A 57671-nucleotide genomic window follows, 5' to 3' on the forward strand; every position below is an offset into this window, starting at 1 on the left:
GCTCTAATTTGCGCATTTGTTAAAAAATGTGAAATTTTTAAAGTTTGTGCAGTATCACTTATTAATTCTGGATATTCTTTAGATTGCAATTTAAATGTTATTTCAATTTCGCCATTGTCATCGTTAGGATTTAATTGTTCAATTAAAATTGAATATTTTGCATCATTATTTTGAATATCAGAATTTTTTATTGTGCTAGCTAATGTATTATTTTTATCTATAGATTCTAGAATATCAATTTTTTTTATATTTTTTATAAACGAATTTAACATATTTTGAGTTTTATTTTTTTTATCTAAAAGGGTAGTTAAAAATCCATTAAACGTTTTTTCTTTTAGTTCGCTTTTAATTATTTGGTCTTGTTCTTTTGTTTCATATCAATATTGAATTGTTATAGAACCTAAATCATTGTTTTTATCTATTTCTTTATGAAATGTATATTTTTGATTAAGATTTTTAAACAAAAATCAATTATCCATATAGTTAGATGGTAATTCATTGCTACTATTATTATTTTGATTTTCGACAATAATTTTGTCTAAATTTGTATTCAGCTCATCTTTTAAAGTCAATAAATTAAATACTTTATTTTTTACTTCAGTTTTAAATGTTTTATTCTGAACTTCAAAATTATAGTAATAGTTAACAGTTAATGTACCTAAAACATCATTTTTATCCATTGATTTAATTTGAAATCTAATATTATCATTATTAGAATTATTATTTATTATTAGATTTTGATATTGAATTGTTGAAGGTAAATTATTTTTAAATTCGTCTTTAATTGAAATTTCGGTGTTTTCTAAAAGTCTATTAGCTTCGTCTTGATTTTTTTTATGTAATTGTCTTAATTTTTCTTCTGCTGTTGGTTCAATCGGTTTAGGTTTAGTGTGTATGTCTTGTTTATTAACAGAACAACTTGCTGATAAAAAAACCAAAGGAATAGAAAAAGAAATAGCTGGTGAAAGAGTTAAAGCTATTCTTTTTCTATTTATTCTTTTTTTATTTATTTTCATAAACTTATGCTTTAAAATGATCGTCTAATAATGTTGCAAGTTCTTGAGTTTTCTTTAATAATAATTCAATACTTTCACTAACAGATTGTTCTAATGAAATATACTTACTTTTTAGTACACTTCTAACAGCATTATAATCATCTTTATTTGTTAAAATAGATCTAGCTTTAGCTACGGCATCGTTTTTAAATGTAACTAATAGTTCTTTAAATTTATTTAAAACAGCTTTATGTCCAGTGTTTTCTACATCGCTTAATTCAATTTCTCTAGCTTTTTGACCAATTTCATTAACAGCTGCAACATAATGTGCTTTCATTTCATTAATAAATGTATCTAAAATAGGTATATTCTTAGTTATATCATTATCTCTTAATGAGTCAAAAGAAGAATTTGAAATAATTAAAGCACTATCCTTATTTTTTTCATAAATCTCGATAAGTTCGTTTTTAATTTCTGTCAATTTACGTCCATTTAATTCACTTTTAACAAAAGCTAAACCATTATTAATTGTATTGTTTTCAGCATATGATTTTATAGCTGAATCCATTATACCAGCTAAAACACTATTTAGTTTTAAAGCTACTTTATTGTATGATCTTGCAATTTTCTCTTGATCTTCTTTTGAACTAACCATTATTCTAATATTCATTAATGCAGTGTTTTCAATTTTACCTAGTTGTGTTGCAATTGAATCTGCATATTGTTTGATAACTTCTTGAATTTCAGTTTGTTTTTCTGGGCTTAAAATACTGATATCAATTCTATTAAAATCTTCATGAACTTGAGCTTTTAATTCGTTAACTGCTTGATATTCAATACTTCCATTGGTTTTAGGTTCTACATTAATCATAGGCTTTTTAGGTTTTTCTTTTTGAAAATTACATGACGCAACAAGAGCAACCGGTGCTATCGTACTAGTTGCTAATGCTAATGTAAATATTTTTTTATTTTTTTTCATATTAACCTCTTTGTTGTTTTATATATTTATATATTTGTTTTGATATATTATACCACGATAACATAATTTTATATTTTTATAAAATATTAATTATGCCAATGGGTCTCAAGGTTCCAATACAATTGATTCTTTTTCAGAAGCTTCTTTCAAAATACTTGATTTAATATATTTTTGATTAACGATTACTTCAAAAACATATTCATCAAATCATTTGTCACTCATAGAAAAGTATCCTTTTTGTCCGTTTTTTTCTCCTCATGAATTTTCAACTTCTCATTTTATAGGTTTATTATTTTCATCTAAATCTACACCTACAAATGTCATCGCATGTGTTGCGGCAGAATATCTAAAATTTATTCTATCTGCTTTTGACAATTCATCATAATTTTTAAGAGAATCAGTGAAATTAAATATTTCTGTATCCATAATTCCTTTATTACGATCACTAAATTTTCCAACATCGCAACCAAATCAAACAGGTTCATTTGCTTTTAATGAATCAATAATGGCTTCCTTTATATCGTTAATATCAGTGTTAATAAACTCAAATGTTTTACCTTCAACAACAGATTTAAAATATTTAGTTTTAATTAATGTATTGAAATTATGTTCTGGTCTAGGGTCATGTCCAATATTAACCATTTCTTTTAAATCTTTTTTAACAAATTTATTTAAAAATTTTAATGGTGTCATATTTGATAATTTGTGAAATTTTTTATCTTTGTCACGATATTCATAATCAAATTTTTCTATTGGCATTCCAAATGCTTTAACACACATATCAAAAACAACATTTAGTGAATCTAATTTAATTTTTCTAATTTCTTCTAGTGATTTATTTTCACTAAAAGCTTGTTTAAATCTTTTTATAGTTGAAAATAAATGACCTTTAATAATTTGATTTAATGTATCAGTGTTTTCTGATGTAAATGTTTCATTCATAATACTTTTAGGAACAACACCATATTTATTTATTAAATCTGCAGCTCATTCAAAATAACCACCATCTTCACTTGCAAAATCCACAAAAGATGTTATTAAACGATCATTATAATCTAATTCATTGTGTTCAATCATTAATTCTAAAAATGTGTTTGCTTTTTCTAATTTATCTCAAAATGAAAGATAATTTTGTGAGAATTCGAAATTTTCAACATTTAATTCTTTTAAAATGTCTGTTTTTATAACATTTAAGGCAGCAAATATTCAACATCTACCACTTGCTTTTTGATTAGTCATTCCTGCTTTAGTAGTTTGAATTGAAAATTCATAATTATGAAATCTATTAACATCATTATTGAATGTTGCATTTTCAATTCCATTTTTGCTTATTGCATTTTCAATTACTTTATTTTCAATTTTATTTTGATATTTTTTTATAAATTTTGTTATATCTGTTTTTTTAATTGTATTCATTTTTTAAATTCCTTTCAAAAAATAATTATTGAATTATACTAATATTTTCTAATTCTGATAATAGTTTTGCAACTCCTCCATTTGTATAATTTGGAGCTATATAACAAGCTTTCTTTTTAACTTCATTTGTACTATTGCCCATAGCAATGAAATTAGGAATATGTGGTAAACAATTTGTATCATTACCACTATCACCGATATGAACTGCATATTTAGGATCGATATTTAAAAGATTACAAATAAATTTGTTACCTAGACCTTTATTGGCTTTTTTATCAGTTATTTCTAATGAATAACCACTAGAAACTGTATGAAATTCTAAATTAGGAAATTCTTTTTTTAATTTTAATTTAAATTCATTTGTTTTGTCGATATCTTTACCAAAAACTAATAATTTGGTTATTTCTTTTTCTAATTGCATTTTGGAATAAGGCTTTTTAGGACAATTCACAACTCAATCTCGCATTAGTGAAATTTTAGAATTTCGCCCATAAAAAACATCTTTATTGCCATTAATCATGATAAACATATCCTCTTTTTTTAACACTTCTAAAATATTTTTTACATCTTTTTCATTCATAGGATTTTTAATCAATACTTCGTTGTTTTTATTGACGATAATAGCGCCATTTTGACAAATAACATATGGACTATTTATTTTTTGAGCAATGTTCATTACAAATTCACTATTTTTTCTTCCAGTAGATAAACACAATATTTTCTTTTCATTTATTTTTCTTGCAATATTTATATTTTTGCTACTTATTAGTTCTTTTTCATTTGGTTGGTCTAAAAAAGTTCCATCTATATCTACAAAATAAATTTGAACATCAAAATTTAATATTTTTTTATTTTTCATATTTTTATTTCCTTTGTGCGTCTCTAACATTTGTATTAATAAACATAATGTATTATATATTATGAACTTATAGTAAAATATTATTACAAAATTTTAGAAAAGAGTTAATATGAGTAATAAATTAGATAAATACATAGCAAGTTATTTTTTTAATGCTGAAGAAATTATAAGACAAAAAAATCCTGAAAATATAATAACATTACAATTTTTTCAAAGAAAAGATGATGTGTTATTGGCGGGAATGCAAGAAGTTTTAGACTTATTAGAAAAACACACCGATACATCTAAATACTCAATTAGATATTTAAAAGATGGAACTAAGATTAATAATCTAGATATAGTTTTGGAGTTAGAAGGACATTATCAAGATTTTGGTAAATATGAAGGTATGATTGATGGTATTTTAGCACGAAGTACATCACTAGCAACTAATGCTTATCGTTGTGTTAAAGAAGCTAAAGGTAAAGAAATTATTTTTATGGGAGATAGAGCGGATCATTATTTAATGCAAGAAATCGATGGTAAGGCAATGCGAATTGCTGGAATAAATATTATGTCGACATTAGCTCAACAATCAAAAAATGAAACTAAAAAGCCTTTTGGATCAGTACCACATATTTTAATTCAAAATTTTGATGGTGATACAGCTGCAGCTATGCAAGCTTATCAAGATGTTTTTCCGGAATTTAAATATATCTCACTTGTTGATTATAAAAACAATGTTATAGAACAAGCTCTAGAATCATATAAAATATTAGGATCAAAATTAAGCGGCGTTAGAATAGATACTTCTAAAAATATGAAAGATCATATGTTTGATAATGAAATAGATAAAGAAGAATACTATGGTGTTAATGTTGAACAAGTAAAAAGATTGAGAAAAGCATTAGATCAAGCCGGAGCAAAAGATGTGAAAATAATTGTTTCATCAGGTTTTGATTATAAAAAAATTAAACATTTTGAAGAAAATAATGCTCCAGTAGATTTTTATGGTGTGGGGCAATCAATATTTAAATTAACTTCTAGTTTTTCAGCCGATGCTACATTGTTAAACAACAAAAAACAAGCTAAAGAAGGAAGGGAATATCGTAATAATCCCAATTTAATAATTTATAAGAGACAAGGGGCAAATAAATAATGGTTATTTTTTATAGTATTTTATTAAATTTAGCATTTTTATTAATTGGTTATTTATTATTCGGTTCTTTTAACACCTCTATTATTTTAAGTAACAAATATAAAAAGGATGATATTAGAAAACATTATAGTCATAATGCCGGAGCAACTAATAGTTTGAGAACATATGGTAAAAAATTTGCTTTGATTGTTTTTTTGATTGATATATTTAAAACATTTGTTCCTACAATTATTTTAGCTGCTTTACTTAATCATATAGGTTCATTTAACTCTTTTTCTCAAACCTATTATATTTCACCTCAATCTTTAGCATTAGGTGTTGTTATAGGACATATTTTTCCATTGTATTTTAAATTCCATGGCGGTAAGGGTGTTGCTTGTACAATAGGATTAATAGCAACTATGAATATAATTATTTTTATAATTGCTGCAATATTATTTTTTACAATTCTTTTCAGTTCACGGATGGTGTCATTAGGTTCAATATTAACAGCATTTATTTTAATACCTATTTGTTTTATACCCTGATTAATACAGGGATCATTAGGTTATTGAAGTAATTTTGTAAATATGTCTAATTCAATGAGCAATTTACAAAATTACTGATATGTATCGCCTATAATTTATTCTATTGCAGCAATATTTATAATATGTGCTCATCATAGTAATATTAGAAGAATTATCAAAAAAGAAGAACATAAATTTTAATGTACACATTTGTACATTTTATTTATATATTTTTTATTTTTTATTACAATTATTATGAACAGGGTGCTGTATAAAAATACGGCTGAGAATATACCTATAAGCTGATCAGGGTAATGCCTGCGTAGCACATTCAATTTTTGTATTGAAAAAAACTGTATATTTAATATATTCTCCACCTGTTTAATAAACAAGGAGATATTTTTTATATTATGAAAAAATTAAACAAAATTTTAACATTATCAACTGTTACAATGTCAGTTGCACCACTTTCATTATTAGCAAGTTGTAATAAAGAAGAAAATAAATTTGACTATATTAAAATAGGTTATGTTTGACATAATCCAGCTTTTGAAAATGAAAAGCAACAATTTATTAATCAGTTAAATGAAAAAGTTGCTGAATTGCAAGCAAAAGATGCTGAACTTAGCAAAATGAAACCTATAAAAATTCAATTACAAGACGGAATTGATAAATCTACAATGATTGATGATTTGAAATCAAATAAAAAAGACATTGATGTTGCAATATTACCATATAGTTCTTTTGCAAAACCATTATATGAAGAACAAAATTTAAATGATTTTAATTTACCTCTTATAGCTCAAACCAGTACATTAAGATTTACATGAGGTTTAGAAGATAATGAACATTACATAGACGGGACAGTTAATGATCCATTATATAAAGCAGCTATTAAAGAAAATCAATTACAATTTGACAAATTTGGTGAATTTCCTGAATGGCAACAAACTAATTCTGCTTTACAATGAGATGGTTCGAAATATAAGGTGTTTTATAAAGAAAATGAAACAACATATGTGTATCATGGAATGGTATTGATTTCTGGTGATGAAACACAAAGAAATCAAATTAGAAATGCTTGATTAACAAAAGATTGAGACGCATTTAAAAATTTCGGAATTGTTTATAAGAAAAGTTCAAGTGGTGGCGCTTATAAATATCAAGCAGCATTGTTTGCAAGACACTTTAAGAAAACTTTAGATCAAATAAATAATGATCTTATTTTAAATAAAGGTGACAAAGTTTTATCAGGAAAATCAGCTGGTTCAGCATTAGGTGTTGCAGATGACAAGGGAAATATATTTAATATTTCATTTGATGATGAAGGAGCATTTAATTGAACAAATTGAGAAAGTTATAAACCATCAAAACCTACTGATAAAATTAGAGTTTTAACAATGACTAATCCAGCTCCTTATGATGCTGTTTTTGGTAGATCAAATTTAAGTGAAAAAAAACAAGAATTAATTAAAAAGGTTTTAACAAGTTTATCTATCGAAGATAATAAATTGGGTATTTATACCGGGTACAATAAATTTAATAATTTAGATAAAGATTTATTTAAAAAACTTATTAAATTGCAACAAGCAGCAGAAGATCCTACTATAGATTTAAATACAATTGTAATACCTTCAATTCAATAATAATGAAGACTATTTTAGAATTTAAAAATGTTGACTTAAGTTATAAAAATCAAGAATTAATATTAAAAAATATTAATTTAAGTATTCAAAGCGGAAAAATGGTGGCAATTGTTGGACCTAGTGGAATTGGTAAAAGCACTTTATTCAAAAGTATTGTACGCAATATAAAGCCAATTAATGGAACAATTGAATTATTTGCTAATGATATAACAAACATAAATAGAAAAAAGTGAAAAACAATAATAAATAGAATAGGATTTTTATCTCAAAAGCCTAATTTGATTGAAAATGAAAGTGTTTTTTCTAATATTTGTCGTTCTGTTACACAATATAAAAATTGAATTTATAAAATTTTATCTATCTTAACCAAAGAACAAAAATACAAAATTTTTGAAACGCTCGATAAATTAGATATATTGGACAAATCTTTTTATAGAATTAGTGATTTAAGTGGAGGTCAACAACAAAGAGTAGAAATTGCTAAATTATTAATTAAAGAAGTGAATTTAATTTTAGCTGATGAACCAACAAGCAATTTGGATCATGAAACATCGCGAGATGTTATTCAAATTTTAAGAGAATTAAATCAAGAATTGCAAATCACAATATTAGTTAATATTCATGATTTAAATTTAGCTCTTGATTATTTTGATGAAATTATTGTAATAAATGATAAAAAAATAGTTTTTCACGATAAGACTCAAAATATCGATAAATGCAAATTAATAAAATTAATAAAAAAATAATTATTATTAAAAAAATATTTTTTTATCAAGTTCAATCAGAATTAAAAATTACTCAAAATAAATTAAAACCAATTTGAAAACATATTTTAATTCTTTTACTTTTTGCACTAATAATATTTATGTTTTCTAAATTGGATTTTAGTTTTACCGGTAGTTTTGGTAAATCCATCTTTATTAAAAATTTCAAAGAATTAATAAAATTTAGTAATACAAGTACTTATCCTATAAAACAAAATTTATTTATTTTTAGTATAAAACAACTTTATTTCACAATTAAATATGCAATTGTTGGAACTTTTATCGGCTTTATTGCAGCTGTTATTAGTTCAATTTTAACTAACAAAACATATAACAATAAATATTGATCTTTTATTTCGAAAACTATAATTCTCTTTTTTAGAGCTATACCAGAATTAGTTTTTATTAATTTTTTTACATTAGCGTTTTACCCTGAATTAGCTTTATTAATGATATTTATGTGATTTTCGTGATTGTGACTACATAAGTACTATAGTGAAATAATTGAAAATACAGATACAACTCCTTACTATATTTCTATCAGTCAAGGAAATGGAAAATTTAAAGCTTTTACTAAAGAAATTTTTCCCCGAATTTCTAATCGAATAATTTCATTGTTTTTATATTCTTTTGAAGCAAATATGCGTTGAGCAACAATTTTGGCTGCTTTAGGTGCTCCAGGAATTGGAACGTTAATTAAATATGGCAGTGAAAATACATATAATTTCAAAGAATTAGGTATTCCATTATCTGTTTTAATGTCATTTATTATTATTTTAGAAATAATAAATATGCTATTAAATAGATATGTATTTCAAATTGATTCTAAAAAAATAAAAAGTAAAAATTACAATGAATTAGCTAAACGAATTAATTGAAGATATTATTTTAAAATGTTTTCATTATTAATAATTTTTATTTTTTCACTATATACATTAATAACTGTTAATCATAATAGAACATCTTTAGAATCTGTTAAAAACTTTTTTCATGCTTGAATAAATCCAAATTGAAATGTTTTTAGTTTAAATGTTTGAGATATTGATTATAATCCAATTTTACAAATTTTACAATCACTAATGTTTGCTTTTCTTTCCCTATTTGTAACGGCAATAGTTGTATTATTAGCACTTCCTTTAAATTCTAAAAAATCTAATAACACATATGTTGCTTTATTTTTTAGAATATTAAATGCTTTTATTAGAATTATGCCATCATTAGTTATAATTTTTATTTTTAATCCTTTATTAAATTCACGAATCACATTGTTAATATTTGTACTTGGTATACATGAATCCAGCAGTATGACTAAACAATTAGTAGAAGCTATGGATAATATTGACAATATTATAATAAACAATTTAAAAATTCAAGGTTATAGTAAAACTAGAATATATTTTAAATACATTTTACCAACAATTAAACTAGATATCATTTCTTGATTAATATTTTATTTTGAAATGAGTTTTCGAAACGCAATAACATATAGCATTTTTACAAATGGAAATTTAAAACTTGGTTCTGGAATAAATTCTTATTTAAATCATTTAGCATATAAACCATATGAAGCAATGGCATATATATGAGTAATAACGTTAACAATTATGCTTATTAATCTTATTTCACAATATATTATTAATAATTACATTAGAAGAAACAAAATAAGTTTCTTAAATCAAAATTTATATAGATTTAAATATCAAGTTAAAAAATATAGAATTTCTAAAATTATAAAAAAACAAAAATTGCTATTTTAAAAAACTCCTTATTTACTTTGAAAACCAGGGTAAATAAGGAGTTTTTGTTAAAATTAATCCAAATATTTTTTATACTTTTGAATATTTAACAAATTAATTGTTTTATCAAAACCATCATCTAAATCAATACTTCAGAGCAATCCATAAAAATTTACAATACATTTATATTTTAAGTATTCTTTAAAAGATAAATCAAAACTATAAAAACTTAAAAATAATTTTTCTTCTTTTTCGTTATATCCGATAGATGAACAAAAATAAGCTAAATCAAAATATTTATTATTAGTCGTAACGTATTCTAAATCAACTATTTTGATTTCATTATTTAAAGTCATTAAAATATTAGTAGAATTAAAATCATTATGCGAAACTACATTATTTTGAATTTTTTGAATATTACTAAATAATTGGTCAATAATATTTTTATTGAGAGAGCTTAAAATTTGTTTATTTTTATGTTTCTCATATCATTTTTTAACTCTTTCTCAAATGTTATTTTGTTTAACTTTTATTTTGGAATTATGTAGTTCTTTTAGAGCAACAGCAATTCTATGCATTATAAACTTATCTTTAAAATTAATAAAATTAGTATTTACATATTTACTTATTTTTACTTTCTTGTCCTCGAAAAGGCAATTTATCGTGCACGATAAATTATTAAATTTATTTTGTTTATTCAAATGATTGAAACCATCATATTTTTTGACTTGAATAAAATAGTCATTATATTTATAATTCTCATTTGTATTTCCTAATAAAATTTTTTGACTTGTATTCAAATTTTTCAATAGTTTAGCATACATATTTTTGTATGTTAATTTTGAAAAATAATTTAAAATAAATTGAAAATTATGATATTCAGCTTCTGAAATTTTAAAATTTTTTAAAACTGTTTTTCTATTTAATCCTACTCTTTCGATTAAATTATAAATATCAAAAATAATATGGCATTTTCTTACTCATTCAAAATCAATAATTTTTACTTCATTTAAAGAATTAACAATTATATTTTTTGGAGCTAAATCACCATGTGAGGTTACTATTCTATCATTAGTATACTTTGACACTAAATCTTGATATTTTTTACTTCCTTTTCCATAGTAAAATCAATCAAACATGGGCACATCTAATTTTAATTTATTTATTTTTTTAACTTCTTTAATAATATTTTTTTCAATGATAGGATTAATAGATATTTCGTCTAATGTTTTTCCTTCAAATCATTTTTTTATTAAAACGCCTTTTTGATAGTAAATTGTGTCTTTATTATTTTTTAGTATTCTTTCTTCTATTTCATAATTAACAATATTATTTTTAGGAATTCTTATTTGTACAAATTCATCATTTAATTTCCCTTTAAAGGTGTAATTATGAAACCCTTCATATACTAAATTAATATTTTTTATTTTATAAAAAAGATCTGGCAATTTATTTTTTAAAATTTCAATTAAATAACTATTTTTCATGAATTAATTATAATTTTTTTAATGTTGAAATAATAATTATTTTTTACCTTTTTATATTTAAAATAATTAATAATTTAATGCATTTTCTATTAATTAATGTAATATTAAAATATAAATTTAGTAGATTGGAGAAAAAATATGAAAAGAAGATCAAATTTATTTATTATTCCAGCATTTATTCATACATCATTGATAATAATTTTATTTATAATTGGTTTTACTAAAGCAGTAAAAGGTAATGTATTGAATCCTATTTTACAATTAGGGGGTGCAATTGCATTTATTCTAGTTTTACAATTATTTATTGCTTTTTTTATTTTTATATTTAAACAATCTGGATATAAAAAAGGTTTAGGACAAGTTTTATTAATAACACTTATATTATTTTTAATTGCTTCAGTAATATCATTAGTATTTACCATTGTAACTTATAACCCAGGAAATATCACCAAAGATGGCTTGAAGGCTTTAGCTATTACATCAAGCGTTGTAACTTGAGTATTAGCTCTACCTTTCTTAGCTTTAATAATGGTATATGTAATTAGACAATAAGAAAATTTAAAAAACATTGATTTTTAATTTTCAATGTTTTTTAAATTTTTATTTTGTAAATTAACTATGTCTAACTTTAGTCCAAATGGAGTTAATAATTCTAATAATAAATATATTGTATAAAAATCATTTATATATTTATTAGCAATAATTTCAGCAATATCTTCTTTAATTACGCTAGGAGAACTAAAATTTAATTCAATTATTTCATGTGGACAATCGAATCAAATATAAGCTTCTTGATTTTCTATATGAATAGATAATCTCTTATTTTTAATTTTAATTAAATTTTTAATTGAAATAGAAGGATTATTTATTTTAGTTAAGTTTATTTCTTTATACAATTCTAATAAAAATTCTAAATTACTTTTTTGTTCTAATCATTTCTCTAAATATTCTGGATTTTTTGATTTTAAATTTAATATTTCATAAGCTTTTGCAACTTCAATTTTTTTAAATTCACTACTAGTAAAAAGATTATCATAATCAAATAAACTTATTGATATATCTCGATTAAGTGAATTTATTTTAGCAGCAACAGCGAAACGTTTTGTAATTAAATTTTTTTCATATGAATTGCGATATTTTTGTACATTATTTTTTTTCATTTTTCGCAATTCTTTATTTGTTAATGTTTTTTTATTAATTCAATATTTTGTTAAATATTCAATATTTTGAAATTTAAAAAACTGTTCGGCATTATATGCTTCAAATTGTTCATATTTATCTTGTATATAAATTGAATTTTTATCTAAATCATTAAATTTTTTTATATTTTTAAAAAAACTAATTATATTTTTATTAGGAACGATTAAGTTTTCATCATTAATATTTAAATGCATTTTCAAATTAAAATAATTAAACAAAATTTTTAACGTTGCATAACTATTAAATGAATCAATTACATCTTCACAAAAGTTCTTTTTCTTTTTTCAAGCAATAAAAGTAAAAAAAGATCCAATTATAATGCCTAAGAAAGATAACATAAAAAATGTTGCAAAAAATCATGATTTATTTTTCTCAATAAATGTTAATTTTTCAGTAAATAAAAATGCTATTAACGTCCCTAAAGATGCAATTAGAGATAAAATTCCTAATAATAAAATAGTTACAAAAATTCATCTTAATATATTTATTCAAATTAAATTCTTTTTAGTTTTTTTAGTATTAAAAAAAGTGTCCAACTCTTTAATAATACTTTTTAATATCAAATTTTTAATTTGCGCTTCAAACATTTGCTTTGAAATAATACATTTTTCTTTATTCATAAAATCCTCAATTCTTAATTTAATAATTATATCTATAATATAAATCAAAAAGCAAAAGTTGTTACACTTTTGCCAATGATTTTTTAATCTGGTTATATGATATATTAATTTTAAAATAAGTAATAAAAATAATGGATGTAAATTTCAAAAAATTAAAAAAGGGGGAGATGTAATTGAGACACTATTATTAATGATTTGAAAATAAAAAGGAAGTTAAAAATGCTAAAATTATCAAATAAAATAACTAAACGTTTTAAAAAATACAACCAGATTTTATTTTATTAGTTAAATTTATAAGTAATATATAAGAAGAATAAATAATAAAATATAACAATATTAATAGAGAACTAACAATGTAATGGATAACTATAAATTTTGCGACAATAAAACATTGTCGCTTTTAAATTATATATTTTAAATGAAATATTATTTTGAACTTCAAATAAAATAGTTAATTTTTATTAGTAGCATAAACATTTTTTTGTATTTGTTGACTTTTATTTTTTATTTATGATTTTTAGCATTTATATTAAAATATAAATATTAATTAATATTATTATATTAGCTTAATTTAAGGAGATTTATGATTAATGTAAATACATTTAAAGGTGGAATAACCTTTGAAGATGAAAATGAAATTTATGTTGTTATCGAAGCACAACATTCAAAACAAGGAAGAGGACAAGCTAATGTTAAAGCTAAGGTTAAAAATTTAAGAACAGGTAGTATAACAATCAAATCATACACTGGTGGTGTAATGGTTAAAAAAGCTCATATTGACAAACGTCCAATGAATTATTTATATTCAGACGGAACAAACATTATTTTAATGGATAATGAAACATATGAACAAGTAGAAATACCTCTTTCACATGTTGAATGAGAGATGAATTTCTTAAAAGAAGGTTCTACAGTTAAAATTCGTAAATTTAAAGAAGAAATTTTAGATATTGAATTAGATTCAAATGTTGATTTAGTTGTAACAGAAGCCCCTGATGCTGTTAAGGGCAATACTGCTAACAACCCTCAAAAGAAAGTGAAGGTTGAAACAGGGTATGAATTAGATACACCTATGTTTATAAAAGAAGGTGATGTAATTTCTATTTCGACTGAAACTGGTAAATATACCGGAAGGTCAAATAATTAAAATGAATATTGTAACTATAAATTGTGGATTGAATCAAACATATTCAATTACTGAAGATGTTTTTCAACAATTAATTGAACAATCGATTAATGACTGTAGCTATATTAAATTAGACAGTACTCCAAGAGTTTCGTTTGTTAAAGATCAATCAAATGTTTCATTTGTTATTGACGTCAAAATTAAAAAAAATAAAAATATTCAAGAAGTGATCGAAAACTTTAAAGCTGAATTAGAACAACATTTCATAAGTTTATTAGATATTAAACCACAAAGTGTAAGAATTTGTTTTAACGGTTTTTATTAATTATATGACATTAGTTTGTCATATTTTGTTTTATATTAATAAAAAATAAAGGAGGGAGAAATGGCGAAAAATAAAGTTATTTTAGGTATGTCTGGCGGTGTCGATTCATCAGTTTGTGCATATCTTTTACTTCAACAAGGATATGATGTTGAAGGATTATTTATGCGAAATTGAGATAGTTATGTGAATAACGATTTTTTAGGTAATGAAAATATAAGCCAAGACATTTGCCCTCAAGAACAAGATTATCAAGATGCTTTAAAAGTATGTCAAAAATTAAATATTAAATTGCATAGAGTAGACTTTGTTAAAGAATATTGAGATAATGTGTTTGAAAATTTTATAGAAGAATATAAAAAGGGTCGAACTCCTAATCCTGATATTTTATGTAATAAATATATTAAATTTAAAGCTTTTAGCGATTATGCCTTTTCAAAATTAAATGCAGATTTTATTGCAATGGGACATTATGCTAAAGTAAAAAATGGTCATTTATTTAGAGCAATAGATCAAAACAAAGATCAAACATACTTTTTAGCACAATTGACCAGTGAACAATTATCTAAAGTTATAATGCCGCTTGCCGATTTATATAAATCAGAAGTTAGAGAAATAGCTGCAAAACAAGGTCTTGCAACAGCTCAAAAAAAAGACTCAACCGGAATATGTTTTATTGGTGAAAGAAATTTTACAAAATTTTTACAAAATTATATTCCTGCACAAAAAGGAAAAATAGTAGATATTATTTCAAATAAAATCGTTGGCGAACATGAAGGTTGTTTTTATTATACATTAGGTCAAAGAAAAGGGCTTAATTTAGGAGGAATGACTGAACCACATTATGTTTGTGGACATAATGTTACAAAAAATATTTTATATGTAGCTCCAGCTAGTGATATGACATATTTAACTAGTGATAAACTTCTTGCAAGTCAATTAAATTTAAATAATCAACAATATAATCCAAACAATTTAACTGCTAAATTTAGATATAGACAACAAGATATTCCAGTTAAAATTAAAATACTGGAAAATAATAATGTGGAAATTATGTATTCTAGCGAAGCACAAGCAGTAACGCCGGGCCAACAAGTTGTTTTATACGATGGTAATAAATGTATTGGCGGAGCTGTAATAGAAAAAATATATTATAAGAATAAAATTAAGGAATATGTATAGGAGTAATTATGAATTCAAAGGAAATAAGAAATAAATGATTAAGTTTTTTTGAATCGAAAGGACATTTAATTGTTGAAAGTAAATCATTAATACCTATTAAAGATTCATCATTATTATGAATTAATTCAGGTGTTGCAACACTTAAGGACTATTTTAGCGGTAAAAAAATACCTCCTAAAAATAGATTAACAAATAGTCAAAAAGCAATTAGAACTAACGATATAGAAAATGTAGGAATAACATCTAGACATCATACTTTTTTTGAAATGTTGGGTAATTTTTCAATAGGAGATTATTTTAAAAAAGAAGCTATTTCATATGCTAGAGAATTTTTAATAGACGTTTTAAAATTAGATAAATCAAAATTATATTTTACATACTATGAAGAAGATCTTGAAACAAAAGAATATTGAATTCAAGAAGGGTTTGATGAGACACATCTTATTAAAGGAACTAGAAAAACTAACTTCTGGGATGTAGGATCAGGTCCTTGTGGTCCAGATACTGAAATTTTTTATGATCGTGGTGAAAAATATGACAAACGAGGTATAGAATTACTTCAAAATGATATAGAAAATGATCGTTATATAGAAATATGAAATATAGTTTTTAGCCAATTTAATAATGATGGTGAAAATAATTATACTGAATTGAAACAAAAAAATATTGATACCGGGGCTGGCTTAGAAAGAATAGCGGCTATAATGCAAGATGTTCCTACAAATTACGATTCTGATTTATTCATAAATATAATTCATGAAATTGAAAAATATACCGAATATAAATATGATGTAAATAATTATTTTACAAATGATCTTGAGCAAAAGGAAATTAATACGTATTTCAAAGTTATTGCTGACCATATTCGTACTGTTGTTAATGCAATTGCAGATGGTGCAAAAATTTCTAACATTGGACGGGGATATATTATTAGAAGGCTAATTAGAAGATCTATTTATAAAGGTATGCAACTTAAAATTAATCAATTATTTTTATATAACTTAGTACAAGTTGTCAAAGATTCATTACCTTTTGAATATAATGTTAAAAAAGTTAGCAAAATGATTAAAGAAGAAGAAATTTTATTCAATAAGACAATTGAAAATGGTAAATTATTACTCGAAAAAAATATTGATGTAAATAAAAATGTTTTTTCTGGAGAAATAGCATTCAACTTGCTTGAAACATATGGTTTTCCAATTGAATTGACAATTGAAATTTTGGCTAATAAAAACATTGCTATTGATATGGATGAATTTGAGCAAGCAAAACAAAAACATATTGAAATTAGTCGGGGTAAAAAAATTGCGGGAATGGATAAAGTTATAAATTCATTAGCATTAATAAAATCTAAAGAGAGTGAATTTATAGGTTATGATTATCTTGAAAATAAAAAAGCTAAAATAGTAAGATTACTAGACAATGAAAATGAAATTAAAAAATTGAATGGAATTGGTTATTTAGTTTTAGATAAAACTCCATTTTATGCAACTTCAGGTGGACAAAATCATGATCATGGTATTTTAATTCAAGGCAATAATGAAATTGAATTATTGGATGTATTTAAAGATAAATATGGAAATCATATTCATAAAGTTAATGGCATTATTGATAGCAATAAAATAATTGAATGTTATGTTGATAAAGATAAAAGACTTAATTTCGCACGAAATCATTCTGCAACACATCTTGTTTTTAGAGCTTTAAGAGAAATATATGGTCATGAAGTTGAACAAATGGGTTCTGATATAACATATGAAAGGTTTACATTCGACTTTCCTGCTGATAGCAAACCAAATGAAGAACAAATTAGACAAATTGAAACAATTATGAGAAATTATATTGCTCGAGATTTAAAAAGAGAATACATTATAACAACTATTGATGAAGCTAAAAAAATGAATGCTATTATGACTATTGAAGAAAATGAATATGCAGATGCAAATAATGTTAGAGTTGTAAAATGAGAAGATGCCACAACAGATTTGTGTGGCGGAACACACTTACCTAATAGTAAGTTATTAGAAAACTTTAAAATAACTAGTGTTGATAAAAAAGCTTCAGGAGTATACCGTATTCGTGCAGTAACATCTAATAAACTTGTTAATAAATTCTTAATTACTCAAAATGCATCTTATTTAGAAGAGCTAAATAATATCATTAACAAAACCAAAATAATTAACAAAAAATATAATTTAGAAATTAAATATGATGAAAATAACCTAGAAAAAGGTAATTTAGAATTGTGAAATTTAATTTTACAAGCAAGAGAAGATTATAAAAAAGCCTTAAAAAATCAGCAAGAAATTGAATTTAATTATGAAAATTTAAACTTTGAAATAATTAATAATAAGGAATTTTATTTTAATTCAAATATTAATGCCTCGCAAATTAAAGTAATCGCATCAACAATTAGAGAAAAATACCCTAATTCATATGTTTTCTTAACCTCTAAGTCTGATAAGCAAATTCTTTTAGCTGTCGCCACCAAAAAAGAAGATTCAAACAAACTGTTTCAAAAAATTGCAACTAAACTAAATGGACGTGGAGGAGGATCTCCTATTATCGCAATGGGAAAAGTTGATAATAAAGGAAATATTTTAGATATTATTAAGGAAATATTAAATGCGTAAGTTAGCTTTAGATATTGGAACTAAAACTTGTGGATTTGCAATAACTGATGATTTAAATATTATTGCAAGCACATTGGATACAATTTATTTCGAAGAAAATGATTTTGATACTATTGAAGAACAAATTAATTTCTATTTGAATAAATATGAGATTGATTCACTAATAATAGGTTTTCCATTAAGAAGTAATGGTGCAAAAAGTGAGAGAACTCAAATAATTGAAAAGTTGGCACATAAATATAAAAAAATATATACTCAATTGAAAATTTTTTTAGTTAACGAATATGGTAGCACTATAAAATCTACCAATATTTTAAAAGAAGCGAAACTTTCAATTAAAAAAAGAAAAAAATATAAAGATCAATTGTCTGCATCAATAATTTTGGAAGATTTTTTAAATTATGGAGGAAAAGAGGTAATCGATGAATTGAATTAGAACTTCATTAATTATTTCTATGGTTGTTGTTATTTTAATTGCAATGATTGTATATTTAATACTTTTTTTAAAAACAAAAAAATTAAGAAAAATTATAAATGATGAACAACAAAGACAAGCTCATGAAGCGATTTTAGCTATAAGAGGTGAAGAATTAGGAAAAATGCCTTTTGAACTAAAAAAGTATTTAAAAAATAAAAGTGATGATCATGATTTAGAAAATTTAATTAATACAATATATTTAAATAAAGCTCAAAATGTATTACTTTTAGGCAAAAACATAAATTATGAATTAGTTGTTTTATTAACACAAACTAATGCCAATATTTATGTTTATAAAAATTCTCTAAATATAAAAACATGAAATAGCGCAGTGTTAGAATTTCCTAATTTATTTACTAAAACCCCTATATTTATTGACAATACAAGCATTGCTAATCAAACATTTGATTTAATATATGATTGAGATAGTGATTTAACATGTCTAGAATTACTTAGTCAAAATCAAACATATTTAAAGGAAAAAGGAATGTTTGTTGCATTAGTTAATAGTATTAAAAAACAAGATATTAAAACAACTTCTAAAATACTTAAAAATCAACAAGTAATATATGAAATATCATATGTAAAAAATCAATTTTTATATGTTGTAAAAAATAAAAATATTTTACTAAGTAAAAATTCTTAAATTGATAAAATAAAAAATAATAGATTCTATAAGGAGAAAAAAATGGCAATAAAAAAACAAGAAAAAATTTTATTAGCACAAGAAACGCTAGATAAATATAAAGCTGAGTATGAAAAATTAATTAATGTTGAAAGACCTTTAGTACAAGCCGCATTGAAAGAAGCAAGAGCACAAGGAGATTTATCAGAAAATGCTGAGTATGATGCAGCACGTGATCGTCAAGGTGTTGTTGAAGGACGTATTTTAGAATTAGAAAAAATTCTTGAAAATGCATCTGTTATTGAAAATGATGTAAATGACGAAAAACACGGTATTAATAAAGTGGTTAAAATTGGTGCCACAGTTAAATTTATTAATTTATCTAATAATAAAGAATATGAAGTTACTATAATGGGAAGTCATGATAGTAATCCATTAGAAGGTAAAATTTCAAACGAATCACCTATTGCACAAGCTATGATTGGTGTTAAAGTGGGCGAAGAAGTAGAAGTAGATGTAAATAATAAATATTTCATCAGAATTTTAAGTATTGAATACAAAATGTAATATTTAATAAGAGGTGACTATTATGGTTATTGGAATTAGTGGAATGATAAGTAGCGGAAAGAGCACTTTAACAGGTAAATTGGTAAAATATTTTCCTAAATCATTGATGTTAAAAGAATATGAAGAAGATGATGAAGTCTTTAACACTTTTTTAAAATGATTGTATCAAAAACAACCCAATCTAACCATAGGTTTTCAATCTTATGTGGTCGAAAATCACACATCAAAATTAACCGAATGTTTCCAAAATTTTGACAATTTAGGATATAAACATAAAGAAAATTTTATATTTTTAGATCGTTTTAGTATTGAACACTATATTTTTGCTAATGTTAATTTAAAAGCAAAAGGTCAAAGATATCTTGAAGCTTATGATGCTTTATTTGAAAATTTAATTACAGATGAAGAAACACCTGATTTAGCAATTTATTTAGACATGAGTTTTGACACATTTAAAAATAGATTGTTTTCAAGAGGGCGTCAAGTCGAAATAGACAATTGAAATAAAAATGAAACATATTTTAAAGAACTTTATGATTTATATAAACCTCTATTTATAAATCAAGCAAAAAAATATAATTTAGATTATGTAATAATAAACACTGATAATTTATCGGAAAAAGAAGTTTTTGAAGAGACTGTAAAAGTTATTAATAATTTTGATTTTTCTAATAAATCTCGTTATAGTAGGTAAAAGTGATAATAGGTATTAGTGGAATGATAGGTAGTGGTAAGAGTACACTAGCTAAAGGTTTAGTAAAACATTATAAAAAATCTATATTATTAGAAGAATTTCAAGAAGATGATGAAGTTTTTAATACATTTTTAAAATGATTATATGAAAAAAGAGAAAATATTAATATTGGTTTTCAATCATATATTATTGAAAGTTTATCGGATAATTTACAAAAATGTTTAAAGGAATTTAAAAACAAACAATTAAATATGCTCAATAATCATATTTTTCTAGATAGATTTAATTTAGAACATTATATTTTTGCTAAAGTTACACTTATGAATAAAAATTCAAAATATTTAAAAGCTTTTGATGCTTTATTTAATAAATTAGTGAATAAAGATGATAATCCCGATTTAGCAATTTTTATTAATATTAATTTTGAAACTTTTAAGAAGAGATTATTTTTGCGTAATAGAAAAAGTGAAATTGAAAATTATTATGAAAATGAAAATTATTTTAAATTACTGCATAGTATGTATTTAAGCGAATATAAAAAATTGGTAAAAAAATATCAAATTCCTTATGTTGTTATCGAAACAGATGATCTAAATGATAAACAAGTGTTAAACAAAGCTATTGAAATAATTGATAATTTTAAAAAATATTAAAGGATGTAAAATGAAGGATTATAGAATTAAAAAAATACTATATACAAAAAAACAAATTGAAACGAGAATTAGTGAATTAGCAAATTGAGTTAATCAAACATACTCAAATTCAAAAGATTTAATTATTGTTGGACTACTAAAAGGTTCTATACCTTTTTTAGCTCAACTTATAAAAAATGTCACAGTAGACCATTCATTAGATTTCATGATAGCTTCTAGTTATGCTGGATCACATGAAAGTTCTGGTAATGTTAAAATAGTAATGGATTTAGCTCAAGAAATTAAAAATAAAGACGTATTAATTGTAGAAGATATCATTGACTCTGGTATAACACTTGAAAAAATTACTTCATTACTAAAAACAAGAAATCCTAAATCTCTCAAAATTGTTACACTTTTGGATAAACCCGTTAATAGAAAAAATAATTTAAAACCCGATATGTATGGATTTCAAGTTCCAAATGAATTTTTGGTAGGTTTTGGCTTAGATTATAAAGAAAAAATGCGTAATCTTCCTTATATTGGAATTTTCAATATTAAATATTTAGAAAAATAATTTTACAAGTAAATAAACTTGTATTTTTTTTAATTTAAAGCACATTCATAAAAAAAGAATGTAAAAAACATATTAATTATTATTTTATTATAGTTAAATTTTTTCATAATATTATACTATTCTTATTTATCACATAACTATAATATGCTTTTGCATAACAATTTGAAATCAAATTAATTAAATAAAAAAATAGACATAAGCCTATTTTTTATTTATTTTAATAATAATCACCATCTCATTCAAATTCATATTCAAAAATTCTAACAGTGTCGCCTGGTTCAATTCCTTGTTTAACTAAATCGTCTCAAACTCCTACTTTTTTTAATAAGTGATTAAAACGAATTAAATTATCATAACTAACTAAAGGTATTTTATTGTATATTTTTTCAATTTTTGGACCAGTTATTTCAAAAAAACCTTTATAAGGATTTATGATTTTGTAGTCCTCTTCTAATTTTATTTCTACTATTTCTGTAGTTTTATCTTCTTCAACTGGTTTAGATTTTGTCTCTAAAATTATTTTTCATAATTCTGCTTTTAATTTGTCTAAATTTTGTTGCTCTAATGCGCTTATTTCAATAATTTTTAATTTAGGATATTTTGTTTTAAATTCTTGTAAATGTTTCTTAAATAAAGGCATATCTGCTTTATTAGCAATCACTAATTGTGCTTTTTTTTCTAAATTTAAACTGTATGAATTTAATTCATTATTAATTACTTCATAATCTTTTATCGGGTCTTTATTTTCATCTCCAAAATCAATAATATGTGCAATCACTCTACATCTTTCAATATGTTTTAAGAATTGAAAACCTAATCCCTTACCTAATGAAGCACCTTTGATTAAACCAGGTAAATCAGCAATAGTAAATGACTCTTCATGAAATTTAACTAATCCTAATTGAGGAACTAAAGTTGTAAATTCGTAATCCGCAATTTTAGCTTTAGCATTTGATAATGCTGAAAGTAATGTACTTTTACCAGCGCTTGGTTTCCCTACAATACCAACATCAGACATAACTTTTAAAACAATATGAGCTTCATATTTTTCACCTTTAGTTCCATTTTCACAAATACGTGGAGCAGTATTTCTTGGAGACTTAAATTTCATATTTCCGCGCCCCCCATTGCCACCTTTTGCAACTAAATATTCCTTGGGTTCAATAATGTCAGCAATAATTTTATTATCTCTATAAACAATGGTACCAATTGGAACTTTTACATATGTATTTTTTCCGTTAGCTCCATAAAGATTTTTAGGACCACCTTTTATTCCATCATCTGCAACAATTTTTTTATTTCCATAAAGTGACAATAAAGTATTTTTACCCTCATCACCGACAAAGTAAATATTACCGCCTTTACCGCCGTCACCACCATCAGGACCACCTCTATCAACGTGAGCTTCACGGCGAAATGAAATCATTCCATCTCCACCTTTACCAGCTTGTAAAATTATTTTTATTTCATCTATAAATCTCGCCATTTTACCCCATTTCTAATTAATGTATTTTACATTAATTTATAAGTTTTTATGTATATAAAAATAGAAATAAAACTATTTCTATAATTATATGTAATTATTCTTTTTCCAACTTTTCTAAATAATCTAATACTGCATAACCTAAACCATGCTCTTCCACTGCCTTAGTAATAAAATTGGCTTTGGTTTTTACTTCTTCTTTCGCATTTTCCATTACATATGAATAATTAAAGCGTTTAAACATTGAAAAATCGTTTTCTGAATCACCAATTACCATAACATCATCTTTTTTATGTTCTATAAAAACATTTTTTAACATTCATAAAATTGCTTTACCCTTACTTGCTCCTTTAGGTAATATTTCTAAATTCATATGAGTTTTAATTCATTTAATATCAAGATTTTTAATTTTATCTATTACTTTATCTACATTTTTTGTATTTTCAAAATAAACTTCAATTTTTGAAATAGGTTTAATTTTTTTTATACTTTCATCGTATAACTCAAATTGTTCAAATGTTTCATATCTAAAATAAATTTTATTTAAAAATTCTTTATCTTCTTCTTTAAAAATATAAAAAGCATCGCTTGATCAAGCCGCAGCAGAAACATCTTCTTCTTTAAATATTTTAAATATTTTTTCTACATCTTTATGTGGAATGTGTTCTTCTCTTATAAATTTAAATTTTTTATAATCATAAATTTGAACACCTGAAGAGCCAATAATATAATCAGCATTAGTAAGTTTTGCTAACTTTAACATTCTTGGACAAATAGGATTTCCTGTAGCTATATTAAAACTAATATTATTACTTTTAATTATATTTAAATTGAAATTTGATACATAGTAATCTCTGGCATATAATGTGCCATCAACATCACTAAAAATTACTGGTTTTTTAGTCATAACGACCCCTTTCTTTTACAAAAGTACCTATAAAATTTTAAATTAAAAAAATGAAAACAAAAATGTTTTATGTTTAATAATTATTAAAAATAAAAAAGTTTAGGATGTAACATAATTGAATTTTATCAAATTATATTACTCTTAAACTTTTATAAATATATATTTATCATAAGAATAAAACTAAGTTAATATTCTTTTACATTTTATAAGATATCAAATTTAGTTGTATAAAATTAATTTAAATTAATTTTAACATCTTGTCTTTGAATTGTAGATGCTTGAAATAATGGAATTGTTACTAATTTCATTTTATTTGCACGATATGATTTTGGGAAACTCATAATATCTTGATTAAATCTATTTACTTCTGTATTGTAAAGTCTACGTGAAGCAGCTAATTCAGCTTCAAGATAAGAACTTTGTTCCATTAATTCTTGAACCATCTTATCAGCTTTTAATTCTGGATAATTTTCATAACGTCCCATTAAATTAGCTCACATTGTATTCATACCTGATTCAACGCTTTGACGTTGTTGGGACAATTGTGATGCTTCGTTAGCATTAATTGCTGATGAATTAGCTAAATTATGTGATGCACTACGTAATGCAGCAATATTTTCTAAAACACCTTTTTCATGTTTCAAATATCCTTTTGTAGAATCTGCTAATTTAACAAGAGTATCAGCTCTTTTTGCTAATTGAGTATCTACAGTAGAAGCTAAATTATTAATAGTATTTTGTTGTCTATTAAAATAATTTGTATGTCCAATGTAAGAAACTAATCAAACAATTCCTAATGTAAGAATAACTAAAATTCAGAAAAATACTTTTGCACCCGTTTCAATTTGTGCTGGTATTGTTGCATTGTTTGCTTGAGCTTCATATCCTTTTTCATTAACTACTTTGTTGTTTTCATTAAATATATTTGCCATTCTTTCTCCTTTATATTTTTAATGTAATGAATTATATATGAAATTAAATATTTATTTAAACTGAATATTAAATTTTTTTCAAATAAAAAATACTTATGTTGATAATATCAAAACAACACAAGTATTTTAATTAATTACTTAAACGCATTAGCGATTTCTTCTAATGTAAATTTCGAATCTTCATTAGAATTATTAGATTTAGGGAATTTACCAACTTTTAAATAATTTTTTAATGATCAACGTAAATAAGCTGTATTAAAGTAATAATTAAATCTTAATTCAACAGCTTGTCTTATTTCTTCATCACTTCTTTGATATTGTGTTTGAAGTGTTTCATTTAATTCTTTAGCTCTTTCAATTGATTGTTCTAATCTTTCTTTAATTTTAGTTAAGTTAGTTGAATCTTCTTTAATAAGAGTGATTAAATTATTAATTTGTATGTTAAAAATGCTGTCATCATAAATTGTTGGAGAGGTAAAACCATAAATATATTGTTCAATACTTCTAGTATCTACACTATCTTGATTATTACCTTGATATTTTATATTTGTATTTTTAGTTTTAAAAGCGTTTCATTTAATTTGATCTACTTTGTTTAATAAAACTCCTGAAGATCATTCTATATCATTTCTTTGAGCATTATCTCCATTAGTGTGTGATAAACCTTTTCTTAAACTGTTAAAACCAAGTAAATAAACAACTGAATTTAAAATACCGGTAGTATTTTTAATATTAGATTTAATTTGATCTATTTTTTCAGTAGTCAAATTACTAATTTTTAATCCATCCAATTTTAAAATTTCATTAGTTAGCATTTCTTTAGTTATTATATTTGTATCTTCATTAAGAGGCATATCATTCCCGGTTCCATTAGAATCTTGTTCAGAACCTGTTATAAAAACATAACCAGTTCTTGTATCTAAACCAATATAATTTGAAAATGCATTAGATTGATAAGGCACTCTAGTTACTGAGGCAACTTTATTTATATTATCAGTAATTGCTTTTAATTCATTTTTAATTTCGGTTTCATTCATACCCAATTCTTTTTCAATATACAATTTAGGTTGTTGTTCATAAAAATCATCATCTGCTTTTTGTAACGCAGCTTCAAATTCATCATTTGCTTGTTTTAATTCTTCTACAGTTCTGTTATCTTCTTCACTAGGATTAAACATATCAGATAATTGATTTAATTTAGCTTCTAATTCTGTTTTAATAGATGATGTCTCACTATCATTTAATTTATTTTTTATATATTTATTTGCATTATTTTTATTACTTAAATATCTGCTTTTTTCATTAATAATATTAGTTTTAATTTCATTTATTTTTTGTTTATATTCATCTAATTTATTTTTTACATCTTCTACAATTGTATTAATCTCAGATGCATTTTGATTTGTAGAAACATTTGCTTCTTGATTATTAATATATTCATTAGCTTCATTATATAAATTTTCAAACGCTTTTTTATCTCTTATTGCTTCTAATACTTGAGAATTAAAATCATTTTTTATTTCATTAAAATCAATAGTTGCTTTATTTTTAGCAAACCCTTTTAACGCGGCATCCAATTTATCATTTTCATCTTTAATTTTAGCTGCTGATTCTGAATTTTCGTTAAAAATATTAACATTATATGCATTTTGATATAACGTATTTAAATTATCTATAAGATTTTTATATTTAGGTTTTTTATTTTCATCACTATCTATTAATGAATGATATATAGGCGAAAGACCCATATCAAATCTCGTAATTTGAGATAGGATATCATTATCTTCTTTTTCTTTTGCCATTTTAGCTTTGTTAATTGCCTCAATTAATTTATCAGTTTGAGTATTTATAATCTCAAGAGTAACAATATTAGAGACAAATAAAGAAATATTTCTCTGATCATGGTCTAACGAATCATAAATAGCACTATATTTTCGATTTGCTAAAGTCTTTTTCAAGTTTTTAATTTCTTCTTGTTTAGCATTTCAATTATTCATAGCAGTATCAAGTTGTTCTTGTTTATGTTTTAATTCTTTTAATTGATTTGTTTTGGTTTTAATTTCAGAAATTTTATCTTGAAGATCTTTGGAATCAATTGAAGCAATAAAAGCATTTAATTCATCTATTCTTTGATTTGCTTCAGTGTGGGTTGTTTCTTGATGATAATCATCTCGAGTATCGTTTTCTATATTTTTAAATTCATTTAAAATTCTATTAATTTTTATAGTTGTAACTTCTTTATACTTGTCATTAATCTCTTTAGTAGCATTAACAATATCGATTAAGTTTACATTATCATAATTATCTTTATTTTGTAATTCGTTTAAATATATATTTCTGTCATGTGTTACTGAATTAACTCCCATAATTAAACGTAATTCAAAATTATCATCTGAATCCAGTGCATCAATGACTATACCTCTATTTTGACGCGCTGCTTTTAGCATATCAACTAATTCATTATTTTTTTCTTGTAACTTAGATTTTAACTTATCAATTTCTAATTGAACATTATCAGTTATATCTTGAATAGCATTTGGATTAGTTTCATCTAATATTTCTGCCTTTTTATCCTTATTTTGTTCAGCAAGAGTAATCGAATCTTGATTATATATTGTGCTTAAATCAATAGAAGTATTTGAAAATTTATCTTTTAAATTATTAAATGTCATTAATTTTTCTCTTAAAATAACACGTTTATTTTCCAATAATTCTTCTGCTTTATTTTTTGATTGGTTATATTTATCTGTTAAATCTGCTAACGCTTGTTTTCTTTCACTATAAGTACCATTGTTAACAATGTTTTGAATTGGGTCTAAATCTGGAAGAATATTTATTGCTTCATCAAAACTATTATTTGCACTAGGCATTTGAAGATGATCTTTATATCTTCTTACTTCATCTAATTTATTTTCTAAGTTAGTTTTAGATAACTCGGTTTTATTTTGAATTTTTTCATTAACTAAGACTATATAATTTTGCAATTCTATTTTTTTACTATTTAAATATGTTGAAGTTTTTGTTGACAATTTTTCATCAGTTTTTCAATCACCCACCATTTGTTCTTCAATATCTTTTAATCATGGATCAGTTGATTTGAAATCGTATTCATTTTTTGCTTTTTCAATTAATTCATTTAAGTCGGTTATTTTTGCTTGAAGATTTTGTTTTGCTTCATTTTGATTATTAATAGCTTCTGTTTTAGCATGTTTTGCATTTTCTAAAGCCTCTCTTACTGTATTCATTTTATTAGTAAAATCAGAAAATGAAAAACCATGATTTTCTGCTCATTTATTTGTTATATCATCTTTTTTATTTGCATCATTTTGTAATTCAGTTGCAACTGATTTGACATTATTAATATTTTGTAAAATATCATCTTTTTTATCTGATAAATTATCTTCATTTACTTCAAAACTATTAAATTCATTTAATAAACGTTGACTATCTTCAACAATACCATTTAAAGCATCATTTAATGCAATATTAGCAATAGCATTTCTTGTTTTTAAAGCTTGTAAATGTTCTTTTCAATAATCAATTGATAATGTATCATTTTCATAATAAGTTGAATATTCATCAATAACATTTTGAAGTTGAAGAGAAGCATTTTCATCTAAAAGTAACCCTTTTTGATTTTCGCTAAGAATATATTGATTTTTAATTTTTAATTTATCAAGTTCTGTTTTGAATTGATTTTTAAAATTGTTTACAACTTTATTTGCTTCTGTTTGCGCATCTTTTAATTGATTTTTAATATTTTCTAATTTTTGATTTAGTTCATCATTAGTAAATGTATTTATATCACTATCTTCAACTAAATTATTTAGCGCTTCATCCAATTTATTTTTAATTTCAGGATATTGAGATAAATCACTTATTTCATAATTATTAGTTAATTCATTTTTAAAATTATCAATACTTTCTTTAGCTTTTCTAAATTTATTTTTATATAAAGCATTTCTATCATCTACAAGTTCAATTTGTTCGTTTAAATTATCTTTATCTTCTATTAATTTATTTAATATCTCTGTCAATGAATGTTTGTTTTCATCTAAATATTTAACACTACCATTTTCAACATTATCTATTGCTTTTTTAAAGTTTTCGCCTTCTGCTTCATTAACATCAAAAACTTTTTTATATTTTTCATCAATAGAATCATATTTTGCTTCTTTAGCTTTTTCAATTAATGGCTTAATTTCATTTAATTGTTCATTTATTTGGTTTGCTAAATTATCTAAAATGGCTTTTTTAACATTTTCTAATTCATTTAATACTTTTTTAGCTATCTCTTCTTTTTCATCTAATTCTGCAAGGGTTGACGAATCTAAATTATTTTGAATTTGTGCTAAAAAATTAGCTAATTTATCAGCATTTGAATTAATTGTAATTTCTTGTTCATTTCAATCATTGTTTTTAGCATTATTATCACTTGGATTTTGAGAAATAAATTCTTGAATTTGAGATAAAACATTTTCAACTTTATTTTGCTTAGAATTTTTATAATTATTTAATTTTAAAATAAGGTCGGCATGATTGCTATTAATAATTTTTGGATTAGTTTCACTAATTGTCATAGGTAAAAATTGATTTAATGTTTCAATTAAATTTAAAATTTCATTTTCTGCTGCTTGTTTATTTGGTAATGAATTCAAGTATTGAATATCATTATCATTATTTTCTTTTCAATTTATAAAATTAGTTTTAGCATTTTGTAATTCTTTATTTATATTTTGAATATATTTGTTAATAGCATTATTTAATAATGTTTTTTCCTCTTCATATTTGTCTTTAGTTTGATTTGTTAATAAATCATTTGCTTTATTAATTTCATTTTTTAATTCATCATTAATTTCGTCAGAATAATTTAATTTATTTGTGTTAAATAAAATTTCTGCTTGTTCAATTATGTTAGTTAGATCAATTTTATTTTTTCTATTTTTTAATACATTAATACTATTGTTATTTTGTTCAAAAACAGTTAAATTAAATTGACTAAGATTATCGTTGTATTTGTTCAAATCTTCTAATTTTGCAACAACTTCATCTTTTAAATTATTATATGAATCATTTGCAAATGATGATTTAGAGTTGTCAATATCAGTTAATAATGCATTTAATTGATTTTTAATTAAATTTAGATTTTTTAAATTCTTTTGATGTTCAGATTCAACTAAATCTTTAACAAATTTTGATGCATCTAATGTAATTGTTGATTCAATATTACTTTGATCATCTCTAAAAATTTGAACATTACCTTCACTAGACATATATGTTTTCAATTCTCCTAAAACCTTATATTTAATATTTAAAATATATTCATCAGGTTGTGGAGAAACAATTGAATATCCATCAAATTTAATACCTAAATTTTGTGGAATTCTATCTAAAGTTAAAAATTTATTATCTATTAATTGTTGGATTCCATAAAAACTTTTTGGTAATTTATTTAAAAATGATTTTAATTTTTCAATATCGTTAAATTTTTCATTTAAGCCTTCAGTTTCATTTAAAACATTAGCAACCACAAATTTTTTGAATCCTGAAATTAATTCATGTCTAACATAAGTATTTGAAGGATTTTTTCTATCTGTCACTTTAATATCAACATATAATATTCCTTCTTTATCGTTAACATTATTAGGATCAAAAATCAACTCATATGAATAATTTTCATCATTATCCTCTGTCTTGACAAAACTATCATTTGCTAAATAACTAGCATAGATGTCTTGATTGTTACCAATAGTTTTTAATTTAATTGAATTTGCAAATTCTTCTATTGTTTGTTTTTTATTATTGTTTTTATTTTTTAGATAAAGAATTGAAACTAAAATACTGCCAGAAACAAATGTTGCGGCAATAAAAGCTGTCAATGCTTTAACTATTTTTTGTTTTTTTGTTGTCATAATTAATACTCCTCTTGATTATAAAAGTATTATAATTTTATCATAAAGTAACATTTTTTAAAAACATATTTTTAGGAATATTTATTAATATCAAAAAACTATGATTTTCAATTTGTTTTTAAAATTGTTTTCTATACCAAAAGATAAAATAATTTAGCTTTACTTTGCATCCTGGTTTTGGTATTAAAAATAAAAAATAAAAAAATGATTAACATTTCAAAAATATACTATAATAAGAACGCTATGTTTAAAAAATTAAATTCACAAATTATTAACAAAAAGAATATGATCATTAAGTTTTGAATGATCAACTTTTGTTGATAAATACCTGTGAATTTTAAGTAATGAGTAAATGAATAGTTCTTATAGCAGGTATTAAACGTAAGTTAATAGTTAATTCCTGCTTTTATTAATTTAGATTATAGAAATCGATAAATCAGGAGATAAAAAACTATTATTGATATTGAAATTCTATAATCTACAGATGCAAATAAAAATTTGTAGAGATTAGAATTCTTTACAAATTTTTATTTGCATTAAACATAGCAAAATAAATTATTTTTTTAAGGAGAAATATGAAAAAAACAAAATTATGGTTCTTACCATTAGCTTCTACAACTGTTTTTGCACCGGTTTTAGTCGCAGGTGCATGTAGTAAAGGTGGACTAAAAGATACAGAAGCTGAAAAACAAGAAGAAAAAGAAAGAATTGATGCAATAAAAAATGACATGAGAAATGGAGTCTGATCACAAGCTAATACTATTAAAACTCGCTTCAATGACACATTTTCTAAACAACGTATTTGAAAAAAATATGTTGCATCACAATATAAAAATGAGGAATTTCTTGTTGATCCGTCAATTCATTACGGATCATGACTAAAAAGAAATAGCGAATACACAGCAGGTGTATTAGTAAGACGTCAAACCTTATATTCACCAGTTGAAGAAAATGTAAATGGAGATATTAAAATAATTAGACCAAGTGTATGAAAATACAAATTAGAATATGCAGATGAAATCCGTGTCTCATATTTAGATGATACTAATACTGAACAAGTTGCAATTTTTAATAATGATAATGCTGAAATTATGCCTACTTTAGACGAGGGAAATTATTTTTCAAAACCACTTTATCATGCAAGAAGTAATGATGTTCAAAGTATTAATAGCGTACATTTTGAAAACCTACTTAAAAAAGGAACTAAAATACAATTCCATGTTCGTTCAGGAGCATATTGAATTAATAGTAATGGTCAAAAAACCAAATACGAAGTTAAAGCAGATGACTTTTATGTTTCGTGACTAAGAACCTTTTTATTGGGAAGAGATAATAGAATTAGGGCTCTTAAAGGTACAAAATGACAAGCAAAATTAAAAGATGTTGAAAGTGATGGTAAAACAACTAAAGTTCAAGAACTTGAATTAGATAATTTAATTACATCAATTCTTTCACCAGGAACCAAGTATTATAGTGAACAATTTCAATTTCCAAATATGTATCTATATTCATTATATGGTGTTGATGCTAATAAATTTAAAAACAGATCAGAATTTATTAAAACAGTTAATGGTAAAGAATATGTAACAATTGGCAAAAAAGATACTGTTAATCATGCTCAAATGAACTTATTATTTGATCAAATTGTTATCTCGCAAGATTTTAGTGCTGCTCCTTCAGATTACATTAAAGAATTTAATACAAAAATTCCAGAATATGAACAATTTCAACAAAATGAAGAAAATGCAAGAAAATTAAGAGAAGAAGTAATTAAATTAGCAAATGAATTACCAGATGATAACATTGTTAAAATTTCTGGCGCTTATTGATATGGTCAAAACTGAAAAAATAGTTTGACAGCAGGTCAATATTATTATAAAGGATATGAAGGTTCATCTGCTGAAGAACTATATCAAAAAAATGAAAATTATTTCGATCAAGAATTTGTAAATAATCAATCAAATATCAAAAAAATAATTACTCTATATATGAAATCTGGACAAGATTTAAAAACTTTTACATCTAACAAATTTGCTGATTATGTAAATGGTGAATATTCTACGTTTGCAACATCAGATTTAGATGATAAAGAACAAATTGCAATTAGAAAAAATCCAATTAGCTATGGAGTTACATATCGTACAATATTAAATACAAGTAGTTCAACATTTGCAGAAACATGAAGAATTTTTCCAACTCCAAAAACTACTGACAATGAACACAATTATTGAAATGATAATTTCACAAAATTAATGTATGGTGTTACAAAAAGTGAATTGGAAAGTGGGAATGTTAAAGGCATTGATAAATTAGAATATGTTACATCAGGCTATGGTTTATCATTTAGATCTATTTTAACATCTGCAATTAATTGATCAGGTGTTGCAAGTGTTATGACAAACGGAACATCTAGAGCATGAATTAATAGTTTAGCTCAAGATGGAGATATGGGTGGTAGTGATCAAGCAACAAATCCAAAAACCGTTTTAGATTACTATGATTTAACAAATACTACATTTGGAGTTGATAAAGATGGAAATAAAATAGATTCTACCGTTGCTACTCCTACCGAAAATGAAGAAAGTGCATTAATTGCTTCAAGTGATTTTAATAAATATAAATCAGTTAAATTTAATGATGCTAAAAAAGCTATGAAAGAATTATTAGATACATTCTATAGTGAAAATAATATACCTAATAATGAAAAAATCGAATGAGTTTTACCATATAGATATATTAACTTTAAACCAGAAAATTTTGCAAATCTATGAAAAGCAGAAGTATTAGGAAAACTATTTAGTGAATTAGATGATAGATTGCTTGTGCGTCCAGAAAAAGCCACTGCTGAAAATACAACATTATTAACCGATGGTATATTTGCATCAGATTCAATTATGGCTTTTGCTGGTTGAGGTTACGATTATGCCAATGTAGGTTCAGGTTTAGATGGTATTTCTGCTTGCTCATTATCGCCATTTATTGCAATTCTAAGTAATTTACCAAATTCACAAGCAAAATTATCAAAAGCATTTCCAAAATTAGTAGAAGTAGCAAATGCCTTTAAAGATTTTGTAAATAATTCACAAGAATATAGACTATCTGTTAAATTAGAAGATTTGGTTAAATTAAGTTACAAAGATATTTTTAAATATACACTAAATGGTGAGAGTAATAAACTCAAATTTGATTCAAACACAAATTCACTAGTGCCATTAGAAGAAAATGAAATTGGAACATATAATTCACTTGACACTGTAAGAGCATCTTTCTGATTAGAATATGTTAGCCAAAAAACAAATGATGAATTAGCACAATTAATTCAAGAAGTAACCAATTATGTTTCAACAACATTTGGTGTAGCACGTTTCATAACCAAAGATGCGCAACCTTCACTAAATAATTCATATTATCAAATACCATATACAAGTGAATACCAATTCTGAATGCAAGATGTTGTTGTATTAGACAAAGAATAAACATAAAATATTAAAAAACTAACAAAAACTAAAAATTATGTAAAATAAAATTAATTACTTTTTAAGGTAATTAAATTTATTTTTATATAGAATGGAAAAACATGATTAGATATTCAATAAAACGTGTATTGTTAGCAATTTTAACTCTTTTTATTATCATTGTTTTCTCTTACACATTAATTATTACTTTTGGTAAAAATCCTTATGAGGTAGCATTAGGACATGTTACAGATGCAAAAACAAAAAAAATAATAGAAGAGCTTAGTAATCAATATAAAAATCAACCTAGATTATTAATGCTAGCTCAATATTTGTGAAGAATACTACAAGGAAATTGAGGTCATTTTTATTTAATGTCATCAATTGCCAATAATTTAGATGCTAAAACTATTCCACAATTATTCTTTAAGCCACTAAAATGATCAATTATGGTTTCATTACCTGCATTTATCATTAGTGCTTTACTAGGTTCAATGTTGGGAGTTTTAGCAGGTTATAAACGCGGCAAATTAATAGATAACATAATAAATATATTTGTTTTAATTTTTATAGCTATACCATCATTTATAATCGCTCCTTTTGTTATTAATTTATTCAGAGGTATTCTACCAACAGAATTTAAATCACCATATGGAGCAACAGATGGTTGAAATGATACTATTTTATCTATTTTACCTGCTATATTAGTAGTTACGCTTGGCTCATTAGCAGTTTATACTTTATATGCTCGTAATCAAGTCGTTACAGTTCTAACTAGTAATTACATATTAATAGCTAAAACAAAAGGATTAAGTAATTTAGAAATTTTTAAAAAATACGTTTTTAGAAATATTTCAATACCTCTTGCTGCAATTATTATTCCAAGTTATATTGTTTTATTAAGCGGAAGTATTATTGTAGAAAAATTTTGAGGTATTCCAGGATCTGCCACAATTATTGCAGAAGCATTCCCGAAAGGGGAAATTGATGTTGTTATGTTTAACATAATATTTTTTACAGCATTAACATTAGTAACTGAGATAGTGGTTGATATAACTTATGCATTAATAGATCCAAGAATTCAGTATGAAAAAAGTTCAGGTTTAAATTATTTAGAAATATTTAAGGCATATTTATCAAGAAAAAAAGAAGCAAAAATATTATTAAAGCAAGGAGGAAATAATTAATGAATAGTAATGATTTTAATCATCAATATAAGTTAACACAAGAATTCATTAATAAAATAAAACTTGCTAAAGACAAAAAGAATTCTAATTCTATTGCTGGAAAGCCTAAAATTTTAGCTATTGAAGTTATTAAGAGATTTTTTAAGAATCCAGCTGTTTTAATAGCATTTATAACTTTTATAGCCTTAATGATTGCAGCTGTTGTAATTACCACAACAAGTCCATTGCCAGCTGTTAAAAAAGTTGATTTTTATTGACAAAATGAATATAAAACAACAGACATAAATAGTCTACCGCCAATTTTTAAACCTATTATTGAAACATCTAACGGTTCTATAATTCATAGAACACAACTGATGCTAGGTGAAAAATTAAACGATGGTGTTGATTTTTCAAAATATTTAAAAGATTATATTACTGACTATGAAAAACTTACACCATCAATAATAAAATTAAATTATTACAATTATTGAGATGGAGCTTGAATATTAGGACAATTAACTAATGCTCAAAGTAGAGGCGAAACAATTACACCTGCTTTAGTTGCAGAAGTAACTGCTAAATTGCCAAACTTTAGACCAATATTTGGTACCACTGAATTAGGTGTTGACATTTGAACAACTGTTTGAAAAGGAGCGCTAGAATCAATTTGAGTAGCTTTAGTTGTTGCTTCAATTGAAACATTAATAGGTGTTTTTGTGGGTGCATACTTAGGTTTCCATGCTGGAAAATCTTTGGATACATTTATGATGCGTATAATTGAAATATTCCAAAGTCCACCTTCAATTATTTGACTATTAATGTTTGTTTCCATTTGAGGACCATCTAACATAGTATTAATTTTAGGGTTGTTATTTGTTGGATGAACATGACCAATTGGTACAACACGTATGTTTATAATAACAGTTAAAGATGAAGAATACATTATTGCTGCTAAAAGTGTTGGAGCAAGTACAAAAAGACAAATTTTTATGCATGCATTACCAGCTATTATTGGTAAATTAGCAATGAACTATGTACGTCGTATTCCTTCAATAATTTTAACAATTGCTTCACTTGCATTCTTAGGTTTCTATCAAGATAGTAATTCAGCAAATTTAGGATACTTTATGATTAATAACACAAAATTAGCAGATACCAACCCTTGAGTAATGATTTTACCTGCCACAATATTATTAACACTTTCACTAAGCTTACAATTTATTGCTGTTGGATTGCATGATGCATTAGATCCAAGAGTTATTAAAACAAGTAGATAGAGGTCAATATGAAATTAGATTCAATTAAAACAAATGAATTAACCGATAATATGCTTCTTAAAGTTCGTAACTTAAGAGTGGATTTTAAAACAGGACATAAAAGAACATTACGTATTATTAGAGGCATTGACTTAGATATAAAAAGAGCACAAATTGTAGGCCTTGTGGGGGAATCAGGTAGTGGAAAAAGCGTTACTTCTAAATCTCTGATTAATGTTAATGAAAACGCAACAACTGTTGCTGATGAAATGCAAATTGAAGATTTAGATTTAAACAAAATTAAACACGAAAAAATGTGACAAAATATTAGAGGACAATATATAGGATATATTCCACAAGATCCTTTAACATCTTTAAATCCAACAAGAAAAATTGGAGCTCAACTTTTGGATGCATTAAATCTTAATAAAGAATGAAAAAAGAAAAATCAAAAAGACAAAAAAGATTATCTAATAGGCTTATTAAAGCAATTTGGTATTAGAGATGCAGAGCAAGTTTATTATCGATATCCACACACTTTAAGTGGTGGAATGAAACAACGTGTTGTAATTACCATGGTTGTGGCTTTAAAACCAAAACTTATAATTGCTGATGAACCAACTACGGCTTTAGACCCAACTGTTCAAGCAAGTGTTTTAGCTTTATTTGAACAAATTAGAAAAGATATGAATATCTCAATTATTTTAATTAGCCACAATATTAGTGTGGTTGCAAAATTCTGTGATTACATCTATGTTATGTATGCTGGAAAAATAGTTGAAAGAGGAACTAGAAAAGATATTTTTACTGATCCAAGACATCCTTATACATGAGCTTTAATTTCAGCAATTCCTGAAAATAGTCAAAGTAGATTATATTCAATTGATGGTACACCGCCAGATATGGCTAATTTACCATTAGGTGATCCATTTGCTCCTAGAAATGATTATGCTTTAGAAATAGATTTTTATAAAGAACCACCATTAATTCCAATTAATAAACACCATTCAGCAGCAACTTGATTATTACACCCTGATAGTCCTAAAGTAAAAAAATTAGAAGAACTAGAGATTAGACTTAATAGTTTTAAAGAGGTATTTAAAGATGAAAAAGAGTAATAAATCTATTTTAGATATACAAAATTTAAGAAAGTATTTTACAAATAACGGAATAATAAATAAAGCTGTTGATGATGTATCATTCAATGTTTTTGAAGGTGAAATAGTTGGTTTAATTGGTGAATCAGGTAGTGGTAAAACAACTGTTGGTAGATCATTATTAAGACTATATGAGGACTTTAACGGTTTTGTAACATTAGATGGCAAAATTATTTCAGGTAAAAAACTTACAAAAAATCAAAGAAAGTTTTTAAGAAGAAACATTCAAATGATTTTTCAAGATCCTCACGCAGCATTAAATGGACAAAAAACTGTATATTCTACTTTAAAAGAACCTTTAATTGTTAACGGAATCATTAAAAACAGAATTAAAGATATTTTTAACGATTGAATTGAAATAAAAGACAATTTTTATTACACTTTTCAAAAACGTTATAAAAATTTGTTAATTCATAATCTTGTTTCAATTAACTCGTTAGCTAAAGATTTTTTCCCAACATGGACTCAAAATTTTGACAATTATCAATATAATGAAGAAGTAAATTACGAAGACAATTTTAATATCTTCTACAATTATCTAGAAGAAAAACAAAATATGGAAAGTAAAATTGTTGACAATATGTACTTTAATACAGATGACTTAATTAATTTCTACTATGAAAAACAAAAAGATTATCGTGAAGGAAATCTTTATACAGATGAAAGCGAATTAATAAATGCTAAAAGAAATTATGAATATGTATTAAAATTAAGCAAAATTTCTCTTGAAACTGATAAAGCACAACAATTAATAAAATCTTATGAAAAAGAATTAAAAGAATTAAAAGAAGAATTTGAAAATTCACAAATTAGCAATATAAATACATTTAATAATTACGTTGAAGAATTTAAAAATGACTACAAAATTAATAAACTACAAAGTTTGCAATCGTATGATTTAGAATTCTATTTATTTAATTATAAAAAACAATTAATAAATAAAATGCTTTATACAATTGCTAAAAATCTTAAAAAAGAACTTAAATACTTAACTTTTGTTGAAACAAAAGAGTGTATGAATAGTCTTAAAAACTATTCCAAAGATTTTTATACTCAACACCTTGAAAAAGTGAAATATGAAAAAAATATCAAAAATAAATTAAAAACCTTGATGAAAAATAAATTTAATTTTGATTATGAACAATATAGTTTAAAAAATTTACAAAATCATATTGAATATCAAGAAAATGTTGCAGACATAAAGAAAAAAATTAAAAATCAAGAAATATTGGCAAAAAATAATTTAACTCCTTTATATTCACAACAAGATGTTGAAGAGGCAAAACAAAAATATGATAAAGCTTTAACAGAACATAATAAAATTGTTGAAACATATATTAACGAACACGAAAAACTTATTAATGAATTAGATGAAAAAATTGAAAAAGAAACTAATTTATATAATGAACTAAAGAGTTCACAATCATACACAGATAAAAAATTCATTGAAATATCAAAAAATTATTTCAAAAAACTAGAAAATGAAGCAAAACTAATTAAAAACAAAGATAAAACTAAATACAAAGAATTAATAAAAATTATTTCAATTTATAAAAATAGAATAAAAACAAAATTAATGACATTAAAATCATTTAATATTGAAGTTAAATATTTAAATAAAGACATTAAAGCAATTGAAATCCTATTAGGAATTAATAATAATAAAAAAGATACTAAATTTAACAAATTTATTGATAAATTAACATTTAACATTCGCGCTAAATTTTTAATTAAAAATCTTTTAATCAAGACAACAATTTACAAAGCTCTAGAAGATGTTGGATTATTAAAACAATTTGCCTACCGTTATCCACATGAATTTTCAGGTGGACAACGCCAAAGAATAGTTATAGCAAGAGCACTAATTACCGAACCTAAAGTTATTGTGGCTGATGAACCAATTGCTTCATTAGACATTTCTATTCAAGCTCAAGTTGTTAACTTGCTTAAAGATTTATGTGAGCAAAAAAACATCGGTATGGTATTTATAGCCCATGATTTAAGTATGATTGAATATATTGCTGATAGAGTTCAAATAATGCATCTTGGTAAAATTGTTGAATCAGGTGATACAAAAACCGTATATGCTAAACCTATGCATCCATACACAATTAATTTATTTAAAGCTATTCCTAAAATTTCTAATGCTAATGAAAAATTTGAAAATATTAATTTTGAATTAAATTATTTAGAAGCGCAAAAATATCCAAAAGTTCCCGAATTATTTTTAGTAGAAGAAAATCATCATTTATATGGCACAAAAGAACAAGTTAATGATTGAATTAAACCATTTGGTATCGAAGAATTTTCTAATATGACAAATAACCAAACCTTTAAAGTTATTGAAAATATTAATAATCATAAACCTTTTGATGGTTATGATGAAATACCTACAGGTATTGAATATACACAAATTTTAGATGTTGAGAATATTAATGAAACATCTAAAATAGACACAACGTTTAATCATTCTACTATTCAAGAAAAAAAGAAATCAAAAAATACCAAAGCTAAAACTAAAAAACCAAAAAGAAAAAGCAACGAAGAAAAAGCACAAGAAGCAAAAAGAAAAAGTTTAAAAAAGAAAAAACTTAAAAAAGAACAAAATGAAATTTAAAGAATATCTAAAAACTAATATAAATAAAAAATTAATTATATATTCTTGTGTCATATTTTTAGTTAGTTTAATAATTGGCATAACTACTTTCTTTTTATTTAAATCAAAAAATAGATATGAAGGCAATATTTATAAAATAACTTCAGATTCAACAATGATAGCTGGAATTACATTAATAACATTATCATTATTAACAATTATCATTAGATATGGCTTTGGTTCATCAATGTTTAAATTCCATAAAAATCAAAAAGAAGATAGTTTAAAAGATAAACTGGAACAAGCTAAAAACAAAGTTCAAACTGCTGAACAAAAAGTTATAGTTAAAACATTACAAAAAGAATATGATAATTTACAACTAAAAAAAGAAAAAACGCAAATCAAAAAAAATAATTTACTCTTCTATGTATTAATTTCAATAGGTTTAATGTTATTATTAACCTCATATTTATTAGCTAAATAATTAAACAAAACATCAAGCACTAGTATTGTGCTTGATGTTTTTTAATTTTTTAATGTTAAATTAAAACAAATTTTTACTTTATCTGTATATAGGAAAATGATATTATTGATTTTTAAAAAACAAAATTTTATCTAATTATGTTAAGTTTGAACTTTCAGTTTTTAATATTAAATAAAAAAACAAACTCCAAAAAGTTTGTTTTCTCTACTGATAATTTAATTTAAATAAACAATCTATTTAAAATGAGAATATTCTCGAATTTTACGATTAGCTTTTATAATTTCTTGATATTCGTTTGCTGATATGTGCTTATTTCTATTGACTGCAAGATTTTTATTAGCAGGTAAATCTCAAGATCAATTTGTTGGCAAAGTATCATATTTTGAAATTGAATTGTAATTAATATTTTTCTTTAATTCATCAAGATCCTTAAATACGTCATAGATAAATCATTTATTTTCTGTTTTATCATAAGCTTCCATTGTATAAATGAATTTATTTTCTAATTTATCGTATTGTAAACCTAATTGTAACTTCTCATTAGTTGCAAATCATAGAATATAACCTATCATTCTTAATACAGGTTCATAACTTGTTCCATAATTCATTAATTCTTCAAATTGTTTTTTAACATCATTTAATGCGTTTAGATCTGCTCGTTTTCCATTTATATAAGCAAATTGTTTTTTACCATTTTTTATATCACTTAAAGCTTGTTTAACTTCATCCATATTTATAAAATATTTTTCTTGATAAATTTTATTTTTATAAAAAGCTATAGGATTTTTAACAAACTCTTGAAATAAAGGATTATTAGGAGAAATTGATTTACGCATTAATTTTAATGTATTATTCGAATTTTGTCTTAATTCTTCTTCTACTTTTTTTAGTCATGCAATTTCAAGTTCAATATCATTTTTAGTTTCAGAACTATTTACAGCAGAAAGCGATATATTTTTTATATTTATATCATATAAAACCTCGCTTAACTCAATTTTTTTATCAGAAGTATCTTCATGATTATTTATCATATCAACTATTGTTTTTTCAATTTCTTTTTGTCTATTTTTTAGATTATTAATATCATTATTGATTTGTTCAACAGTCAAATCCCTTTTTTTTGCATTAAGTTCAATTTGTTTTTTGCGAATTTTTTCCACTAAATTATAATATTCTTCTTCTTCTTTATAATTTACTGTTTTTGCTGTATAACCTTTATTTTGTTGCTCTAATAAATAAATAGGAGGCATTGAAACTTGCATACCAAATTCCTTTTTTGGTGATGCTTCATATTTAAGTCCATTTTCTATTAATCCTCTTAAAAATGCTTTATATTTTTGATCAAATGTTTTGTTTTTTGAATCGTTAATAATATCTAAAAATTTACTTAAAAAATAACGATCAATTGATTCATATGGTAGTTTCTGAGCATTAACAAAATCCTTAATTATTACCTTGTTTGAACTAATGTCAAACATTCTATTAGCAATATTTAAATATTGAAAATTCAAAGGCGTGTCTTTTAAATAATAACTTATAACATTTGTTATATTATTCAAATTTTGTAATTTTAGTATTTTTGAATTATCTAGTGTAAATTGCATTTTTAAATCAAAAAAGTGTTCATTAAGACCTATATATTTTGCATCTCTCACTTCACTAGATAAATATATTTGTGAATTTTTAATAGTTGAATTTAAAGATAAATTATTTTTATCACTTTCAAATTTAGGACGTTTTACAATATCATTATTATTAATGAAATTATTAATGTATTTTACCTCAGGGTCTATTGTTAAAAAACAACTTGATGTAGCAATTGGCAATATACCAGTTGTTGTAATTGCTAATGGCAATAATATTTTTTTAAATCTTTTTTTCACATATCCTCCTATAAAATAGCATTATAATTTCAACTTCTAATTCCTGCATATGAAATGTAACCACCCACTAAACACGCAATAATTGAAAAGAAAATTATTCCAATACCGTATGATAATTTTGTATAAGCATCATTAATTAATTTAAAGTTTAAATCTGCTTTTTTACTAACTTCTAAAACAAATAAAGCATTATGCACTAAAATAGAGCCTAATATTAAGATAATTATCGAAATAACTGTTGCAATAGCTCAAACAACTGTTTTTACTTTTATGTTTGCTTTTTTCATAACTACCCCTTAATAGTGCTTCCTTGTCTTGAAATTGAAGTCATAATTCTTTTTCTAAAAATAAAGTAGGTAAAAAACATTGGTAAAATAGCAAGAACTGCTGCTGCCATTTTTAAATTTACTTTATGTTTGTCAGGTTGATCAGGATCAACACCTGCATTAAAGATTCATACAGACATAACACTAAATTGATTACTTGAAACTAAAGCTGGTCATAAATATGAATTTCATGAAGCTAAAGCAGTAAGTATAATAATTGTTAATGTTGTTGGTGTCACCATTGGCGCTGCTATTTTAAAGAAATAACGTGGACCAACCGCACCATCAATCATTGCTACTTCTTTAATTCTTGAAGGAATTGATTCAAAAGCGTTTCTAAACATCAAAGCATTAAATATTGATGCAATAAATGGAAGAGCAATAACAGCAACAATACCCATAAAAGTTTTTTTAATATTAGTGTATTGATCTAAACGAGTTATAACAATGTATTGACCAGTCAATAAAGCAACTTCGGGTAATACTAATAACATAATAAATAAATTTCAAAGTATTTTTTTACCTTTTCATGTTTTTATACTAAAAGCATATCCAGCTAGCATTGTAATAAATATTTTAGTTACTATTGAGAACAATACATTTGTAAAAGTAATAGCAAAAGATAATCAGTAACCTCCAGCACCAGCTTTAGTATGACTTGCTTTTCAATAATTAATTCATGAAATAGTACGTGGTATATAATCAGGACTTGTTTTTAAAGCATCAGATTGATCGTCCGTCATTAACGAAATTGATATCATAAAGAAAAATGGTGCTAGAACAACTAATGCAAAGAATGAAAGTATTAATATTTTTGAAAATAAGGATGTAGCCAAAGCAAAAATAGAGGTTTCTCTAACTTGCTGACCAGTTTTATCTTTGTTTTTTCTGAGTTTGATATTTAATCATAACTTCTGAATTTTTAATTTTATCCCAAACATTTTTTTCTCCTAAGTTAATCGATACTTTCATTATCGTGTTAAATCCACCTCTAACAATTGTTGTGTATATCATACCAATTACAAATAAACCAATTGCAGCTGATGAAGCGGCTGCATATCTTGCACCACTTGTTCAACGATATACATAAAGCATTAATGTTGCACCACCATTATCTAACGCGGCTGTTGGGTTATTTTGGAAAAGTGCAAGTGGAAAGACTTTAATCCCGCCAATAATACCCATTGTGATTAAGAAAGTCGTTGTTGATTTAATTGATGGTAATGTAATATGAAAAAATTGTTTAACAGTTCCTACGCCATCAATTGAAGCAGAACGATATAAATTTTTGTCTACAGAAAGCATAGCAGTTGTAAAAATAAGAATATTAAATGCTAAGCCTGATCATATTCCTTGAAACAACATTGGTAAAAGTGCTTTAAAACCAAATTTATCTGTCGATTGCAATCAAGGAGTTGAAAAACCAAACATTTTGTTAAATAATCCGTCTCTTTCAAAAAATTGAAAGAATGCTAAACTAACTGCAACTATACTTGTAATATATGGTAAGAAGAAGATGGTTTGTCACACTCCTCTCGCTCACTTACGATAAACATTTGCAATGGCAGAAGAAATAATTAAACTTATTGCCATAACAAAAGGCAATACTATTAATCCATACATAATGGAATTGCGAAAACCAACCGCAAAAATTGGATCATTAAACAAATCAATAAAATGTTGAAATGTAAAATGATAAGTTGTATCTTTTCCAATCATGTGTTTTTCATCAAAAAAAGCATATTTTAAATTAATAAATAATGGAATAATAGTAAAAAATGTAATTATTATAATCGTTGGTATTAATAATGATAGTGGTTTTCATGCAGGTGTTTCTTTATCAACAATAGAACCAGAAAGAGCTTGAACTTTTTTCTTTGATTGTTTTTTTGCACCTAAAAGATGAAAAGAAGGACTACTTTTTGTAAATTTAGTTCAAACACTATTTAAGTTCATATTCAACCCTTTCCTCAGTTATATCATCAAAAATATGTAATCTATCTAAAGGAATATCAAAATAAATTGTGTCGCCTTGTTTATATTGTAATCTATTGTCAACCAAGAAATTAGCATCACCAGAATTTTCAATATGGACTACTAATTTGCTTTCTTTACCAAAATTTTCAACAGCATTAACAATACCTGAAAATGCATGTTTTTCATTTTCTTGTTTAATAATGAAATCTTCTGCTCTAACACCAACACTAAAGTTATTACTTGTATTATTTAGAATTTTAATTTTAGTAGTTGAAAAATTAACAATTTTCATTTTTTTACCGTCATATGTTGATTTTAGCATGGCCATTTCAGGCATTCCTAAGAATCTTGCTACGAATTTGTTGGTTGGCTTATTATAAAGTTCCAATGGTGAACCAATTTGTTGTACCTTAGCCATTGACATACATACAACAATATCACTTATTGACATAGCCTCTTCTTGATCGTGAGTAACAAAAACAGTTGTAATACCTAGTTTTTGTTGAATATTTCTAATTCATTGACGAGTAGAAATACGTAACTTAGCATCAAGATTTGATAATGGTTCATCCATTAATAAAATATTAGGCTTCTTAACTATAGCTCTAGCAATGGCAACACGTTGTTGTTGACCGCCAGAAAGTCTAGTTGGTTTTTTTTGTAATATTTTTAAAATCTCAACACGTTCAGCAACTTCTAATACTTCATTATGAATAGCTGTTTTTAATGAAATTATTTCTTTTTCATTTTCTAAAATAAGATCGCGATCTTCTTTAGTCAATGAAAGATTTCTTTTTGATTTATCTTCCTTAATAATTGCTAATAAGTTGTATTTAGTATATATTTCTTCTTGAAGTTTTTTATATTCATTCAAAGCAATTTTCTTCATTCTTTTTTCATTACGAACAAGTCTTTTGTACTTTGCATCATTTTTCAATGCATTTTTTGTTTCTTTGTGAATTTTTTTATATATACTTTTCTTCTCTAAAATTAATGGTTCATATTTTTTTTCAGCAGTTTCGATACCAACAAAATGTCTATAATATGCCAAAATATTCATAATTTTTCTTCTAATTCACAAGAATTTTTTACGTAAATCAAATTTTAATTCTAAATAATTAATGGCTAATAGTTCATTTTGAATTTTTTCTAATTCTAATATTTTAGAGTTTGCTTCATCAATTGTTTTTACTTTTCTTTCTTTTAAAACTTTAATGTCAAAGTTTTGAACAAATTCTGAAACTTTTAATTCTGAATCATCTATATTTTTAGCTTTTGCAAACTTGATATTGTTTTTTAATTCATTCATATCAAATTTATATTGTTTATTCGACTTTTTATATGTCTTAATTGTTTGATCAGATATTTGTTTTAGAGTAGCTGCATAATGAACTTTAGCCATTTTATACTCAGTAAATGCAATATTGTCTTTTTCTTTTAATGAAATTCTATATTGATCTAATTCTAATTTAGCATTTTTTTCAATATGTTCATAAACTAAAAATGCCTTATCTAAACTATCTAATTCCTGTTTTGAGGCTTTTAAATATTTTAAATAGATATTTCTAATATTATGTTTAGCTTTCATTTTTTTGGTTAAAAATTTATTTTGTCATTCAGTATCATTTTTTAATGGAAATGCAATATTATCATAAACACTCATGTGAGGATATAAAGCATAATTTTGAAAAACAAAACCCAATTTTCTTCTTTGTGGTGAAAGTTTAGTAACATCACGCCCTCTAAATAAAACATTCCCACTAGTAATTGTTAATAAACCTGAAATAGCATTTAATGTTGTAGTTTTTCCTGAGCCCGATGGACCCAATAATGTAACTAATGAACCTTCCGGAATTTTAAAACTAGCATCTTCAACTGCTAATGTTTCACCAAAATCAATATAAACATTTTTTAATTCTATAGCAGGTACATTATTTTTATTCTTATCATAAGACAAAATATCGTCGACAAGACGATTGAATTCTTTTTCGTCATCTTGAAGAAGACTATTTTTAGTATAAATAATTGTGTTTGATTGATTATTTTTTTTCATAAATGTTTCTTTCTATTTTACTTTTGTGCAGACACACCTTTAAATTGAAATACATTAGGTGTGTTATTTTCAGTAAAAATCATGTATCTATTATGTGGTTTTTTCTTATATATCACTGTTGAAACACCTCTTGGAGTATTAAAGTTTTTGAAAAATCCAAGTTTCTTATCTTGTGCGTGTTTCATTGCTTTTCCCATTAAGTAATAAGTATAATGTTGTAATAATTGATCATTAGATATAGAACTTAAATCAATTGTATCAGCATATGGCAGTGTAAGACCCATTCTTACAATTGCAACACTATACGAATGGTTAAATTGATTCCCAAAGAATATATCTCCTGTAACTCTACCATAGGTATCTTTACCATTATAAAAAACTCTTACTCTAGTTCCGGGTTGATTATTATTAGAATGATTTTCCTTATCTTTCCCTGGTAAATTTGTAGTTCCAAATTTTGTAGACATTTCAGCAAAACTATATTCTAATGGAGATGCTGGATTACCACCAACAGCTTTTTCAGGAGTATCAATTCCTTGAACTCTAATAGTAACCAAATCTTCAACATTACCAATATCGCCATTATTGTTATTTGGTAAACTTAAAATTTTAATAACAGGTGTATCGCCATCTTTTCAATATTGAATTTCACCTTCAAATCATGAACCGCTAGCGATATTGTCTCAATCAATTATGATCTCGTTATCTGTATAATCATTATAAATATATTCTAAGTCAGAAGGTTTAGACAATTGAATTTGAATATTATCAATTTGTTTAGAATATTCAAAATCTTCAACTCAATCAAATAAATTGTTTTGATTTTTTATATATAACTTATATTTATTAGTTCTTGAAGTTTGATAATTTTTATTTTGATCATTAATTCCGATGTCTGGGTTTATTTTTTTATTTAAGTCAGTAGAAATAAACTCAACTAATAATAAATCATCAATAATAAAACTAGCTTTTTCAACATATTCCAAATCTAAATAATATGAATTTAGTGATAAAGAAGAATCTTTAAACACCAAGTTTGGAAAATTAACATTGTCTAAAATATTTGTTTTTATATAATTTATTTTTTCCTTAGGTAATACAATATTTTTATCTTTCATATTAATTGGTAATTCAACATAATCACTTATTAATTGAATATTATTGTAATTTACAATTTTTCCATTAATTAATGCATTATTAATCATTTGTTGGGCTTCAGATATAGAATGTTTAATTTTGGTTAATTCAACATCAAAATCTGATTTAGAAATGTTTTTATTTTTTAAATTTTTTAAATTAGTTTGTAATTGAATTAATTTGTTATTATCTAATATTTTTAGATTATTAGATAAATTATTTATATTGTTTTCAACATATTTAATCCATTTTTCTTTATAAGTATCATTTTTATTATTACATGAAACTATAGCAAAGGAAGAAAGCGGTGCAACTAAAGATGTAGTTAAAAATATGCTCTTAATTCTTTTTTTCATTTTACCTCGTTTTAGATTAATAAAGGCAATAATCAATATTGCCTTTATTGTATTTTTTATTTATTATTTAAATAAATTTGCTAGCGCGGTAGTTAAACCATCAATAACTTGTTCTTTATAAGTTCCAGCTTCTTGTCCATTTTTATGTTTTGTATAAATTTGTGTATATACAGATCTAAATTGTTTTCTAAATTCATCTGCATCAGGACCACCATATTCTTCATACGAAACATATTCATCAGGATTTTTAATAATATTTGAAAAATCACTTGCAGCTTGAGCTAAATATCTATTTTCTAAACCAGAATTATCAACATTTTCAAAACCATTAATTGGAAAAATATATGAAGCTTTTTCTCCAAAATATTCTCACGGTGTTTTGTTTTCTAAATCAGCTTGTGCTTGATTTGAAACTAGAAATTTAACAAACATTTTGGTTGCTTTATCTTCTTCATCATTTGCATGAATACCAATTAATGAAGGTCCTTGAGTATAGATAACATTATATCTATCTGTTTCTGCTCATTTCGTTGGTGATGAGAAAGTAAATAATTCATTTTCATTTAATAATGTAGTTTTGTCAAATGTTTTTAATATTAAATTACCATTTGCATTCCCAAAACGAACATACATTGTAAATTCATTAGCAGCTTTTTCACCTTTATAAAATTTGTTAAAAGTACCAACTTTTACAAAATCATTAGGATAAGTAGTTGAAATTTCATTCATTTTATCATTTAAAGATCCACTTACCATAAATGCAACAAATTCATTATTACTTGAAGTAGGCATTTCAGGTTTTGCAAATACCTCATTTAATTTAGTATCCGTTTCTGTATTTGTTGATTTATATCCAAAATTAGGATCTTCAGATACTGTTGATAAATCAAAATAATTTGTGTGTCTACCGTCTTTAAAGGCGAATTTATTATCGTTTTTAAATACAGGATAAAAATCATCACCTAATGATTCTCCATTGTAGAAATATGAACTATTTGTCGCATCATCTTTTTCAAAATTATGGAAATATCCAGCTGTTGAACCTAATCCCATCGCATATTTATGATGTTTTTGATCTACAGAAGTATATTGCCCAGGTTCATTTAAAACCAAAGCATTTGATTTAACAGCTCTCTTGATTGCTAGATAAATATCTGACATTTTTTTACCAACTAATGATTGTTCTTCCATTATAGGTTTATAGTTAATTTCTCTATCATTATTAGTTAAATCAGATTTTACAAACATTTCACTTGTATCAGCATCAATTGAAGCAAATGCTAATGTTTGAACGAAACCAGCTGCATCATCAATACCTAAAATATGTAATTGAGAATTTTCTTTTTCACTATTCACAAATAATTTTTGTGCCTTTGTAATAAATTCTAATAAGTTTTGACCAACTTTTAATGTGTCATCATTAACAACATATCCACTCAAATTTAATGCAGCCATTTTAGTTGCATCAACTGGATCACCTCAAATTGATTTTACCGTTTCCATATCACTTGCTGCGCTATCTTTAATTTGTTGATAATTTGATAATGATATTGTCGCACCATTTTCTTCCATTGTTTGTAAAATATAAGAAAGAACAGGTCCATTTCCACCTAAAACAGTTGTACTTTTTGCAGCAGGAAGCATTCATGAACCTTCATTAACAATTCTCGCTGTTGTAAAATTACTTTGTGCAAATGAACGATTGAAAATTGATAAATCTGTTGAAATTGCTTCATTTCTATCATATAAATTCAATAACATACCTTGTTTTGCTAATGTAGATGCTAGGCCTGGATAATTAAATGTTAAATTATACAATTCTGTTGCATTCTTAGCTTCAATTTTTTGTTCAACATCTTGTGCAGCACCATCATATCCCGAACCCGCCGATACAAGTGCAACTGGAATATATCCTTCAACATCTTTCATAACTTTATTGTAAGTATCAATAATTTTTTCTAAAGCATTTCATTGCGATTTTTTATTTGAAAATGAAACACCTATTTTAATTTTACCATCTGCATTTTGGTCAAATTTATTAGATGCATATTTATCATTTGCATACCTGTTGTAAGGTTTTGTCTTTTTAAAGCCGTCAATTCTAAGTGTTGTTTCATACTTAATTGTAGGATCTTCTTTGCTTGTTAATTCATATCTAACTGAAATAATACCATTAGCTAAATCAACTTCTTTCGATTTAAAAACAAAATCATATTTTTCTGTATCATAACCACTAATAGCCGCTTTAACTTCATCGTCTGAAAGAACATCTGCTGCCTTAGTAGATTTGTCAGCAATTGTAGCTATAACTTTTTTAGTTTCTGCAGCTACTTTATCTTGGGGACTTTCTGTTTTTTTACAACTAATAGCTGCTAAAGCCATCAAAGGTGCAAAAATTCCTGTTGTTCCTAACGATAGGACAATTTTTTTAGTTTTTTTCATTTTACCTTCCTTTAGAATATTTAAAAAATAAACTAATACTAGATGTAATACAAATATTGTTGTTTAACTTTCATTATTACATTACAAAACTAATATCAATAGAATTATAACTTAAACATTGACTATATCAACAATATAATTATTAATATTAAATATAATAATAATTAACAACAATAAAATAAAAAAGCAAGTAAAAAAAGAGAAATTTTTTATTTTTTATATGAAAAAAAATTCCATAAATAAAAAAACTATACATTCAAATGTATAGTAGTCGTTTTTACGATATGGCAGGGGTTAAAGGAATCGAACCCTTATAAACAGTTTTGGAGACTGCAGTAATACCATTATACTAAACCCCCATAAAAAAGATTATTTGCCAAATTTAAAGTGACAAACATCTCCGTCTTGCATTATATAATTTTTACCTTCACTACGAATTTTACCATTATTTTTAGCACCTAATTCGCCTTCATATTTTATATAATCATCATAACTAATAACATCAGCTTTTATGAATTTTTTTTCAAAATCTGTATGAATAATGCCAGCGCATTGAGGAGCAAACATCCCATTATGAAAAACTCAAGCCTTAACTTCTATTTCGCCTGCTGTAAAATAAGTTTTAAGATTTAATAAATCGAAAGCTTCTCTTGTCAATAAATCTAAACCACTATATTTGATGTTATATGAATCTAATCATTCTTTCATATCATTTTCATTTAATTGGCTTATTTCACTTTCTAGTTGTACGCAAATAGGAATAATTTTTGTTTCATTGCCAATTGATTCTTTTAATTTTATAAATAAATCATCATTTTCATAATTAGCAATTTGTTCACTAGACATATTAGCAACATAAATCATAGGTTTCGATGTCAATAAATGATAACCTTTTAGAAGTTTTTTTTCTTCCTCACTTAAATTTTTTAAATTTCTTGCTGGTTGATTAGATTCAAGTAATGTTTTTATTTTTAAAGCTAAATTCTCTTCTAAAATAGCTATTTTATCACCTGATTTAGCTTTTTTATGAATTCTTGAAATAACATTATTAATTGTTTCTAAATCAGCAAGCATTAATTCCATATTAATAACGTCTTTATCATTAATTGGATTTATTTCATTAGCCACATGCATAATATCTTTATTTTTAAAACAACGAACAACATGAATAATAGCATCAACTTCTCTAATATTGCCTAAAAATTTATTCCCTAATCCTTCGCCTCTACTGGCACCTTGCACTAATCCCGCAATATCAACAAAATCAAACGTTGCAGGCACAATTTTATTTGGATTTACTAATTTAGCTAATTCATATAATCTAGGATCTTTTAATGGAACACTACTAATATTTGGTTCAATAGTTGTAAAAGCATAATTACTTGCTTCAACTTGATATTTGGTAAGCGCACTAAATAAAGTACTCTTGCCAACATTAGGTAATCCGACTATCCCAGCTTTTAAAGACATATATCCCCCTTTTTTTAATATCCAAGTACTATTTGTATATAAATAATACAATAAATATTAAAAAACTAAACGTATTCGAGTTATATAAACAATAAAAAAAGACAAATAATAATTTGTCTAATTAATTAAATATCTTCGTTGTGTTTAATAGCTTTCACTAAATTACTAAATAAACTAACTACTGTTAAAGGGCCAACACCACCTGGTACAGGAGCTAATGCACTTATATACCCTTCAAGTCCTTCAATATCAACATCACCTACAAGTATTGATTTATCGTTGTGTTCAACAAAATTAGCTCCAATGTCAATAACAATCGCGTTTTCTTTAATATTTTCTTTTTTGAGCATTTGTGCTTCACCTGTTGCAACAATAACTATATCAGCATTTTCAACACCTTTAATTCCTGAATTTTTATTGAATGTAGATACATTTGCTTTTTCTTTTTTAATTAAAAACGCTGTAGGTTTACCTACCAAATGAGAGCGACCAATAACTGCAACTTTTTTATCTTCTAATTCAATTTTGTACTCTTTCATTAGATCTAAAACAGCTATTGCTGTGGCAGGAACGAATGATAATTCTTTTTCAATACTATTATAAAAATTAAATTCATTTCTTGTTGAAAGACCATCGACATCTTTTTCATGTCTAACGGCATCTAAAATAACTTGTGTCGATAAATGCTCTGGCAAAGGAAGTTGGACAATAATTCCATCTGCTTCTTCATTTATATCATCAAGTTTTTTTAATAATTCTCTTTGTCTGGCAGTTTCTTTGAAACGATAATGTTTCACTTCAACTCCCAACTCTTCAGCTTTTCTCATTTTAAATTTAATATATTGGTTAGATGCTTTATTGTCTCCAACTTGAATAATAGCTAATATAGGTTTTCTTTTTAATTCATCGCGAATATAATCAAACTCTTTCTTTAATTCAAGAGTCTTTTTATCAGCAATAGTTTTTCCATCTAAAATTTTCATTATAATTCCTCCTTATATTTAGCTAATTCTTCTTTAAATTTTGCTAATTTATCTCGTTCTTCTTTGACTTTATAATCAGGTGCCTTTTGTACAAAATTAGGATTATTTAGCATATTTTGTGCCCTTAAAATTTCACTATTTAACTTTTCAATTTTTTCTTTCACTTGTAATTTATAATCTTGTTTTGTACTTTCATCCTCTAAAATATAAACATTCAAATCACCTTCTACAAAAAGCAAATCTTTATTAGCTTTTATTTGTGAAAATGCAAGTTTTTCAATTGAAGATATGACAAAATCATTTAATTCTATATTAGTATCATAATAAATAATAGTTTTTTTACTAATTTTTCTATTTTCCCTATATTTACGTAAAATATTAGTAATATTAATAATATTATCTATATCTTTATTTTGAATATTATTTTTTAATTTTAATTTAGGAAATTCATTTTCTAAAAGTTCTTCATTAAATAAATTACTGAATAAATAATCAGTTAAAAAAGGAAGAAAAGGATGAGCTATTAACAATAATGTTTTTAAATTGTTTAATGCTTGTTTTTTACTTGGCATTATTTTTAATAATTCAATATATCATGATGAAAAATCATTATATATAAATTTAGATAATTCACTACCAACAACAGTTAATTCATAATTTTTCATTGACTTATCAATTTTTTTCTTCAAATTAACAAGTTTATTATTAATTCAAATATCTGCTGGATTAATACTATTGTTATCATTTGGTAAACTTTGAATATATCTTGTAATATTTCAAATCTTATTGCACAATGCTCAAGCTGATTTAATTTTTTCTTCAGAATATCTAATGTCTAATCCAGGTGAAAAATTGGTAATCATAAATCAACGTAAGGCATCTGAACCATTCGCCTCTATTACTTCGATTGGATCAACTCCATTATTGGAACTTTTTGACATTTTTTTACCATTTGCATCTCTTAATAATCCATGGCATAAAACTTCATTAAATGGTTTTTTATTCATAAATTCTAAACCAAAAAAGTACATTCGTGCTACTCAGAAAAAAATAATATCATAGCCTGTAACTAACAATGAAGTTGGAAAATATCTTTTCAATAATTTATCATTTTTATTTGGCCATCCCAAAAATGAAAATGGTGTCAAACCACTGCTAAATCAAGTATCTAGAACATCAGGATCTTGTTCCCAACCCTCACCAGGACACGATTCTTGCACCTTAACCTCATTATCCTTATATCATGCAGGAATTCTATGACCCCATCATAATTGTCTACTAATAGTTCAATCATGTACATTTAACATTCATGTTTTCAATGTCTTACTGAAACGATTAGGATAAAATTTAACACTATCATTGGATTTTAAATGCTGAAGAATATCATCTGCTAATTTATCCATTTTTACGAATCATTGTGGCATAACCAAAATTTCTACAGGAACTTTAGAACGCTCAGAATAACCCACATTCGATACAACATTTTCTACTTTTAATAACAAATTATTTTTTTGTAAAAAATTAGCAATTTGTTCTCTTGCTTCGAAGCGAGTTAGTTTATGAAATTCACTATTAGGGCAATTGATAAGCCCATCTTTATCAATTGTCTCAATTATTTCTAGATTGTGTTTTTTTATAATTTCTATATCAACTTCAGCATGAGCTGAAAGTTTCATTAAACCACTACCGAATTTTATATCAGCATATTCATCAGCAATTAATGGAATTATTTTATTTGTTAATGGATGTCTAACTTTTAGATTAAACAATTTATTGTATCTTTTATCATTTGGATTATAAATTATTGCAACATCGCTTAACATAGTTTCCGTTCTAACAGTTGCAATAGTCAAGAATTCATCACTATCTACAATTGGATATTTAATATAATACATCTTTTGTTCAGTTGGTTTATTAATTACTTCTACATTACTTAAAGCTGTTTTAATCATGGGATCTCAATTTATTGCTCTTGTACCACGATAAATGAGTCCTTTTTTATATAACTCAACAAAAGCCTTAACTACTGCTTTATTACTTTTTTTATCCAACGTAAAACGTTCATTTTGATAATCTAATGCTAAACCCAAATAATCTCATTGTTTTCTAAATAATTTTGCGTATTCTTCTTTTCATTCCCAAATACGTGAAATAAATTGTTCTCTTCCTAAATCATGTCTTGTTAAGCCTTCTTTTTCAAAAAGAGTACTTTCAACTTTACTTTGTGTTGCAATTCCTGCATGATCCATTCCCGCAATATAAAAAGTATCATATCCACTTAATTTCTTATATCTAATAATTGTATCTTGAATATAAGTATCAAGCGCATGACCAATATGAAGTTTACCTGTAACATTTGGTGGAGGTAATAAAACTGTGAAGGGTTTTTTACTATCATCATGTTTACTAAAAATTTTTTTATCTTTTCATTTTTTAGCAATTTTCTTTTCAAATTGCTGAGGATTATAAATTTTTTCTAATTCCATTTTTACTCCTATATATCTAAATTTCCCATATAAATGTGCAATACTTACATATATTTATTTATTAATTATAATATTTATTATTACTATTAAGTTAAAAATAGTATAAAATATTACATTTTTTAAATGAAAATAAATTAAAAAAAGTTGCAATTTAATATTTTTGCAACTTTAATATAAGTCATCAATAGAAGGTAAATCTAAATTGATATTATTATTTTCTTTAAAATATTCATTATATTTTTTTAATAAATTTTTGGAAGTTTTTGGAAGTTTATTTTTACCAATTTTAAAATCTGCAATAATTGCAACACTTTTATCAAAAGGATTAACCAAATCATCAATTTGTTTTTCCAAAGTTTTTTCTTGATTGCTAATATCAATTAAACTAGATAAATTATTTTTATTTACACTTTTATTTTTAATGTAATTTGATGTCGCAAAAATAAAATGATTATTCTCAACATCAAATAGCTCTGAAAAAAACAAATCTTGAGTTTCTTGAGAATTAGAAAAACTACTTTTATTCATATAATTCTGCACTAAGGAATTTATTGGTTTCTTTAATATCGCAGAAGTTAATCCATATTCTAATAGACCATTTTTATTACATGCATACATATATTTAAAATTATTTTTTACAATTAATTCTAAATCAGAACTAACAAAAAATAATGTAATATTTTTAGAATCACAAATGTCATAAGCTATTTTTAAAAATTCATTTTTAATTTTTTTGTTTTTTAATTCTAAATCATCAACAATAACTATTAATTTCGGTCTTCTAGAAATTAATGACATAAAATTAATTTTTAACTTGTTAATATGTGTAATATTGACAAAAGGTTTTATAAGACTATTTAACGATATTGAAACTTTGCCCAAAATGTCTATTAAATTGAATAATATATCAAAATCTTGGATTACTTTTTTAATATTTAAATTATTAGAAAATAATGCATTTTTTAAATAATCTAAATAATTAAACATAAAATTAAGTGATGAAAAGTGATCAGAATTCTTATGTA

At 24.5% G+C, this 57671-nt stretch carries 43 protein-coding genes and 1 tRNA gene (2 of these 44 cut by a window edge); 22 read left to right on the forward strand and 22 right to left on the reverse strand.

The genetic code is table 4. The annotated features are described in order from the left end of the window. The 4 genes from T388_RS0101860 to T388_RS0101875 form a co-directional block, all read right to left on the reverse strand. On the reverse strand, positions 1 to 1016 hold the start of the coding sequence (locus tag T388_RS0101860) for a lipoprotein 17-related variable surface protein (RefSeq protein ID WP_027120635.1). 3670 nt of this gene lie to the left of the window's left edge; only the first 1016 of its 4686 coding nucleotides appear in the window; it begins with the start codon at positions 1014 to 1016; its stop codon lies beyond the left edge, outside the window. A 4-nt stretch (positions 1017 to 1020) separates the two neighbouring features. Further along, on the reverse strand, positions 1021 to 1974 hold the full coding sequence (locus T388_RS0101865) for a hypothetical protein (protein WP_027120636.1): 954 nt from the start codon (positions 1972 to 1974) through the stop codon (positions 1021 to 1023). A gap of 90 nt (positions 1975 to 2064) precedes the next feature. Continuing rightward, positions 2065 to 3390 carry a C1 family peptidase gene (locus tag T388_RS0101870; RefSeq protein WP_051586190.1) on the reverse strand — a complete coding sequence of 442 codons (1326 nt, stop codon included), beginning with the start codon at positions 3388 to 3390 and terminating at the stop codon, positions 2065 to 2067. 25 nt (positions 3391 to 3415) lie between these two features. Continuing rightward, positions 3416 to 4249 carry a Cof-type HAD-IIB family hydrolase gene (locus T388_RS0101875; protein WP_051586191.1) on the reverse strand — a complete coding sequence of 278 codons (834 nt, stop codon included), beginning with the start codon at positions 4247 to 4249 and terminating at the stop codon, positions 3416 to 3418. A gap of 109 nt (positions 4250 to 4358) precedes the next feature. Here T388_RS0101875 and T388_RS0101880 point away from each other — a divergent pair, with 109 nt between their 5' ends. From T388_RS0101880 to T388_RS03695, 5 genes are all read left to right on the forward strand, one after another. After that, complete coding sequence (locus T388_RS0101880) at positions 4359 to 5387, forward strand: nicotinate phosphoribosyltransferase (protein ID WP_027120639.1); 1029 nt, start codon at positions 4359 to 4361, stop codon at positions 5385 to 5387. Continuing rightward, the gene (gene plsY, locus T388_RS0101885; protein ID WP_027120640.1) at positions 5387 to 6094 is read left to right on the forward strand and encodes a glycerol-3-phosphate 1-O-acyltransferase PlsY; all 708 of its coding nucleotides are present in this window, start codon (positions 5387 to 5389) and stop codon (positions 6092 to 6094) included. The genes T388_RS0101880 and plsY overlap by 1 nt, the downstream gene beginning before the upstream one ends. Positions 6095 to 6303: 209 nt before the next feature. Continuing rightward, positions 6304 to 7539, forward strand: coding sequence for an ABC transporter thiamine pyrophosphate-binding lipoprotein p37/Cypl (gene cypl, locus T388_RS0101890; RefSeq protein WP_027120641.1), 1236 nt, complete (start codon positions 6304 to 6306; stop codon positions 7537 to 7539). A gap of 2 nt (positions 7540 to 7541) precedes the next feature. Further along, the gene (locus T388_RS0101895) at positions 7542 to 8285 is read left to right on the forward strand and encodes a phosphonate ABC transporter ATP-binding protein (RefSeq protein WP_027120642.1); all 744 of its coding nucleotides are present in this window, start codon (positions 7542 to 7544) and stop codon (positions 8283 to 8285) included. Then, positions 8255 to 10060, forward strand: a complete 1806-nt coding sequence (locus T388_RS03695) for a PhnE/PtxC family ABC transporter permease (RefSeq protein ID WP_051586192.1) — start codon at positions 8255 to 8257, stop codon at positions 10058 to 10060. Before T388_RS0101895 ends, T388_RS03695 begins: the two co-directional genes overlap by 31 nt. Before the next feature lie 53 nt (positions 10061 to 10113). On the opposite strand, the gene T388_RS0101905 is transcribed toward T388_RS03695, so the two are convergent. Beyond that, entirely contained in the window at positions 10114 to 11526 is a 1413-nt protein-coding gene (locus tag T388_RS0101905; protein WP_027120643.1) for a phosphotransferase, read from the reverse strand. 138 nt (positions 11527 to 11664) lie between these two features. On the opposite strand from T388_RS0101905, the gene T388_RS0101910 reads away from it, so the two are divergent. Further along, positions 11665 to 12078, forward strand: a complete 414-nt coding sequence (locus T388_RS0101910; protein WP_027120644.1) for a hypothetical protein — start codon at positions 11665 to 11667, stop codon at positions 12076 to 12078. 23 nt (positions 12079 to 12101) lie between these two features. Here the strand turns inward: T388_RS0101910 and T388_RS0101915 are convergent, their stop codons facing one another. Beyond that, entirely contained in the window at positions 12102 to 13346 is a 1245-nt protein-coding gene (locus tag T388_RS0101915; RefSeq protein ID WP_027120645.1) for an MAG2810 family protein, read from the reverse strand. Positions 13347 to 13929: 583 nt separating this feature from the next. Here T388_RS0101915 and efp point away from each other — a divergent pair. The 10 genes from efp to hpt are packed head-to-tail and all read left to right on the forward strand — an operon-like array spanning position 13930 to position 22182. Beyond that, a complete protein-coding gene (gene efp / locus T388_RS0101920; protein WP_027120646.1) occupies positions 13930 to 14493 on the forward strand; it encodes an elongation factor P in 564 nt (187 codons plus the stop codon). 1 nt (position 14494) lies between these two features. Beyond that, complete coding sequence (locus T388_RS0101925) at positions 14495 to 14797, forward strand: MMB_0454 family protein (RefSeq protein ID WP_027120647.1); 303 nt, start codon at positions 14495 to 14497, stop codon at positions 14795 to 14797. 60 nt (positions 14798 to 14857) lie between these two features. Next, positions 14858 to 15976: a tRNA 2-thiouridine(34) synthase MnmA gene (gene mnmA / locus T388_RS0101930; RefSeq protein ID WP_027120648.1), complete on the forward strand. Its 1119-nt coding sequence runs from the start codon at positions 14858 to 14860 to the stop codon at positions 15974 to 15976. 8 nt (positions 15977 to 15984) lie between these two features. After that, positions 15985 to 18609, forward strand: a complete 2625-nt coding sequence (gene alaS / locus T388_RS0101935; RefSeq protein ID WP_027120649.1) for an alanine--tRNA ligase — start codon at positions 15985 to 15987, stop codon at positions 18607 to 18609. Next, positions 18602 to 19045: a Holliday junction resolvase RuvX gene (gene ruvX / locus T388_RS0101940; RefSeq protein WP_027120650.1), complete on the forward strand. Its 444-nt coding sequence runs from the start codon at positions 18602 to 18604 to the stop codon at positions 19043 to 19045. The genes alaS and ruvX overlap by 8 nt, the downstream gene beginning before the upstream one ends. Beyond that, a complete protein-coding gene (locus T388_RS0101945; RefSeq protein ID WP_027120651.1) occupies positions 19032 to 19733 on the forward strand; it encodes a BC85_0335 family putative methyltransferase in 702 nt (233 codons plus the stop codon). The genes ruvX and T388_RS0101945 overlap by 14 nt, the downstream gene beginning before the upstream one ends. A 42-nt stretch (positions 19734 to 19775) precedes the next feature. Next, positions 19776 to 20279: a transcription elongation factor GreA gene (gene greA / locus T388_RS0101950; RefSeq protein ID WP_027120652.1), complete on the forward strand. Its 504-nt coding sequence runs from the start codon at positions 19776 to 19778 to the stop codon at positions 20277 to 20279. Between the two features lie 22 nt (positions 20280 to 20301). After that, on the forward strand, positions 20302 to 20973 hold the full coding sequence (locus T388_RS0101955; protein ID WP_027120653.1) for a deoxynucleoside kinase: 672 nt from the start codon (positions 20302 to 20304) through the stop codon (positions 20971 to 20973). Between the two features lie 2 nt (positions 20974 to 20975). Then, complete coding sequence (locus tag T388_RS0101960; RefSeq protein WP_027120654.1) at positions 20976 to 21626, forward strand: deoxynucleoside kinase; 651 nt, start codon at positions 20976 to 20978, stop codon at positions 21624 to 21626. A 10-nt stretch (positions 21627 to 21636) separates the two neighbouring features. Next, complete coding sequence (hpt, locus tag T388_RS0101965; RefSeq protein WP_027120655.1) at positions 21637 to 22182, forward strand: hypoxanthine phosphoribosyltransferase; 546 nt, start codon at positions 21637 to 21639, stop codon at positions 22180 to 22182. 217 nt (positions 22183 to 22399) lie between these two features. Here hpt and obgE read toward each other — a convergent pair whose 3' ends face one another. From obgE to T388_RS0101990, 4 genes are all read right to left on the reverse strand, one after another. Continuing rightward, positions 22400 to 23668 (reverse strand): GTPase ObgE, encoded by a 1269-nt coding sequence (gene obgE, locus T388_RS0101970; protein ID WP_027120656.1) that lies wholly within the window; start codon positions 23666 to 23668, stop codon positions 22400 to 22402. A 94-nt stretch (positions 23669 to 23762) separates the two neighbouring features. Continuing rightward, on the reverse strand, positions 23763 to 24572 hold the full coding sequence (locus T388_RS0101975) for a Cof-type HAD-IIB family hydrolase (RefSeq protein WP_027120657.1): 810 nt from the start codon (positions 24570 to 24572) through the stop codon (positions 23763 to 23765). Positions 24573 to 24805: 233 nt separating this feature from the next. After that, positions 24806 to 25504, reverse strand: a complete 699-nt coding sequence (locus tag T388_RS0101980; protein WP_027120658.1) for a LemA family protein — start codon at positions 25502 to 25504, stop codon at positions 24806 to 24808. A 134-nt stretch (positions 25505 to 25638) separates the two neighbouring features. After that, positions 25639 to 31416, reverse strand: coding sequence for a hypothetical protein (locus tag T388_RS0101990; protein ID WP_027120659.1), 5778 nt, complete (start codon positions 31414 to 31416; stop codon positions 25639 to 25641). Positions 31417 to 31991: 575 nt separating this feature from the next. On the opposite strand from T388_RS0101990, the gene T388_RS0101995 reads away from it, so the two are divergent. The 6 genes from T388_RS0101995 to T388_RS0102020 all read left to right on the forward strand — a co-directional run bounded on the left by T388_RS0101995 (position 31992) and on the right by T388_RS0102020 (position 41533). Then, positions 31992 to 34892 (forward strand): OppA family ABC transporter substrate-binding lipoprotein, encoded by a 2901-nt coding sequence (locus tag T388_RS0101995; protein ID WP_027120660.1) that lies wholly within the window; start codon positions 31992 to 31994, stop codon positions 34890 to 34892. Positions 34893 to 34993: 101 nt separating this feature from the next. Next, positions 34994 to 36058 carry an ABC transporter permease gene (locus T388_RS0102000; protein WP_027120661.1) on the forward strand — a complete coding sequence of 355 codons (1065 nt, stop codon included), beginning with the start codon at positions 34994 to 34996 and terminating at the stop codon, positions 36056 to 36058. Continuing rightward, entirely contained in the window at positions 36058 to 37317 is a 1260-nt protein-coding gene (locus T388_RS0102005) for an ABC transporter permease (RefSeq protein ID WP_027120662.1), read from the forward strand. Before T388_RS0102000 ends, T388_RS0102005 begins: the two co-directional genes overlap by 1 nt. Before the next feature lie 8 nt (positions 37318 to 37325). After that, complete coding sequence (locus tag T388_RS0102010) at positions 37326 to 38414, forward strand: ABC transporter ATP-binding protein (RefSeq protein ID WP_036456858.1); 1089 nt, start codon at positions 37326 to 37328, stop codon at positions 38412 to 38414. Then, complete coding sequence (locus T388_RS03700) at positions 38401 to 41070, forward strand: ATP-binding cassette domain-containing protein (protein ID WP_051586193.1); 2670 nt, start codon at positions 38401 to 38403, stop codon at positions 41068 to 41070. Before T388_RS0102010 ends, T388_RS03700 begins: the two co-directional genes overlap by 14 nt. Beyond that, complete coding sequence (locus T388_RS0102020) at positions 41060 to 41533, forward strand: hypothetical protein (protein ID WP_027120664.1); 474 nt, start codon at positions 41060 to 41062, stop codon at positions 41531 to 41533. Before T388_RS03700 ends, T388_RS0102020 begins: the two co-directional genes overlap by 11 nt. Before the next feature lie 233 nt (positions 41534 to 41766). Here T388_RS0102020 and T388_RS0102025 read toward each other — a convergent pair whose 3' ends face one another. The 12 genes from T388_RS0102025 to T388_RS03885 form a co-directional block, all read right to left on the reverse strand. Further along, positions 41767 to 43416: a hypothetical protein gene (locus tag T388_RS0102025; protein ID WP_027120665.1), complete on the reverse strand. Its 1650-nt coding sequence runs from the start codon at positions 43414 to 43416 to the stop codon at positions 41767 to 41769. A gap of 8 nt (positions 43417 to 43424) precedes the next feature. Beyond that, entirely contained in the window at positions 43425 to 43703 is a 279-nt protein-coding gene (locus T388_RS0102030) for a hypothetical protein (RefSeq protein ID WP_027120666.1), read from the reverse strand. A 2-nt stretch (positions 43704 to 43705) separates the two neighbouring features. After that, complete coding sequence (locus T388_RS0102035) at positions 43706 to 44683, reverse strand: carbohydrate ABC transporter permease (protein WP_027120667.1); 978 nt, start codon at positions 44681 to 44683, stop codon at positions 43706 to 43708. After that, positions 44616 to 45698, reverse strand: a complete 1083-nt coding sequence (locus tag T388_RS0102040; RefSeq protein WP_027120668.1) for a carbohydrate ABC transporter permease — start codon at positions 45696 to 45698, stop codon at positions 44616 to 44618. The genes T388_RS0102035 and T388_RS0102040 overlap by 68 nt, the downstream gene beginning before the upstream one ends. Next, the gene (locus T388_RS0102045) at positions 45685 to 47772 is read right to left on the reverse strand and encodes an ATP-binding cassette domain-containing protein (RefSeq protein ID WP_051586194.1); all 2088 of its coding nucleotides are present in this window, start codon (positions 47770 to 47772) and stop codon (positions 45685 to 45687) included. Before T388_RS0102045 ends, T388_RS0102040 begins: the two co-directional genes overlap by 14 nt. Before the next feature lie 17 nt (positions 47773 to 47789). Further along, positions 47790 to 49265: a hypothetical protein gene (locus T388_RS03820; protein WP_051586195.1), complete on the reverse strand. Its 1476-nt coding sequence runs from the start codon at positions 49263 to 49265 to the stop codon at positions 47790 to 47792. Between the two features lie 63 nt (positions 49266 to 49328). Beyond that, positions 49329 to 51707, reverse strand: coding sequence for a P68 family surface lipoprotein (locus tag T388_RS0102055; protein ID WP_027120670.1), 2379 nt, complete (start codon positions 51705 to 51707; stop codon positions 49329 to 49331). Positions 51708 to 51992: 285 nt separating this feature from the next. After that, positions 51993 to 52066 (reverse strand) — tRNA-Trp (locus T388_RS0102060). A 10-nt stretch (positions 52067 to 52076) separates the two neighbouring features. Then, positions 52077 to 53177 (reverse strand): redox-regulated ATPase YchF, encoded by a 1101-nt coding sequence (ychF, locus tag T388_RS0102065; protein WP_027120671.1) that lies wholly within the window; start codon positions 53175 to 53177, stop codon positions 52077 to 52079. 125 nt (positions 53178 to 53302) lie between these two features. Then, positions 53303 to 54160 carry a bifunctional 5,10-methylenetetrahydrofolate dehydrogenase/5,10-methenyltetrahydrofolate cyclohydrolase gene (locus tag T388_RS0102070; RefSeq protein ID WP_027120672.1) on the reverse strand — a complete coding sequence of 286 codons (858 nt, stop codon included), beginning with the start codon at positions 54158 to 54160 and terminating at the stop codon, positions 53303 to 53305. After that, the gene (locus T388_RS0102075; RefSeq protein WP_027120673.1) at positions 54160 to 56646 is read right to left on the reverse strand and encodes a valine--tRNA ligase; all 2487 of its coding nucleotides are present in this window, start codon (positions 56644 to 56646) and stop codon (positions 54160 to 54162) included. Before T388_RS0102075 ends, T388_RS0102070 begins: the two co-directional genes overlap by 1 nt. 168 nt (positions 56647 to 56814) lie before the next feature. Next, positions 56815 to 57671: the 3' end of an MAG1360 family OppF-related protein gene (locus T388_RS03885; protein ID WP_027120674.1), read on the reverse strand. It continues 1555 nt past the right edge of the window; 857 of the gene's 2412 nt are visible here — the last part of the coding sequence; its start codon lies beyond the right edge, outside the window; its stop codon occupies positions 56815 to 56817.

Origin of the sequence: Mycoplasmopsis lipofaciens ATCC 35015 (assembly GCF_000686585.1) — a bacterium.
Lineage (GTDB): Bacteria > Bacillota_I > Bacilli_A > Mycoplasmatales > Metamycoplasmataceae > Mycoplasmopsis > Mycoplasmopsis lipofaciens.